Annotated in this window: 50 protein-coding genes (2 of these 50 only partly in view); 26 read left to right on the plus strand and 24 right to left on the minus strand. The window is 70.5% G+C overall.

The features are described from left to right. The 4 genes from AC07RM_RS31385 to AC07RM_RS31400 all read right to left on the minus strand — a co-directional run. On the minus strand, positions 1 to 307 hold the 5' portion of the coding sequence (locus AC07RM_RS31385; RefSeq protein ID WP_495336988.1) for a branched-chain amino acid ABC transporter permease. It extends 614 nt beyond the left edge of the window; 307 of the gene's 921 nt are visible here — the first part of the coding sequence; it begins with the start codon at positions 305 to 307; its stop codon lies off the left edge, out of view. Between the two features lie 97 nt (positions 308 to 404). Beyond that, positions 405 to 1598: an ABC transporter substrate-binding protein gene (locus AC07RM_RS31390; protein WP_296797118.1), complete on the minus strand. Its 1194-nt coding sequence runs from the start codon at positions 1596 to 1598 to the stop codon at positions 405 to 407. Positions 1599 to 1831: 233 nt separating this feature from the next. Continuing rightward, a complete protein-coding gene (gene atpE, locus AC07RM_RS31395; RefSeq protein WP_057594681.1) occupies positions 1832 to 2071 on the minus strand; it encodes a F0F1 ATP synthase subunit C in 240 nt (79 codons plus the stop codon). A gap of 97 nt (positions 2072 to 2168) precedes the next feature. Continuing rightward, positions 2169 to 3056 (minus strand): DMT family transporter, encoded by an 888-nt coding sequence (locus AC07RM_RS31400; protein WP_209542914.1) that lies wholly within the window; start codon positions 3054 to 3056, stop codon positions 2169 to 2171. Positions 3057 to 3158: 102 nt separating this feature from the next. Between AC07RM_RS31400 and AC07RM_RS31405 the strand changes: the two genes are divergently transcribed. Both AC07RM_RS31405 and AC07RM_RS31410 read left to right on the plus strand, forming a co-directional pair. Continuing rightward, positions 3159 to 3929: a hypothetical protein gene (locus AC07RM_RS31405; protein ID WP_495336989.1), complete on the plus strand. Its 771-nt coding sequence runs from the start codon at positions 3159 to 3161 to the stop codon at positions 3927 to 3929. After that, positions 3926 to 4405, plus strand: a complete 480-nt coding sequence (locus AC07RM_RS31410; protein WP_395349814.1) for a type II toxin-antitoxin system VapC family toxin — start codon at positions 3926 to 3928, stop codon at positions 4403 to 4405. Before AC07RM_RS31405 ends, AC07RM_RS31410 begins: the two co-directional genes overlap by 4 nt. A gap of 38 nt (positions 4406 to 4443) precedes the next feature. On the opposite strand, the gene uvrA is transcribed toward AC07RM_RS31410, so the two are convergent. Further along, positions 4444 to 7545 (minus strand): excinuclease ABC subunit UvrA, encoded by a 3102-nt coding sequence (gene uvrA / locus AC07RM_RS31415; protein WP_495336990.1) that lies wholly within the window; start codon positions 7543 to 7545, stop codon positions 4444 to 4446. A 47-nt stretch (positions 7546 to 7592) separates the two neighbouring features. Further along, positions 7593 to 8960 carry a chloride channel protein gene (locus tag AC07RM_RS31420; RefSeq protein WP_495336991.1) on the minus strand — a complete coding sequence of 456 codons (1368 nt, stop codon included), beginning with the start codon at positions 8958 to 8960 and terminating at the stop codon, positions 7593 to 7595. Positions 8961 to 9098: 138 nt separating this feature from the next. Here AC07RM_RS31420 and ssb point away from each other — a divergent pair, with 138 nt between their 5' ends. From ssb to pqqA, 4 genes are all read left to right on the plus strand, one after another. After that, on the plus strand, positions 9099 to 9641 hold the full coding sequence (ssb, locus tag AC07RM_RS31425) for a single-stranded DNA-binding protein (protein WP_208511473.1): 543 nt from the start codon (positions 9099 to 9101) through the stop codon (positions 9639 to 9641). A 532-nt stretch (positions 9642 to 10173) separates the two neighbouring features. Further along, on the plus strand, positions 10174 to 11220 hold the full coding sequence (locus AC07RM_RS31430; RefSeq protein ID WP_495336992.1) for a ThuA domain-containing protein: 1047 nt from the start codon (positions 10174 to 10176) through the stop codon (positions 11218 to 11220). Positions 11221 to 11337: 117 nt separating this feature from the next. Next, entirely contained in the window at positions 11338 to 13554 is a 2217-nt protein-coding gene (locus AC07RM_RS31435; RefSeq protein ID WP_495336993.1) for an outer membrane protein assembly factor BamB family protein, read from the plus strand. Positions 13555 to 13607: 53 nt separating this feature from the next. Beyond that, positions 13608 to 13682: a pyrroloquinoline quinone precursor peptide PqqA gene (gene pqqA, locus AC07RM_RS31440; protein WP_093354476.1), complete on the plus strand. Its 75-nt coding sequence runs from the start codon at positions 13608 to 13610 to the stop codon at positions 13680 to 13682. 83 nt (positions 13683 to 13765) lie between these two features. Here pqqA and AC07RM_RS31445 read toward each other — a convergent pair whose 3' ends face one another. The 5 genes from AC07RM_RS31445 to AC07RM_RS31465 are packed head-to-tail and all read right to left on the minus strand — an operon-like array spanning position 13766 to position 18574. Next, complete coding sequence (locus AC07RM_RS31445) at positions 13766 to 15208, minus strand: ELWxxDGT repeat protein (protein WP_495336994.1); 1443 nt, start codon at positions 15206 to 15208, stop codon at positions 13766 to 13768. Further along, positions 15208 to 16488 (minus strand): TRAP transporter large permease, encoded by a 1281-nt coding sequence (locus AC07RM_RS31450; RefSeq protein ID WP_208510749.1) that lies wholly within the window; start codon positions 16486 to 16488, stop codon positions 15208 to 15210. The genes AC07RM_RS31445 and AC07RM_RS31450 overlap by 1 nt, the downstream gene beginning before the upstream one ends. After that, positions 16485 to 17039 (minus strand): TRAP transporter small permease, encoded by a 555-nt coding sequence (locus AC07RM_RS31455; RefSeq protein ID WP_296796209.1) that lies wholly within the window; start codon positions 17037 to 17039, stop codon positions 16485 to 16487. The genes AC07RM_RS31450 and AC07RM_RS31455 overlap by 4 nt, the downstream gene beginning before the upstream one ends. A 57-nt stretch (positions 17040 to 17096) precedes the next feature. Beyond that, positions 17097 to 17540 carry a type II 3-dehydroquinate dehydratase gene (locus AC07RM_RS31460; RefSeq protein WP_495336995.1) on the minus strand — a complete coding sequence of 148 codons (444 nt, stop codon included), beginning with the start codon at positions 17538 to 17540 and terminating at the stop codon, positions 17097 to 17099. A 26-nt stretch (positions 17541 to 17566) separates the two neighbouring features. After that, entirely contained in the window at positions 17567 to 18574 is a 1008-nt protein-coding gene (locus tag AC07RM_RS31465; protein WP_398492338.1) for a TRAP transporter substrate-binding protein, read from the minus strand. 158 nt (positions 18575 to 18732) lie between these two features. On the opposite strand from AC07RM_RS31465, the gene AC07RM_RS31470 reads away from it, so the two are divergent. Next, positions 18733 to 19515, plus strand: coding sequence for an IclR family transcriptional regulator (locus AC07RM_RS31470; protein ID WP_093354375.1), 783 nt, complete (start codon positions 18733 to 18735; stop codon positions 19513 to 19515). Here AC07RM_RS31470 and rsmI read toward each other — a convergent pair. After that, positions 19512 to 20465 (minus strand): 16S rRNA (cytidine(1402)-2'-O)-methyltransferase, encoded by a 954-nt coding sequence (gene rsmI, locus AC07RM_RS31475; protein WP_495336996.1) that lies wholly within the window; start codon positions 20463 to 20465, stop codon positions 19512 to 19514. The genes AC07RM_RS31470 and rsmI overlap by 4 nt on opposite strands. 54 nt (positions 20466 to 20519) lie before the next feature. Between rsmI and AC07RM_RS31480 the strand changes: the two genes are divergently transcribed. The 4 genes from AC07RM_RS31480 (at position 20520) to AC07RM_RS31495 (ending at position 25750) form a co-directional block, all read left to right on the plus strand. Beyond that, positions 20520 to 20903 (plus strand): YraN family protein, encoded by a 384-nt coding sequence (locus AC07RM_RS31480; protein ID WP_093354381.1) that lies wholly within the window; start codon positions 20520 to 20522, stop codon positions 20901 to 20903. 205 nt (positions 20904 to 21108) lie between these two features. Beyond that, positions 21109 to 21753, plus strand: coding sequence for an SIS domain-containing protein (locus tag AC07RM_RS31485; protein WP_057594006.1), 645 nt, complete (start codon positions 21109 to 21111; stop codon positions 21751 to 21753). Between the two features lie 180 nt (positions 21754 to 21933). After that, positions 21934 to 24756 (plus strand): CehA/McbA family metallohydrolase, encoded by a 2823-nt coding sequence (locus AC07RM_RS31490; RefSeq protein WP_495336997.1) that lies wholly within the window; start codon positions 21934 to 21936, stop codon positions 24754 to 24756. 199 nt (positions 24757 to 24955) lie between these two features. Continuing rightward, complete coding sequence (locus AC07RM_RS31495; RefSeq protein ID WP_256223022.1) at positions 24956 to 25750, plus strand: BON domain-containing protein; 795 nt, start codon at positions 24956 to 24958, stop codon at positions 25748 to 25750. Between the two features lie 67 nt (positions 25751 to 25817). On the opposite strand, the gene AC07RM_RS31500 is transcribed toward AC07RM_RS31495, so the two are convergent. Beyond that, the gene (locus tag AC07RM_RS31500; RefSeq protein WP_093354386.1) at positions 25818 to 26726 is read right to left on the minus strand and encodes an NAD(P)-dependent oxidoreductase; all 909 of its coding nucleotides are present in this window, start codon (positions 26724 to 26726) and stop codon (positions 25818 to 25820) included. A 104-nt stretch (positions 26727 to 26830) separates the two neighbouring features. On the opposite strand from AC07RM_RS31500, the gene AC07RM_RS31505 reads away from it, so the two are divergent. Continuing rightward, a complete protein-coding gene (locus AC07RM_RS31505) occupies positions 26831 to 27316 on the plus strand; it encodes a MerR family transcriptional regulator (protein WP_296796227.1) in 486 nt (161 codons plus the stop codon). Then, positions 27313 to 28863: an MFS transporter gene (locus AC07RM_RS31510; RefSeq protein ID WP_495336998.1), complete on the plus strand. Its 1551-nt coding sequence runs from the start codon at positions 27313 to 27315 to the stop codon at positions 28861 to 28863. Before AC07RM_RS31505 ends, AC07RM_RS31510 begins: the two co-directional genes overlap by 4 nt. 15 nt (positions 28864 to 28878) lie before the next feature. Here the strand turns inward: AC07RM_RS31510 and AC07RM_RS31515 are convergent, their stop codons facing one another. Together AC07RM_RS31515 and AC07RM_RS31520 are read right to left on the minus strand one after the other, a co-directional pair. Next, on the minus strand, positions 28879 to 30015 hold the full coding sequence (locus AC07RM_RS31515) for a PilT/PilU family type 4a pilus ATPase (protein WP_057594011.1): 1137 nt from the start codon (positions 30013 to 30015) through the stop codon (positions 28879 to 28881). Positions 30016 to 30151: 136 nt separating this feature from the next. After that, positions 30152 to 31195, minus strand: a complete 1044-nt coding sequence (locus AC07RM_RS31520; RefSeq protein ID WP_093354394.1) for a type IV pilus twitching motility protein PilT — start codon at positions 31193 to 31195, stop codon at positions 30152 to 30154. Between the two features lie 51 nt (positions 31196 to 31246). Between AC07RM_RS31520 and AC07RM_RS31525 the strand changes: the two genes are divergently transcribed. Then, on the plus strand, positions 31247 to 31948 hold the full coding sequence (locus AC07RM_RS31525) for a YggS family pyridoxal phosphate-dependent enzyme (RefSeq protein WP_398492322.1): 702 nt from the start codon (positions 31247 to 31249) through the stop codon (positions 31946 to 31948). Between the two features lie 10 nt (positions 31949 to 31958). Here the strand turns inward: AC07RM_RS31525 and AC07RM_RS31530 are convergent, their stop codons facing one another. Next, positions 31959 to 32426 (minus strand): Lrp/AsnC ligand binding domain-containing protein, encoded by a 468-nt coding sequence (locus AC07RM_RS31530; protein WP_057594014.1) that lies wholly within the window; start codon positions 32424 to 32426, stop codon positions 31959 to 31961. Positions 32427 to 32536: 110 nt separating this feature from the next. Here AC07RM_RS31530 and AC07RM_RS31535 point away from each other — a divergent pair, with 110 nt between their 5' ends. Next, entirely contained in the window at positions 32537 to 35512 is a 2976-nt protein-coding gene (locus AC07RM_RS31535) for an L-glutamate gamma-semialdehyde dehydrogenase (RefSeq protein ID WP_495336999.1), read from the plus strand. Between the two features lie 28 nt (positions 35513 to 35540). On the opposite strand, the gene AC07RM_RS31540 is transcribed toward AC07RM_RS31535, so the two are convergent. Beyond that, positions 35541 to 36011, minus strand: a complete 471-nt coding sequence (locus AC07RM_RS31540) for a hypothetical protein (protein WP_495337000.1) — start codon at positions 36009 to 36011, stop codon at positions 35541 to 35543. Positions 36012 to 36299: 288 nt separating this feature from the next. Between AC07RM_RS31540 and AC07RM_RS31545 the strand changes: the two genes are divergently transcribed. From AC07RM_RS31545 to AC07RM_RS31560, 4 genes are all read left to right on the plus strand, one after another. Next, positions 36300 to 37574 carry a Glu/Leu/Phe/Val family dehydrogenase gene (locus tag AC07RM_RS31545; RefSeq protein ID WP_296787372.1) on the plus strand — a complete coding sequence of 425 codons (1275 nt, stop codon included), beginning with the start codon at positions 36300 to 36302 and terminating at the stop codon, positions 37572 to 37574. 36 nt (positions 37575 to 37610) lie between these two features. Further along, positions 37611 to 38264: a nucleoside/nucleotide kinase family protein gene (locus tag AC07RM_RS31550; RefSeq protein WP_495337001.1), complete on the plus strand. Its 654-nt coding sequence runs from the start codon at positions 37611 to 37613 to the stop codon at positions 38262 to 38264. Positions 38265 to 38376: 112 nt separating this feature from the next. Then, the gene (locus AC07RM_RS31555; protein WP_296796248.1) at positions 38377 to 39054 is read left to right on the plus strand and encodes a DUF2242 domain-containing protein; all 678 of its coding nucleotides are present in this window, start codon (positions 38377 to 38379) and stop codon (positions 39052 to 39054) included. A gap of 4 nt (positions 39055 to 39058) precedes the next feature. Further along, a complete protein-coding gene (locus AC07RM_RS31560; RefSeq protein ID WP_495337002.1) occupies positions 39059 to 40066 on the plus strand; it encodes an FUSC family protein in 1008 nt (335 codons plus the stop codon). Here the strand turns inward: AC07RM_RS31560 and rocF are convergent. From rocF to AC07RM_RS31580, 4 genes are read right to left on the minus strand one after another with little or no spacing between them, the layout of a single operon-like run. Continuing rightward, on the minus strand, positions 40063 to 40974 hold the full coding sequence (gene rocF / locus AC07RM_RS31565) for an arginase (protein ID WP_057594021.1): 912 nt from the start codon (positions 40972 to 40974) through the stop codon (positions 40063 to 40065). The genes AC07RM_RS31560 and rocF overlap by 4 nt on opposite strands. A gap of 10 nt (positions 40975 to 40984) precedes the next feature. Beyond that, positions 40985 to 41935: a sterol desaturase family protein gene (locus tag AC07RM_RS31570; protein WP_495337003.1), complete on the minus strand. Its 951-nt coding sequence runs from the start codon at positions 41933 to 41935 to the stop codon at positions 40985 to 40987. Beyond that, complete coding sequence (locus tag AC07RM_RS31575) at positions 41932 to 43317, minus strand: sensor histidine kinase (protein ID WP_495337004.1); 1386 nt, start codon at positions 43315 to 43317, stop codon at positions 41932 to 41934. The genes AC07RM_RS31570 and AC07RM_RS31575 overlap by 4 nt, the downstream gene beginning before the upstream one ends. Then, positions 43314 to 43988, minus strand: coding sequence for a response regulator transcription factor (locus tag AC07RM_RS31580; protein ID WP_093354422.1), 675 nt, complete (start codon positions 43986 to 43988; stop codon positions 43314 to 43316). Before AC07RM_RS31580 ends, AC07RM_RS31575 begins: the two co-directional genes overlap by 4 nt. Positions 43989 to 44160: 172 nt before the next feature. Between AC07RM_RS31580 and AC07RM_RS31585 the strand changes: the two genes are divergently transcribed. Further along, positions 44161 to 44547: a hypothetical protein gene (locus AC07RM_RS31585; RefSeq protein ID WP_495337005.1), complete on the plus strand. Its 387-nt coding sequence runs from the start codon at positions 44161 to 44163 to the stop codon at positions 44545 to 44547. A 13-nt stretch (positions 44548 to 44560) separates the two neighbouring features. Here AC07RM_RS31585 and AC07RM_RS31590 read toward each other — a convergent pair whose 3' ends face one another. Continuing rightward, positions 44561 to 46618 carry a prolyl oligopeptidase family serine peptidase gene (locus AC07RM_RS31590; RefSeq protein WP_495337006.1) on the minus strand — a complete coding sequence of 686 codons (2058 nt, stop codon included), beginning with the start codon at positions 46616 to 46618 and terminating at the stop codon, positions 44561 to 44563. A gap of 208 nt (positions 46619 to 46826) precedes the next feature. Here AC07RM_RS31590 and AC07RM_RS31595 point away from each other — a divergent pair, with 208 nt between their 5' ends. The 5 genes from AC07RM_RS31595 (at position 46827) to AC07RM_RS31615 (ending at position 51355) form a co-directional block, all read left to right on the plus strand. Beyond that, positions 46827 to 48527: a WS/DGAT/MGAT family O-acyltransferase gene (locus AC07RM_RS31595; RefSeq protein ID WP_495337007.1), complete on the plus strand. Its 1701-nt coding sequence runs from the start codon at positions 46827 to 46829 to the stop codon at positions 48525 to 48527. Positions 48528 to 48661: 134 nt separating this feature from the next. Further along, positions 48662 to 49219: a hypothetical protein gene (locus AC07RM_RS31600; protein WP_296787393.1), complete on the plus strand. Its 558-nt coding sequence runs from the start codon at positions 48662 to 48664 to the stop codon at positions 49217 to 49219. A 74-nt stretch (positions 49220 to 49293) separates the two neighbouring features. Further along, positions 49294 to 49818 (plus strand): phasin family protein, encoded by a 525-nt coding sequence (locus AC07RM_RS31605; RefSeq protein ID WP_495337009.1) that lies wholly within the window; start codon positions 49294 to 49296, stop codon positions 49816 to 49818. A gap of 30 nt (positions 49819 to 49848) precedes the next feature. Further along, positions 49849 to 50484, plus strand: coding sequence for a TetR/AcrR family transcriptional regulator (locus tag AC07RM_RS31610; RefSeq protein WP_057594029.1), 636 nt, complete (start codon positions 49849 to 49851; stop codon positions 50482 to 50484). 97 nt (positions 50485 to 50581) lie between these two features. Further along, positions 50582 to 51355, plus strand: a complete 774-nt coding sequence (locus AC07RM_RS31615) for an esterase/lipase family protein (protein WP_490876573.1) — start codon at positions 50582 to 50584, stop codon at positions 51353 to 51355. An 18-nt stretch (positions 51356 to 51373) separates the two neighbouring features. On the opposite strand, the gene AC07RM_RS31620 is transcribed toward AC07RM_RS31615, so the two are convergent. After that, positions 51374 to 52138: a winged helix-turn-helix domain-containing protein gene (locus AC07RM_RS31620; RefSeq protein WP_495337010.1), complete on the minus strand. Its 765-nt coding sequence runs from the start codon at positions 52136 to 52138 to the stop codon at positions 51374 to 51376. A gap of 150 nt (positions 52139 to 52288) precedes the next feature. Next, a complete protein-coding gene (locus AC07RM_RS31625) occupies positions 52289 to 55504 on the minus strand; it encodes a bifunctional cytochrome P450/NADPH--P450 reductase (protein WP_495322707.1) in 3216 nt (1071 codons plus the stop codon). Positions 55505 to 55881: 377 nt separating this feature from the next. On the opposite strand from AC07RM_RS31625, the gene AC07RM_RS31630 reads away from it, so the two are divergent. Next, positions 55882 to 56709, plus strand: the 5' portion of a protein-coding gene (locus AC07RM_RS31630) for a TRAP transporter substrate-binding protein (protein ID WP_208511590.1). The gene runs 141 nt beyond the window's last position; 828 of the gene's 969 nt are visible here — the first part of the coding sequence; the start codon lies at positions 55882 to 55884; its stop codon lies off the right edge, out of view.

Raw genomic sequence — 56709 nt, forward strand, 5'->3', positions numbered from 1 at the left:
CGCCGAAGGTCGCGAGCACCTGCGCGAGGTGGTCGCGCGTGTAGAGGCGGCGCATCAGCAGCACCTCGAGCAGCAGCGCCACCACCACGGTGACCGCCACCGCGACGACGATGGCCGCGGCGAACGAGCCGGTGCGCGTGTGCGCCTCGGCCGCGACATAGGCGCCGGCCATGAACAGCGAACCGTGCGCGAGGTTCAGCACGTCCATGATGCCGAACACCAGCGTGAGGCCCGCGGCCAGCAGGAACAGCATCAGGCCGTAGCCGAGGCCGTTGAGCAGCTGCTCGAGAACGAGGATGGGAGTCATGGGGAGGAAGAAGGAATGCGGATGGCCGTACGCCAGGGGCGCGCGAATCTCGCGTCCCCGGCGTGCGGAAATTCGGAAGGCCGAGCCGGCTCGCCGATCACTTCATCGGGCACTTGTCGGCGTAGCTGTCGCCGTAATTGGTGAGGACGGTGTTGATCAGCTTGTTCGTGACCTTGCCCTGCGCATCCTTGCCGATCACGCGCAGGTAGAAGTTCTCGATGGGGTAGTGGTTGTTGGCGTACTTGAAGGTGCCGCGCGTCGAGGCGTAGTTGGCCTTCTTGAGCGCCGCGATCACGGCCTCGCGGTTCTGCGCGTTGCCGCCGGCCTGCTTCACGGCGGCGTCCATCGCGAGGATGGCGTCGTAGGCCTGCGCGGCGTAGACCGACGGGTAGCGGCCGTTGTACTCCTTGCGGAACGCGGCCACGAAGGCCTTGTTGGCGGCGTTGTCGAGGTCGTGCGCCCAGTGCGAGGTGTTGAACAGGCCCAGCATCGGCTCGCCCACGGCGCCGATCACGTCCTCGTCGGCCGAGAAGCCGCTGGTGACCAGCGTGATGTCCTTCGACAGGCCGGCGCCCACGAACTGCTTGATGAAGTTGATGCCCATCGCGCCGGGCAGGAAGAAGTAGATCGAGTCGGGCTTGGAGGCGCGCAGCTGCGCGAGCTCGGCCGCGTAGTCGATCTGGCCGAGCTTGGTGTAGAGCTCGTCGGCCACCTGGCCCTTGAACTGGCGCTTGAAGCCGCCGAGCGCGTCCTTGCCCGCGGGATAGTTGGGCGCGATCAGCACGATCTTCTTGAAGGCGCGGTCCTGCGCGAACTTGCCGGCGGCCTCGTGGAACTGGTCGTTCTGGTAGGCGGTGCCGAAGAAGTAGGCATTGCACTGCGCGCCCGCGAACTGGCTCGGGCCGGCATTGGCCGAGAGGTAGGGCACCTTGGCGTTGAACAGCGTCGGGCCGACGGCCAGCGCCACGTTGGAGCCGATCGGGCCGCTGAAGATGTCGATCTTGTCGCGCTGGATCATGCGGTCGACCAGCTGCTTGGCCTGGTCGGGGCTGCCGGCCATGTCGGCCTGCACGAACTCCACCTCCTGCCCGCCGAGCTTGCCGCCCAGCTGCTTGATGCCGAGCGCGAAGCCGTCGCGCGCCTCCGCGCCCAGCGCCGCGAACGGGCCCGAGATGTCGAGCGCCAGGCCGACCTTGACCGGCGCGGCCATGGCCGAGGCCGCGGCGCCGCACAGCAGCAGCGAAAGCAGGGTGCGCGGCAGCGCGGACGATTTCGGGGACGGTTGGCTCATCGGATTCTCCGGCAGGGATGGGGGTGAAACGGCGTCGAACCGTTGATAGCTAAATACTTTAGCCGTAAACAATTCGGTGTCAACGGTGCTAGCACGAATGGTGCCAGTGGCCGGCACGTGCGCGGCCCCGATGTCCCCAAAAAAAGAAGCGGCATCGACCCGGATCGATGCCGCTTCTGATGCCCTCGAAGAGGGCGCGGCGCCTGCGTGGTGCGCCGCTTCTTTTGCGTCGATCAGCCGAAGGGGCTGGCGGTCGCGAACCACAGGCCGATGCCGGTGGCGATGATGAAGGCCCCGTCGGTCACGCCCGCGACCAGGAAGAACTTGGTCTGCAGCGTGTCGACCATCTCGGGCTGGCGCGTCGTTCCTTCGAGGAACTTCTGCCCGACCAGCGCGATGCCGATGCACGAGCCCAGTGCCGCGATGCCGATCAGCAGGGCGACCGCGAGGGGGAGGATGTTGAAGCCGTTCATGGTGCTTTCTCCAGTGGTTGATGCCTGGACGTACTGTCCTGCATCGACTGCGCCGGGTCCATGACCTCGCGGGTCATGCGCGCGCGGCAGCGGCGGCTCAGGTCCGCGCGGCGCGCGAGGGCCACAGCACCGACGCGATCGCCACCATCATCAGCGCCACCGCCACCCAGTCCTGCCAGTGCACCGCCTCGCCGAGCCACACCGCGCCGCTGAACACGCCGAGCACCGGGATGAACATCACGCTGAGCGTGGACGCCACGGGCGGCAGCCCGCGCGCGAGATAGAACCACGCCGCGTGCGCGAAGCCGAAGATCAGCACCGCGTTGTAGAGGATCGCGCCCCAGGTCACGCTGCCGGGCCAGCGCCACTGGTCGCGCTCGAACAGCGCCGACAGCACCGTCATCACCACCGCGGTGAGCGCCGTCATCCAGAACGAGAGCGTGAGCGTCGGCAGCCCGATGCGCGTGTGGCGCAGCAGCTGCGTGCCCAGCGCCCAGGTGGCAGCGGCCACGAGTGCGAGCGCGACATAGCCGGGCCGCCCCGCGAGGTCGGTGAGCTCGTGCCACAGCAGCAGGCCCACGCCGATCGCGCAGGCGCCCACGCCGGTCCAGGCACGGCGCGAGAGCGCGGCCGAGAACAGCAGCGCGCCGATCACGGCCGAGAACACCGGCATGGTGTAGCCGAGGATGGCCGCGCGCCCGCCCGACAGCGCCTTCACCGCGAGGATGATGCAGGCGTGCCAGACGAACATGTTGGTGGCGCCCAGCCACAGCAGCTCGGGCCAGGCGCCGCGCGGCACGCGGAACGGCACCTTCATCCACGCCAGCGCCAGGCCCAGCACCGGCAGCCCGAGCCAGATCGAGATCGCGCGGAAGGCCAGCGGCGGATAGTCCGCCACGCCGAGCTTCATCACCGGCCAGTTGAGGCCCCAGGCAAGGGTCAGCAGGACGAGGATGACGAACTGGCGCGGGGTGAAGGAAGGCATGGGGCGCGATTGTGGCGCGGACCGTGGTTTTGTGCCTGGGGCCGAGGAAGATGCAGCGGGCCTCCTCTACAACGAAATGACCTCGACACCTAGAATGGCCCGATGGAAGCGCAAGCCTTGCTGATAGCTTTGCACGACGAGTCGGCCGGATACGAAATCTCGCCGGAGCGGGTGCCGCTGTCCGTGCTGCGCGGCTTTGCCAGGGACGTCGACGAGTTCCTGCGCGGCGATGGCAATGATGTCGACACCAGTGCGCTGGATGTCTCCGTCGAGAAAGGTTCGCTGGCCATTCGCACGGCACCGATGGCCAACCCGGTGCTGATAAACGACCTGCGAAGACTCGCGGGCAGCCAGCAGATGGAAGGCATCGCGGCGAAGCGCCGCGCCGTGGTCGAGCGCTGGCAGAAGAGTGCGCGCGGCGGCCGTGGCTGGCGCGTGAGCATCGCGGCGGATTTCCTCTCCGCCGCCATCGTGATCGACAGCGAATCGGACTTCAGGGCCGACGACGCGGACCAATGGGTGCGCGTCGAGCGCTATGTGCGCGGCGAGATCGAGGACATGGGCGGGCACACCAAACCCAATGCCCACATTCGCCTGCCGGACGGCAAGACGCTGCTGGTCGATGCGGCCCGCGAGATGCTGCGGGACGAGAAGGTCAACCGTCTCTACAAGCCCGCCATGATCCGGATCGTCGCCGAATACAACGTCATGACGCGCGAGTACCGGAACGCGAGGCTGCTCGAATTCGTCGAGCACGAAAGCCGGCTCGATGAGAAGGAGCTCGATCGCCTCACCCAGCGGGGGGCGAAGGCATGGCGCGATGTGCCCGATGCCGGTACGTGGGTCGACGAGTTGCGGGGAAGCAAGGCGTGAGCGCCATCCTGCTCGACACGAGCTACCTGATCTCGCTTGCCGATCCGGCACGCGCGCATCATCCGGCGGCGGTCGGCTATCTGCGCGAAGCGCTCAAACGCGGCGTGCCGCTGTACCTCTCGGCCATCGCCGCATCGGAGTTCCAGGTCAAGCAGGCCGTGACCGATCTGCCGTTGCGCAACTTCGAGGTGCTCCCGTTCAACATCGACCACGCGATGACCGCGGGCTTGCTGATGCGCGGGTTGGCACGGGACGCCGCGGACGATCGAAGCGCCGTCAAGGACGACATCAAGCTGATCGCCCAGGCCATCTGCGAATCGCTGACGCACATCCTCACCGAGGATGCGCATACGCTGGTGAAGTACCTTCGCAGGCTGAATGCGGCGGGCACCTGTGCCGTGCAGCCGATCCTGCTGGCCGATGGCTTCGATTCGGCCTGGTTCGACAACGGGCAACGTGGCCTGCTGAGCGAGTAGGCGACGAAGAGGCGAAGGGGCTCCCGGAGCCCTTCGTATCAGCCCGGCAGCAGCCGCTTGAGGTAATGCCCCGTATGGCTCGCCTCGTTCGCCGCCAGGTCCTCCGGCGTGCCCGCGCCCACCACCGTGCCGCCGCCGGCGCCGCCCTCGGGGCCCATGTCGATCAGCCAGTCGGCGGTCTTGATGACGTCGAGGTTGTGCTCGATCACGACGATGGTGTTGCCCGCGTCGCGCAGCTGATGCAGCACCTTGAGCAGCAGCTCGATGTCGGCGAAGTGCAGGCCGGTGGTCGGCTCGTCGAGGATGTAGAGCGTGCGGCCGGTGTCGCGCTTGCTGAGCTCGAGCGCGAGCTTCACGCGCTGCGCCTCGCCGCCCGACAGCGTGGTGGCCGACTGGCCTAGCTTGATGTAGCTGAGGCCCACGTCGAGCAGGGTGCGCAGCTTGCGCTCGATGGTCGGCACGGCCTTCAGGAACTCGTGCGCGACCTCGACCGTCATGTCGAGGATCTGCGCGATGTTGCGGCCCTTGTACTGGACCTCGAGCGTCTCGCGGTTGTAGCGCTGGCCGTGGCAGACCTCGCAGGGCACGTAGACGTCGGGCAGGAAGTGCATCTCGACCTTCACCACGCCGTCGCCCTGGCAGGCCTCGCAGCGCCCGCCCGCCACGTTGAAGCTGAAGCGGCCCGGCCCGTAGCCGCGCTCGCGCGCGGTGTTGGTCTCGGCCATCAGCTCGCGGATCGGCGTGAACAGGCCCGTGTAGGTGGCCGGGTTGCTGCGCGGCGTGCGGCCGATCGGGCTCTGGTCGACGTTGATGACCTTGTCGAAGTACTCGATGCCTTCGACCGCCTCGTGCGGCGCGGGCTCCTCGTGGGCGCGGTAGAGGGTGCGCGCGACGGCGCTGTAGAGCGTGTCGTTGACCAGCGTGGACTTGCCCGAGCCCGAGACGCCGGTGACGCAGGTCAGCAGGCCGACCGGAAAGGCCACGCTCACGTTCTTGAGGTTGTTGCCGGTGGCGCCGACCACGCGGATCTCCTGCAGCTCGGTCTGCGAGGCGAGGTGCGCGGCCTCGCGCGCGGCGCGGCGCTCGGCCGCGGGGCTCTGCGGAAAGCGCGAGGCCTTGCGCGGCTCGGCCGGCACTTCCTTCTTCACCACCGGCAGCCAGGGCGTGCGGCGCTTCGGCACCTCGATCTTCTTCGCGCCCGACAGGTACTGGCCGGTCAGTGACTCGGGGTTGGCCGCCACCTGCGCGAAGCTGCCCTGCGCCATCACGCGGCCGCCGTGCACGCCGGCGCCCGGGCCCATGTCGATCACGTGGTCGGCGGCGTGGATCATGTCCTCGTCGTGCTCGACCACGATCACGCTGTTGCCGATGTCGCGCAGATGCTTGAGGGTGCCGATCAGGCGATCGTTGTCGCGCTGGTGCAGGCCGATGCTGGGCTCGTCGAGCACGTACATCACGCCGGTCAGGCCCGAGCCGATCTGCGAGGCGAGGCGGATGCGCTGCGCTTCGCCGCCCGACAGCGTCTCGGCGCTGCGGTCCAGGCTCAGGTAGTTGAGGCCCACGTCGTTGAGGAACTTGAGGCGCAGGCCGATCTCGCGCACCACCTTGTCGGCGATCTCGGCCTTGGCGCCGCGCAGCTGCAGGCGCTGGAACCACGAGAGGCTGTCGCGCAGGGTCAGGCGGCTCAATTCGAAGATCGCCATGCGCGGCGGCTCGCCGCCATCGGCCGGGCGTGCCGACTCGTCGACCAGGAACACGTTGCGCGCCTCGCGCCGCAGCCGCGAGCCGCCGCATTCGGGGCAGGGCTGGAAGCTGCGGTAGCGCGCGAGGTCCTCGCGCACCATCACCGAGTCGGTCTCGCGGTAGCGCCGCGCCATGTTCGGGATGATCCCCTCGAAGGGATGCTTCTTCGTGAGCTTCTTGCCCGCGAAGTTGCCCGACTCCATGGTGTAGTTGAACTTGATCTCCTCGCCCGCCGAGCCGTGCAGCAGCACCTGCTGCACCGAGGCCGGCAGCGATTCGAAGGGCGCGTCGACGTCGAACTTGTAGTGCTTCGCGACGCTCTCGATCATGCTGAAGTAGTAGCCGTTGCGGCGGTCCCAGCCCTTGATCGCGCCGCTGGCCAGCGACAGCGAGGGGAAGGCCACGACTCGCGCCGCGTCGAACACCTCGCTGTGGCCCAGGCCGTCGCAACTCGGGCAGGCGCCCACGGGCGAGTTGAACGAGAACAGCCGCGGCTCGAGCTCGGCCAGCGAGTAGTGGCAGATCGGGCAGGAGAACTTGGCGTTGAACAGGTGCTCGCGGTCGGGCTGACCCTCGCCGCCGAGCTCGAGCACCAGCGCGCGGCCCTCGGCCAGGCGCAGCGCGGCCTCGAAGCTCTCGGCCAGGCGCTGCTGCATGTCGGGGCGCGCGCGCAGCCGGTCGATCACCACGTCGATGTCGTGCTTCTCGGTCTTCTTGAGCTTGGGCAGGTCGTTGTATTCGTAGGTCTGGCCATCGACGCGAAAGCGGATGTAGCCCGCGGCCTGCATCTCGGCGAACAGCTCGACGAACTCGCCCTTCTTCTCGCGCGCCACCGGCGCGAGGATCATCAGCCGCGGTTCCTCGCCCAGGCCCAGGGTCGCATCGACCATCTGCGAGACGGTCTGCGCCTGCAGCGGCAGGTGGTGATCGGGGCAGAAGGGCGTGCCCGCGCGCGCGTAGAGCAGGCGCAGGTAGTCGTGGATCTCGGTCACCGTGCCCACGGTGGAGCGCGGGTTGTGGCTGGTGGCCTTCTGCTCGATGCTGATCGCGGGCGACAGGCCCTCGATCACGTCGACGTCGGGCTTGTCCATCAGCTGCAGGAACTGCCGCGCATAGGCCGACAGGCTCTCGACGTAGCGCCGCTGGCCCTCGGCATAGAGCGTGTCGAAGGCCAGGCTCGACTTGCCCGAGCCCGACAGGCCGGTGATCACCACCAGCTTGTTGCGCGGGATGTCGAGGTCGACGTTCTTGAGGTTGTGGGTGCGCGCGCCGCGGATGCTGATGCGCTGCTGGGCGAGCACGGCGCCCAGGTACGCTTCGCGTTGGGCGTCGCGCTCGCTTTCGCGTTCGACTTCAGCTTCTGCTTGCGCAGTGTCTTCGGTGGCTTTTGAATTCAAGGGGCGATCGTCCGAGGGCAACCGGACATGATAGACCGCCCGGGATGTCATGGCGAGCGGGGCGGTTCTTCGCGGGCGACGGGCTCCTGCGGCTGCGCCGCGAGCCGCCCGGTCGCCACGCCCACCATGTGCTCGGCCAGCGTCTCGTAGAGCGGGCGGCTGATCATGCGCGAGACCAGGCTCGCGAGCATGGCCGAGGCCATCAGGCTCAGCACCATGGCATGGCCGTCGACCATCTCCATCACGATGATGAAGGCCGTCAGCGGCGCCTGCGTGACCGCGGCCAGGAAGCCGGCCATGCCGAGCGCGATCAGCGCCGGCCCGAACTCGGGGCTCGCGAGCCGCGCGATGGCGTCGCCGATGCCGGCGCCGATCGACAGCGAGGGCGCGAAGATGCCGCCGGGCGCGCCGCTCCAGGCCGTGAGCCAGGTGGCGATGAACTTCAGCAGCGTGTAGAGCGGCGAGAGCGGGGCCTCGCCATGCAGCATCCGCTTGACCGCCTCCGAGCCCGCGCCGTAGGTGACGCCGCCCGTGGCCAGCCCGATGACGGCCACGGCCAGCCCGCAGGCGGCCGCGAAGCGCACCGGATAACGCCGGCGCCAGTGGTTCAGGCGCTGCGGTGCGCCGGTCAGCGAGGCGATCAGCAGGCGCGCGAACAGACCGCCCGCCACGCCACTGAGCAGCGCCACGGCCAGGCCCGGGCCGAGCAGGCTCCAGTCCAGGTGCGGCACGCGGATCACGCCGAAATAGCTGAGGTTGCCGAAGGCCGACACCGCCACCAGGCCGGCGAGCACGATGCCGGTGATGATCACGCCGCTGGCGCGTGCCTCGAGCCGGCCCGACAGCTCCTCGATGGCGAACACCACGCCCGCGAGCGGCGCGTTGAACGCGGCCGCGATGCCCGCCGCGCCGCCGGCCACCAGCAGCGCGCGCATGTCGATGGTGCTGCCGGGCGACAGCCAGCGCTTCGCGTGCTGCATCACGCCGGCCGCCACCTGCACCGACGGCCCTTCGCGCCCCACCGACAGGCCGGCCGCGAAGCCCGCGGCGCCGAGCCCGATCTTGGCCAGCGTCAGCCGCAGCGAGGCGAACAGCCCGCGCCGCTCCGACGGCAGCTCGGGGTCGAGCGCGGCCTTGATCTGCGGGATGCCCGAGCCCGCCGCGCCCGGGAACCAGCGCCGCGTGGCCCAGACGATGGCGGCCGTGAGCGCCGGCGTCCACAGCAGCACGGCCCAGGGATGGCGCCGGAACAGGCCCTCGAACAGCGCGAAGGCCCATTCGGCCGCGTGCGTGAAGCCCACCACGAACAGGCCCGCGAGCACCGCGTAGCCGAGCACGATGGCGCGGTCGATCCACAGGCGCCAGCCCGAAAACTCGGCGCGCAGGTTCTGCAGGAAGTCGGGCTCGTGATTCATCGGTCCAGCCGGCCATTCTGCCGCGCGGTAGGCGCGCGCCGTGCCAGCGGAGGCCGCGTCGTCCGGCCCATCGGGCACAATGCGTGTCCTTCTTTTTCCTTCAAACCTCCTCTTACTCATTCATCAGGGGCAGCGCACATGGCATCGGTCAACAAAGTCATCCTCGTCGGCAACCTCGGCCGCGATCCCGAAACCCGTACCTTCCCGAGCGGCGACCAGGTCTGCAACGCGACCCTCGCGACCACCGACAAGTGGAAGGACAAGCAAAGCGGCGAGATGCGCGAAGCCACCGAGTGGCACCGTCTCGTGTTCAACGGCCGCCTGGCCGAAATCGCCGCGCAGTACCTGCGCAAGGGCTCGCAGATCTACGTCGAAGGCCAGATCCGCACGCGCAAGTACACCGACAAGGACGGCGTCGAGAAGTACGCCACCGACATCCGCGTCGACCAGATGCAGATGCTCGGCAGCCGCCAGGGCCAGGGCGCCCCGGCGGGCGGCGGCTACGACGACGGCGGTTATTCGCAGGGCAATGGCGGCGGCGGCGGTGGTGGCGGCGGTTACGCCCCCGCACCGGCGCGCGCTCCGGCTGCGGCGCCGCGTGCACCGGCACCCGCACCGCGCCAGGCACCGGCCAAGTCCTCGTCGGGCTTCGACGACATGGACGACGACATCCCGTTCTGATCGGACAGCGCGGCGAGGGCTTGCCTCTCGCCGCCTCCGCCAGCCGGCCAAGGGCCGATCGCCATGCGCGATCGGCCCTTTTTCTTTGCGCCGTCCAACCTGGGAAAAGCGCGATACCAAAAAAGGAAGGGATTTCTATAGTGGAAATACTTTCCAATTCTGCTTATGATCGTCCGCAGCCGGGCCCCCTGGCCCTGCGCTTTCAGCCCTGGAGACGATCCGTGCCACTGCCTCGCCCGTTGTCCGTGTCCGATCTGCGGCGCGTGCCGAACGCGCCGTCCTGAGCGTTCGCCCGCGTCCCCGCGCTTTTTCGCGCACCTGCTTCCGCCGTCGCAACCGCAGCTTCCTTCGCTCGCCGAGGGAGGGCGGCCTGCTGCACCCGGTCGAGGCAGGGCGCCGCTTTTCCGCTTTCCCGTCTGAGGCCGGCATTCCTTGGTGCTTCGTCGGCTGCTTCCCCGGCCACCGGAAGCAGCCGAGCCATCCCGGCAGGGCGCGTCCGCGGCCCCGACCATGACTACAAGTAGGAGACTTCGTGAAACCAGCTCATTCCCTGACCCTCGGCCTCGTGTCGAGCGCGGCGCTCGCCCTGGTCCTGACCGCCTGTGGCGGCGGCAGCGGCGGCGGTGCCGGCTTCGTGCCGGTCGCGGTGGCGCCGCCACCGCCGCCCGCGGCGCCCGAAGAACCGGTGGACGACCGTCCCACCGATCCCGTGGCCGAGGCGCCCGACACCAGCTTCGACACCTACTACAACGTCTGCCGCGGCACCGACCCCAAGTGCTACAACGACTGGGGCGCCTTCGCCTCCACGCCCGACCGCGTGCTGATCTACTCGCGCACCGCCGGGCCGCGCCACGCCAACCTCGGCACGCCGATGGGCACGGGCCTCAACCCGGTCATGAACCCCGACAACGTGATGCAGGCCGGCCTGGTGCGCATGCTCAAGGACGCGGGCATCACGGCCGACTGGACCGAGGACGTGGCGGTGCTCGGCAGCCGCATCAACAACTACAAGGCCGTGATCTTCGCGAGCTCGAACCGCGACACGCTGTGGAACGGCTCGGTCGCGACCAGCAACGACGCCGCGCGCACGGCGCTGCGCAACTACATGCGCCGCGGCGGCGGCTTCGTCGGGCTGCACAACGCCTTCGGCGCCGAATACAACTGGCCCTACTACGAAGGCCTGCTGGGCAACGCCAACTTCTACAACCACGGGCCCAACCGCTCGGGCGACGTCGAGATCATTGCCGACGACCCCTCCACCGTGGACCTGCCCAAGCGCTTCACCTTCCAGGACGAGTGGTACAACCTCGCGCCGTTTCCGACCAACGTGAAGTTCCTCGCCAAGGTCGACACCTCCACGCTCAAGCCGCTGACCTCGCCGCCGCATCCGGGCCATGCGGACTTCCATCCCGTGGCCTGGTGCCAGTACTACGACGGCGGCCGCGCCTGGCTCAGCACGCTGGGCCACAACGACCACTCGTTCAGCGCCAGCTCGACCGGGCCCGGCGCGGACCAGTTCCAGAAGCTGGTGGTGCAGGGCGTGAAGTCGGCCATGGGCCTGACGCCCTTCTGCACCTGAGCTGACCCCACCGGCCTCGCGGCCCGCACGGCGCCCCGGCGCCGTGCGCGCGGTGCTGCGCGCCGCCTTCCTCTTCCCATCGCGGACAACCCTTCTTTCGGAGCGGAGATCTTCACCATGCGACTCACATCACTGGCAGCGACGCTGCTCGCCTGCGGCGCGATCGGCGCGCCCCTGCTGCTGGCCGGCTGCGGCGGCGGCGACTCGGGCGGCGGCGCCTTTCCCTGGTTCTCGGCGCCCCCGCCGGCACCCAACCCGCCGGCCCCGCCGCCGGCACCGCCCGCGGCCGGCCCCTCGGCTGCCGAACTGGCCGACTGCTGCACCGCGGGCGACCGCGACTTCCCCAAGGTGGGCGGCAACCTCGGCAACCAGAACTACTCGAGCCTCGCGAAGATCGACAAGGCGCGCGTCGGCCAGCTCGGCGGCGCCTGGCTCAACCGCATCGAGGGCGGCACCAGCACCGGCAACAGCCAGAGCACCACGGTGGTGGTCGACGGCGTGATCTACATCGAGTCGGCGCTCGGCAACCTGATCGCGGTCGACGGCAAGACCGGCGTCACCAAGTGGAAATGGACCACGCCCTATGGCGCGATCACGCGTCGCGGCGCGGCGGTCGCGAAGGACCTGGGCCTGGTCTACACCGTGGCCACGGGCAACCGGCTGGTGGCGCTCGACACGAACACCGGCAAGCCGGTCTGGATCAAGCAGTACCCGAGCAGCAGCACCGACGCCGACTACCAGGGCGCGGTGCAGAAGGTAGCGCTGGTCTATCACGACAAGCGCCTCTACGTGGGCACCAACGACGGCAACCGCGGCGCCGCCTTCTCGGCCGACGCGGCCACGGGCAAGGTGCTCTCCACCTTCTGGGGCGTGCCGCGCGTGGGCGAGCGCGGCTACGACACCTGGGGCGGCGCGCCCGAGTCGGACCGCACCGGCGCCACGCCGTGGATCCACCCCGCGGTCGATCCCGAGCTGGGGCTCGTCTACTGGACCTTCGGCAACGTGCGCGGCGGCTCCTCGCAGAACGGCTCCACGCGGCCGGGCCTGAACCTGTTCGCCAACTCGATCGTCGCGCTCGACCTCAAGACCGGCGAGTACAAGTGGCACTTCCAGTCGGTGCACCACGACATCTGGGACATGGACAACGTGATGTCGCCGGTGCTGGCCAACGTGAGGATCGCGGGCCAGGAGCGCAAGGTCGTGATCTACGGCAGCAAGACCGGCATGTACTACATCCTCGACCGCAAGGACGGCAGCGCGCCGCTGGGCATCGACGAGATGCCGGTCAAGCAGGACGCCCGCCAGGCGAGCTGGCCGACCCAGCCCTTCCCGCGCCAGGGTGCCTGGACCGAGACCTGCATCGTCGACCAGCCGCTGGGCACCGCGATCCCCGGCGACCCGAACCGCGCCGTGCCCAACTACCTCAAGGGCTGCCTCTACGACGCGCACTGGGACGTGCCGCTGCTGTCGATCCCGGGCCATGGCGGCGGCGCCAACTGGAACCACCAGTCCTTCAGCCCGCGCACCGGCCTGGTCTACACCGGCATGGGCTACGTCTCGGCCGCGCACTCGCTGACCGAGTCGAGCAACGGCCTGCGCCCGCCGGGCACCTACATGACCGGCGCGGTGGTGGCGGTCGACCCGAGCACCAACCTGGTCAAGTGGAAGAAGCCCATGCCCTACTCGCTGGCGCACGGCAACGGCATCCTGAGCACGGCCGCCGACCTGCTGTTCATCGGCCAGCCCGACGGCAACCTGCTCGCGCTCGACGCGGGCGACGGCAACGAGCTGTGGCGCTTCCAGACCGGCGCGGCCATCGCCGCGAGCCCGGTGGCCTACGAGATCGACGGCGAGCAGTACATCGCGGTCTATGCGGGCGGCACCAGCATTCCCTATGGCGACTCGGCGCCGCGCGGCGACTACCTCTGGGCCTTCAAGGTCGGCGGCACGGTGGCGCCGGCGGCTACGCCGAAGCCGCCCGAGGTGCGCCGGCCGGTGTCGGGCCAGGCGGTGGAAGGCGCGGCGCTGCCCACGCCCAACACCGTGTTCCTCGCGCGCGTGCAGACCGCGGCCAACGCGCCCGGCGCCAGCGAGAGCACCGCGGTCAACGCGATGACGCCGACCTGGATGCGCGTGCCCGCGAACACCACCGTGACCTTCACCAACCCCGCCGGCAATGCCAACCAGCACTGCGCCACGCAGTTCTTCGAGGGCCGCTTCGACTTCAAGCTCGCACCGGGCCAGTCGGCGCAGCACCGCTTCGACACGCCCGGCGAGTACTTCTACAACGACTGCCACAGCGCGCGACCGACCGGCAAGATCGTCGTGTACTGAGCCTGCGGGCGTTCCTCTTCCTCATTTCCCCCCACCTAGAAAGGAGCAAAGCGATGACCTGGAGCAAGCCCGCGTTCGTGGATCTGCGGTTCGGTTTCGAGATCACGATGTACATCGCCGCGCGCTGAGCGCGGCGCAACGAACGAAGGCCCCGGTGCGAACCGGGGCCTTTTTCGTTGGTGCAGGAAAGGAGCCGACGAGCCGGCGCGGTTCAGCGCAGCCGCTCGCGCAGCGGATCGCCGATCAGCGTGGCGCGGCGCGCGCCGCCCTTCGTGCTGCGCGACCACAGGCGCTCGTTGCCGAGGCCGTCGTCGGCCACGAACAGCACCGCGTCGCCGAGCGCGACGAAGCCCAGCGGCATCGCGTGGCGCGGTCCGGGCGCGACATCGGCCGCGAGCCGCGTGCCGGCCGCGCTGCCATCGGTGGACCAGGGCTCCACGCCGTGCACGTCGTCGTTGGCCGAGAACCACAGCCGGCCGCCGGCCTGCGCGAAACGCGCGGGCGAGCCGCTGCCGGGTCCCGGCCCCAGGTCCTTCACGAGCCGGGTGCCGGCGGCGCTGCCATCGCTGGTCCAGAGTTCGGCGCCGGCCTCGCCATCGGTGGCGGCGAAGTAGAGCCGGCCGCCGAAGGCCGCGAGCGGGCCGGGCACGGAGCTCGCGGCGCCGGGCCGCAGGTCCTTCACCAGCCGCGTGCCGGCCTCGGTGCCGTCGCTGCGCCAGAGCTCGATGCCATGCGTGCCGTCCTCGGCCGCGAAGTAGAGCGTGCCGCCCACGGCCGTGAGATGCGCGGGCCGCGACGCGCCCTCGCCGGGCCGGATGTCCTTGACCATGCGCGTGCCGGCCTCGCTGCCGTCGCTGGTCCAGAGCTCGATGCCATGTTGGCCGTCGCTCGCGGTGAACCAGAGCCGGTCGCCGATCGCCACGAGGTTCTCGAGGTTGCCGTCCTCCGCGCCGGGGCGGATGTCCTTCACCAGCCGCGTGCTCTGGGGCGTGCCCTCGCTGACCCAGAGCTCGTGGCCGTGCGCGCGGCTGGTGGCGGTGAAGAACAGCCGCGAGCCGGCCACCGTGAGCTGGCGCACCACCGCGCCCGGCCCCGCGTCGACCGAGGACACGCGTTGCGTGCTGCGCGCATCGCCGCCGGTCTTCCAGAGCTGGAAGCCGTGGCGGCCGTCGTTGGCGACGAAGTACAGCGCATCGCGCCAGGCCGTCAGTTCGGCCGGCATGGCGTCGGCCTCGCCGGGATTCAGGTCGGTCACGCGCTGCGTGCCGCGCGCGGTGCCGTCGCTGCGCCACAGCTCGAGGCCGTGTTCGCCGTCGGTGGCGGTGAAGTAGACATGCGCGCCGAAGCGCGTCTGCCAGCTCGGGAAGGCGCCGCGAAAGCCGGGGCGGATGTCCTTCAGCAGCACGGTGCCGGCGGTCGTACCGTCGCTGCTCCAGAGCTCCTGCCCGGTGGTCACGTGGAAGGCCGAGAACAGCACGCGCTGGCCCAGCCGCACCAGGCCGGTCGGCCCGACGAAGGCGCGCGGCTGCAGCTGCTCGGGCAGCACGTCGCGCGCCGGATCCTGTGCCGACGCCGCCAGCGGAGCGAGCAGCGCGAGCGCGGCGCACAACGCGCGCAGCCGGCAGCGCGCAGGAAGAAGGGCGGGCGCGCGCATCAGCCGCCGAACCATTTCGCGGGCACCGTCACCAGCTGCGGGAACAGCACCATGAGGAACATGATCGCGAACTCCGCCACCATGAAGGGCAGCACGCCGCGCGTGACCTCGTCCATGCGCATGCGGCCCACGCCCGCCACCACGTTGAGCACCACGCCCACCGGCGGCGTGATCAGCCCGATCGAGTTGTTGATGATGAACATCACGCCGAAGTAGACCGGGTCGATGCCGGCCGCCGCCACCACCGGCATCAGCACCGGCGTGAGGATCAGGATGGTCGGCGTCATGTCCATCGCCGTGCCCACCGCCATCACCAGCAGCATGATCGCGATCATCAGCACGATCTTGTTGCCCATGAAGGGCTCGAGCAGCGCCACCACCTTGGCGGGCAGGTCGGCCACCGTGATCAGCCAGGCGCTGACCATCGCGGCGGCGATCAGGAACATCACGACCGCGCTGGTCTTGGCGGCGCTCACGAAGATCTTGTAGAGGTCGGGAAAGCGCAGCTCGCGGTAGACCACGGTGGCCACGAAGAGCGCGTAGACGGCGGCCACCACGGCCGCCTCGGTGGGCGTGAACACGCCCATGCGCAGGCCCACCAGGATGATCACCGGCAGCAGCAGCGCCCACCCGGCCTCGCGCGCGGCCGCGACGATCTGGCGGCCGGACTGGCGCGGCGGCGGCTCGATCTTCTCGTGCCGCACCAGCCAGGCCCAGGTCACCCACAGCGCGCCGCCGATCAGCAGGCCGGGCACGATCGCCGCGAGGAAGAGCTTGGAGATCGAGACGTTGGCCGCCACGCCGAAGATCACCAGCCCGATGCTCGGCGGGATCACCGGGCCGATGACGCCGGTGGCCGCGATCAGCCCGCCCGCGCGGGCGCGGTCGTGGCCGGCCGAGACCATCATCGGCAGCAGCAGCGCGGTCAGCGCCGCCGCGTCGGCCACGGCCGAGCCCGACAGCGCCGACAGCAGGCAGCCCGCCATGATCGTCACGTAGCCCAGGCCGCCGCGCACGTGGCCCACCAGCGCGAGCGCCAGCGCGACGATGCGGCGCGACAGGCCGCCCGCGTTCATGATCTCGCCCGCGAGCATGAAGAAGGGCACGGCCAGCAGCGGGAAGCTGTCGGCGCCGCCGATCAGGTTCTGCGCCAGGATCTGGGCATCGAACAGGTCGAGCTGCCACATCAGCGCCACGCCGCTGGCCAGCAGCGCGAAGGCGATCGGCATGCCGAGCGCCATGGCCAGCAGCAGCGATCCGAGGAAGACGGCGATCGTCATGCGCGGCGCTCCCGTTCGGCCTCGAGCACCTGCGCGAGCGCGGCGGCTTCTTCTGATTCCTGGATCGCCACCAGCTGGTCGTCGGCGAGCTGGCCCGTGAGCAGGCGCAGCAGCTCGATCAGCAGCAGCGCCGCGGCCAGCACCGAGAACACCAGGCCCGAGGCGTAGACCACGGCCATCGAGGCGCCCGTGACCGGCGCCTCCACGTCCCAGTTGATCCGCGTCTGCGCCAAGCTGCCCTGGAACAGCAGCCACAGGATGTAGAGCATCAGCAGGTGGCTCGCGCCCAGGCACAGCTTGCGGCCCAGCGGCGGCAGCCGGCCGACCACCATGTCCACGCCGAGGTGGGCATGCTCGCGCAGCGCCACCAGCGCACCCAGGAAGGTGATCCAGATGAACAGCCAGCGCGAGACCTCCTCGGACACGGTGATGCCCGAGTTGAGGCCGTAGCGCAGCACCACGTTGCCGAACACCAGCACCACCATCACGGCCAGGAAGGTCGCGATCAGCGCCTCCACCACGCGGCAGGCGCGATCGATCCATCGATTCATGTCGTCCTCTTCAATCCAGTCGGTGGGCGTGCGCCGTGCAACGGCGCACGCGCGGGCTCACTGCTTGGCGTCGCGCACGATCTCGACCAGCGCGCGCAGCGCCGCGAGATACGACTGCGGCCCGAGCCCCTGCACCGTGCCGCGCACGGCCGGCGAGATGATCGAGTGCGCGCGCCAGGCCTCGCGCGCCGCGATGTTCGACATGTGGACCTCGATGGTCGGGAACGGCATGGCCTTGATCGCGTCGTGCAGCGGCACGCCGTGCTGCGTGAGGCCCGCGGGGTTGACCAGCGCGCCCTGCGCCTCGTCGATGTGCTGGTGCAGGAAGTCGACCAGCGCGCCTTCGTGGTTCGACTGGATCGTCGCCACCGTGATGTCGAGCTCGCGCGCGAGCTTGTCGATGCGCGCGTCGATCTCGGCCAGGGTGGTGCGGCCGTAGATGTGCGGCTCGCGGCGGCCGAAGAGGTTGAGGTTGGGGCCGTGCAGGACGAGGAACTTCATGGTGGATGCTCGCGGTTGCCGTGCGCTCACTGCTTGGCGCCGCGGATGCGCGCGAGCTCGTCGTTGTAGAGCTTGACCGTGGCCGGGTCGTACTGGGCGGCGAACTTGTCGATCACCGGCTGCGCGATCTCGCGCATGCGCACCTGCTCCTTCGGCGCCACCTCGTTGAACTGCGCGCCCTTGGCCTGCAGCTCGCCCACGGCCTTCTGCGCCGCGGTGCGGCTGGCCTGGCGCTGGTAGCCGCGCGCCTCGTCGGCGGCCTCGCGCATCCACTTCTGCTCGGTCGGCGAGAGCTGGTCCCAGAACTTCTTGCTGACGAGCACGATATTGGCCGCGTACACGTGGTTGGTCGCGCTCACGAACTTCTGCACCTCGTAGAACTTGTTCGACAGGATCACGGCGAACGGGTTCTCCTGGCCGTCGACCGCCTTCGACTCGAGCGCGCCGTAGAGCTCGGCGAAGGGCATCGGCACCGGGTTGGCCTTGAAGGCCTTGAAGGTGTCGAGGAACACCGGGTTCGGGATCACGCGGATCTTCAGGCCCTGCAGGTCCTCGGCTTTGGTGATCGGGTGCTTGCTGTTGGTCACGTTGCGAAAGCCCAGGTCCCAGTAGCCGAGCGCCACCAGGCCCTTCTCGGGCAGCTTGGCGATCAGCGCCTGGCCCAGCGGGCCGTCGAGCAGCTGGTCGGCCTGCTCGAAGCTGGCGACCGCGAACGGGAAGTCGACCAGGCCGAACTCCTTGACGATGCCCGCGAGCGAGGTGGTCGCGGGCGCCGACATCTGCTGCACGCCACCCTGCAGCGCCGACTGCTGCTGCATCTCGTTGCCGAGCTGGTTGGCCGGGTACTCCTGCACCTTCATCTTGCCGCCGCTCTTGGCCGCCAGCAGCTCGGCGAAGCGCTTCACGCCCAGGCTCACCGGGTGGTCGGTGTTGTTGAGGTGGCCGAAGCGGATGGTGCGTTCCTGCTGCGCCAGGGCGGGCGCGGCGAGGCCGATGCAGAGGCTGGCGAGGGCGAAGGTGCGAAGAAGTTTCACGGGTGGGCTCCAGGGAAGGACGGAAGGCGGCATGGCCGATGCGATGGGAGGAATTCTGTGGTGAATCGGAAAGTCTTTCCACTATGGAAATCCCTTCCCTTCATCTGCTAGAGTGCGCATGTCGCCATCGGTCCGCGACATGAACCGGGAGTACTGACATGAGCGAAATGCTGGGACGCAGCTTCAGGGTGCTGGAATATCTGGCGTCCCATCCCGAGGGCGTGCCCCTGTCCCTGCTGGCGGGCGATCTGCAGATCCCGCTGAGCGCCTCGCACCGCCTGCTGACGGAGCTGATCCGCTACGGCTACGTGCGGCAGGAGCAGCGCGATGGTCACTACGTGCTGACCATCAAGCTGGTGTCGATCGGCCTCTCGTTCCTCAGCAACTCGGGTGTGGTCGACGTCGCGCAGCCGCTGCTCGACCAGCTCGCCAAGGCCTCGGGCGAACTGGTGCGCCTCGCGGTGGTCGATGGCGACGAGCTCACCTTCGTGGCCAAGGCGCAGGGCGCGACCCACGGCCTGCGCTACGACCCGGACATGGGCCTGTCGGTGGCGCTGTCGTGCAGCGCGGCCGGCCATGCCTGGCTCTCGACCCTGCCCGAGGACGACGCGATGGCGCTGGTCGCCAAGAAGGGCCTGGGCAAGCCCGAGGACTTCGGCCCCAAGGCGCCGACCACGCTCAAGGCCGTGATGGTCTACGTGAAGGCGGCGCGCCAGCGTGGCTTCAGCCTGATCAACGAGGTGTTCGCGCCCGGCATGACCGCGATGGCGGCACCGGTCTTCGGCCCTTCCGGCCCGGCGATCGGCGTCATCACCATCGCCGGCCCCGCGGTGCGGCTGACGGCGCAGCGCATGGAGACGCTCGGGCCGACGCTGATGCAGGCGGCGGCCGAGGTGGCGACGGCGAGCGGGGCGTCGGCGCTGTTCAAGAAGCGCGCTTAGTCCGCGTCTTCATTGCCCGCGTTGCGGATGCGCAGCGCCATGTCGTAGAGCGTGTTGCGCGGCGCGCCCGTGATCTCGGCCGCGAGCTTCACGGCGGTCTTCACCGGCAACTCGGCCAGCAGCAGGCGCAGCACGCGCTCGCCCTCGGCGCCGTCGTCGGCCGCCACCGCCACCGGGTGCAGCACCAGCGCGAACTCGCCGCGCGTGCGGTCGCGCTCGGCCGCGAACCAGCCGGGCAGGGCGCTGGCCGCCAGGGTCGCGATCTCCTCGAACTGCTTGGTGAGCTCGCGGCCCACGGTGACGCGGCGCTCGCCGAGCACGGCCAGCGCGCGCGCCAGCGGCTCGATGCGGTGCGGGGCCTCGAGCAGCACCACGGCGCGCGGCTCGTGCGCGAGCGCCTGCACGGCGCTGTCGCGCTCGCCGGCCTTGCTCGGCAGGAAGCCCGCGAACACGAAGGCGCTGCTCGCGCTGTCGCCGCTGCCATCGGACACCAGCCCGGCCGCGCCGACCAGCGTGGTGACGCTGCTCGCGCCCGGCAGCGGCAGCGCGCGCAGGCCGGCGGCATGCACCGCGGCCACCAGCCGCGCGCCGGGGTCGCTCACGCCGGGCGTGCCGGCGTCGCTGACGTAGGCGATGCGCTCGCCCTGCACGAGCCGCGCGACCACGGCCTGCGCGGCCTCGGCCTCGTTGTGCTGGTGCAGCGCGAGCAACTGCGCGCCGGGGCGGTCGATGCCGTAGGCGCGCAGCAGGCTCTGCGTATGGCGCGTGTCCTCGCAGGCGACGGCGTCGACCAGCTGCAGCACGTGCAGCGCGCGCAAGGTGATGTCGGCCAGGTTGCCGATCGGCGTGGCGACCACGTAGAGGGTGCCCTGCGGATAATGCTGCGCACCGGCGGCGTCGCGCGCGGCCCCGAGGGCGGCACCGAAAGAGGCGGGTGCGAGTGAGGCCAAGCGCTTTTCTCCGAGGGACGTCGACACAAGAACAAACGGGAACAGGGAGCGGTCATGAAGACCACGACGACGGCGTCGGCCGTCACGACCAAGGGCCGCGGCGACGCGGCCGAGGACGCCGCACTGGCGCACCTGGAGCGCGCGGGACTGCAGCTGGTCGCGCGCAATTATCGGACGCCGGGCCGCGGCGGCGGCGAGATCGACCTGATCATGCGCGATCCGCGCGACCGCACGCTGGTGTTCGTCGAGGTGCGCCAGCGCAGTTCCACCGGCCATGGCGGCGCGGCCGGCAGCATTACGGCGGCCAAGCAGCGGCGCATCGTGTTCGCGGCGCGCCACTATCTCGCCCGTTTGCGCGAGCCGCCGCCGTGCCGCTTCGACGTGGTGCTGGTCGAGGAACGCATCACCTGGTTGCGCGCGGCTTTCGACGCGGGCTGACAAGGTGTGAATAAACCTGCTGCGCGCCCCGATCTCGCACCTGCGGTCCTCACCGTACGTGAGTACGGCTGCGGTCCTCGGCACGACCTCGGGGCGCTCGCTACGGTTTCTTCACACCTTGTGAGCGGCCCGCGATGCGCGAAGGTGTAGGGCGGATCACAGCGCGGGGTCTTTCGCTGCATCCCCGCAGTTATCATCCCGCCCCATGCTCGAGCAACGGATTCAGCAGCACTTCATCGACAGCGCCGACCTCAAGTACCAGGCCGGCCCGATTCTGAGCAAACCCATTTCACAGGCGATGCAGGCGATCCTGGCGTGCGTGACCAGCGGCGGCAAGGTGCTGGCCTGCGGGTCGGGCGTGTCGGGCCTGCTGGCCACGCAGTTCGCCTCGCAGTTCGTCGGCCGCTTCGAGCGCGAGCGGCCCGAGCTCGCGGCCATCGCGCTGCCGGGCGACAGCACCGACCCCGCGGCCGACGGCGCGAATGCCGTCGACGGCGACCGCTTCGCGCGCCAGGTGCGCGCGCTCGGCCAGGCCGGCGACGTGCTGCTCGCGCTCAGCGTCAGCGGCCAGTCGGCCCCGGTGCTCGCGGCGGTGCATGCCGCGCACGAGCGCGACATGACCGTGGTGGCGCTGCTCGGCAATGCCAACGCGGGCGCCTCGGCCGCGCCGGGCACCGGCGGCGTGATCGGCCGCGCGCTGCGCGAGACCGACGTGCAGATCAGCGTGCCGCACGAGCGCGGCGCGCGCATCCACGAGATCCACCTGCTCGCGCTGCATTGCCTGTGCGATGGCGTGGACGCGCAGCTGCTCGGCGATCCGGACAGCGACGTGCTGTCGCCGTCGAGCTGAACCCTTCACGCACGACGCTCCCCGGCGCGCGGGGGTATGCGTTTCGCTGCGCCGGGGTCTGAGTTTTTCTCAGAACGATTTCATAAATATGTTGAACAAAGTTCATGTGATTGACATGGCGGCTTCCTAGCATCGCGGCCGAGCGCGCTCGCTCCTCAACTCTCCGGCGCGCCGCCCCCCATGAAACTCCCGAACTTTCCCTCCCTGCCCGCGGTCCGCGGCAGGCTGTCATCGACCCCTTCCACGCGCCGCACGCCACGCGCCGCGCTGGCCACCCTGAGCGCCGTCTGCGTGCTGGCATTGAGTGCCTGCGGCGGCGGCAGCGGTGGCGGCGGCGGCTTCTTCGGCTTCGCGCCACCCTCGGGCGGCGGCCCCGCGCAAGGCGACAACGGCCAGGACGGCGGCACGCAGCCCGCGAGCTTCGCGCTGTCGCTCGCGGTCGAGGGCAGCGGCGACGTCGAATCGCTCGACGCCAGGCTGGCCTGCGGCCCCGGCAGCTGCACCGGCGCCAGCGCCGACTACGCCGAAGGCAGCACCGTCACGCTCAACGCCACGCCCGCGCACGGCTTCGTGTTCGCGGGCTGGCAGGGCACCTCGTGCGAGAGCGGCGACACGCGCTGCGTCGTGACCGTGAAGGCCGCGCAGCGCATCGCCGCGAAGTTCACGCAGGCCGCGCCGTCGATCCCCGCCGGCACCTGGCTCAAGGGCGACACGCACGTGCACGACGACCACTCGTCCGACGGCAGCGCGGCGCGCCAGCTCAACGACGACAAGGGCCCGGGCAACACCGGCATCGCCGACCAGATCGGGCAGGGCACGCGCATGGGCCTGGAGTTCATGCCGCTGACCGACCACCGCACCTACGACCAGCACTACGACTGGAACTGGGAGTCGCCCTCGCTGCTGCTGGTGCGCGGCGAGGAAGCCAACGGCAGCCCGCACGCGACGGTGCAGGGCGGCGTCGATTCGATCGTGCAGGGCGCCGCGCGCGCCGACCGCCAGCCCTTCACGCACCTGCAGCAGTCGATCTGGGACGCGCACAGCCAGGGCGCGAACTGGACCGTGGCGCATCCCAACGACGGCGAGACCAATGCCGACGGTTCGTTCAATGCCTATGCCAACGTGCAGGGCGTGGACCTGGTCGAGACCTGGAACGGCACGCCGAGCCCCGAGACCGTGCTGGCCGACGCCTATGCCGAGAAGCTGTGGAACACGGGCTTCCGCTTCGGCATCGCGGGCGCGAGCGACAGCCACATGCGCGAGCTGTGGGACGGCGAGGGCACGGTCTATCCGATCTCGAACCCCGGCATGCCGGCCACGCAACTGCTGTCCAGGGCCTACAACGAGCGTGCCATCGTGCAGGCGCTGCAGCGCGGCCACACCAGCCTCTCGTACGACCCGAACGGCCCCTTCGTCTCGATCGCCACCGACCTGCGCGGCGGCGGCTACACCGCGATCGGCGGCGACGAGGTGTTCGTGCCGGCCGGCACCGCCGGCCACCTGCGCATCGACGTGCGCCGCGCCGCGGGCCTGGACGTGTTCGTCTACCGCGCGCCCGGCAAGAGCGCCGGCCCGCTCAAGAGCTTCAAGCCGAAGACCGATGCCGAGAGCTTCATCGTCGACATCGCAGCCGGCGACAAGCCCGACTGGTACCGCGCCGAGGTGCGCGGCATGAGCACGCCGCAGCCCTGGGCGCCGGTGTCGGTCGACGAGGTCAAGGCCACCGTGTCGCCGATCTTCGTCTCGCCCGCGCCGGTCGAGGCCAAGCCCGCGACGCCGATTCCCGCCGATGCCGGCACCGAGGACGGCGCGCTGCGCGTGGCGGGTGCGCGCGGCGGCTTCGCGGGCTTCCCCGACATCGCGGTTGCCGACGGCGCGCTGCACTTCGTGGCCGAGCTGCATGGCGCCTCGAGCAGCACCGTGGTCTATCGCCAGCGCGACGCCAAGGGCGTGTGGCGCGACGCGGGCCGCACGCTCAGCGGCCAGGGCCAGGCGCGCTTTCCGCGCGTGGCCGCGCGCGGCAACGAGGTCTGGGTGGCCTGGGAGGAAGACGCGGTGCAGGTGCCGCACCGGCCCGAGATCAAGCTGCGGCATTCGGCCGACGGCGGCGCCAACTGGGACGGCACCGTGACCGTGCGCGCGGTCGAGGGACGCGCCGAGCATCCGGCGATCGCGCTGTCGGCCGGCGGCAAGCCCGTGCTCGCATGGCAGGAGATCGCGGCCCATCAGGCCTTCGACATCATGGCCCAGGAGATCGGCACCGACGTCCAGCCGCGCAACCTGTCGGCCGCCGGCAAGGTGACCGATCCGGGCATCGCCAGCGACACGCGCACGCCGCGCTATCCGGCCTCGGTGCTGCCCTCGGTGGCGGTGGCGGCCGACGGCCGCGTCGCCGTGGCCTGGCAGGACGACCGCAGCGACAAGGATCCGCTGTGGACCGGCGCCGCGAGCTACGGCGAGGGCACCACGCCCGACGACTGGCAGGTGCAGGTGCTGGTGCGCGAAGCCGGTGGCGCCTGGGCCGCGAAGCCGGCCGAGATCGGCACCTCGGACCGCGCCGACCGCCATCCGCAGATCGCGTTCGGCGCCAAGGGCGAGCTGGTCGCGGTCTGGGAGAGCAAGGAGCTCGCCGCGAGCGGGCGCAACCTCTCGGTGCGCGCCGCGGTCTCGGGCGACGGCGGCAAGTCCTTCGCGGCGCCGGTGGTGGTCGGCGCCGACGACAAGACCATGAGCGAGCGGCCGCGCCTGGGCGTCGATGCCGACGGCGCGGTGCGCGCGGTCTGGTACGACTCGCGCTCGGCCGACTGGCGCTGGCGCGTGATGACCGCGGTGTTTCGCCCCGACAGCGGCTGGGAGCCCGGCACCCTGCTGATGGCCCGCGGCAACAACACCTGGCCCGTGACCGCGGGCGGCCAGGTGGCGTTCGCCAGCACGCGCAACGCGCAGCGGCTGCAGCGCGATCCGACGCAGCAGGTGTTCCTGCTGTCGCTCGCGAAGCCCTGAGCTGAAGACGAACTGAAGAAGCGGCGGCGGCCGCATCCGGCGCGGGCCGCGGCGTTCCCTCGGGAACTCCGCGGCCGTCTTCATTTCTACCAACAAGCCGTAACGGAGCGGCAAATCCGCTGGGCTAAACTCGCCGCGAACCCGGGCCAGGGCCTCGCGGCAGCGCCCATCTCGCACCTCCATTCCAGGGAAATCACACATGCAGAAGACCGCCTCGACGCCTCGCGCCATGCACCGCCTCGTTCTCGCACTCGCCTCGGGCGCGGCATTGGTCGCGGGCCTCTCGGCCTGCGTGCCGCTGGTGGTCGGCGGCGCGGCGGCGGTGGGCGTGGGCATGGTTGCGACCGACCGCCGCAGCTCGGGCGCCCAGCTCGACGACCAGGGCATCGAGCTGCGCGCCGCGGCCCGCGTGCGCGACATCGCCAACGACCAGATGTATGTCAGCGTGACCAGCTACAACCGCCAGGTGCTCTTGACCGGCGCGGTGGGCAACGAGGCCGATCGCCGCCGCGTCGAGGACGTGGTGCGCGGCGCCGAGAACGTGCGCTCGGTGGTCAACGAACTCACGCTGGGCACGCCGAGCACCTTCCAGGACCGTTCCAACGACCTCTACGTCACCGGCAAGGTCAAGGCCTCGCTGCTCGACGCCAAGGACATCTTCGCCAACTCCTTCAAGGTCGTGACCGAGCGCGGCACGGTCTACCTGATGGGCATCGCCACGCGCCGCGAGACCGACCGCGCGACCGAGGTGGTGCGCAGCGTGACCGGCGTGCAGAAGGTGGTGCGCGTGGTCGAGATCGTGAGCGAGGCCGACCTGACCGGCGCGCAGCGCGGCGGCACCGGGGTTTCCGCGCCCGCGCCCGTGGTGCCGGCCTCGCAGCCGCAGCCCGGCACCTCCTCGCGCGTGCCGCTGCCGCCGATGGAGCCGCTGCCGTCTTCGTCGGCACCGGCGCCCGCGCCGGCCGGTGGCGTGACGACCAGCCCGATCCGCTGAAGTCCTTTCGCCCACCAACGAACAAGGCCCCTCGACGGGGCCTTGTTCGTTTCCAGGGGCGGGTTTCCTACTTCAGCCGCGTGATCAGGCTCGAGGTGTCCCAGCGCTGGCCGCCCGACTGCTGCACGTCGGCATAGAACTGGTCGACCAGCGCGGTCACGGGCACGCGCGCGCCGTTGCGCTTGGCCTCGTCGAGCACCAGGCCCAGGTCCTTGCGCATCCAGTCGACCGCGAAGCCGAAGTCGAACTTGCCCGCGATCATGGTCTTGCCGCGGTTGTCCATCTGCCAGCTCTGGGCGGCGCCCTTGCCGATGACCTCGAGCACCGCCTGCATGTCGAGTCCCGCGCGCTGGCCGAAGGCGATGGCCTCCGACAGGCCCTGCACCAGGCCCGCGATCGCGATCTGGTTGACCATCTTCGCGAGCTGGCCCGCGCCGCTCTCGCCGAGCAGCGTGACCGCGCGCGCGAAGGCCGCGGCCACCGGCTTGATGCGATCGAAGGCGGCCGCGTCGCCACCGCACATCACGGTGAGCGCGCCGTTCTGGGCGCCGGCCTGGCCGCCCGATACCGGCGCGTCGATGAACTGCAGGCCACGCTCGAGCGCGGCCTTGGAGAGTTCGCGCGCCACGTCGGCCGAGGCGGTCGTGTGGTCGACGAAGACCGCGCCCTTGGCCATGCCGGCGAAGGCGCCGTCGTCGCCGAGCACCACCGAGCGCAGGTCGTCGTCGTTGCCGACGCAGCAGAACACGAGGGTGGCGCCGGCCACCGCTTCGCGCGGCGTGGCCGCATGGCGGCCGGGGGCGCCGAACTCGTCGACCCAGGCCCGGGCCTTGGCTTCGGTGCGGTTGTAGACCGTGACGCTGTGGCCGGCCTTTGCCAGGTGGCCGGCCATCGGCCCGCCCATGACGCCGAGGCCCAGGAAGGCCACCGTCTGCGCGGGAGTGGATTCGTAGGTGCGGGGGTTGATGCTGCTCATGGGTCCGAGCTTAAAGCCATTCGGCGACAGCCTGCACCCTGGGGGACATGGCCGTGCCGGCCCAAACCTGTACGTGAACGTACACGTTGGAGTAGAATCGCCCCATGAGCTCCCCGGCCCCCCCGCCCAAGTCCCTCACCGTTCGCGATGCCGCGGCGCAGCTCGGCGTGACGCCGCGCACGCTCAAGTACTACGAGGAACTGGGCATCGTGGTGCCGGTGCGCAGCGAGGGCCGCTACCGGCTCTACGAACCGGCCGACCTCGAGCGGCTCGCGCGCGTGCTGCGCATGCGTTCGCTGGGCTTCTCGCTCACCACCATCACCGAGATGCTGCGCCAGCCGATGGAGGCGCCGGCCGAGGGCGGGCGGCCGCGGCTGTCGAACGCCTCGCTCAAGTCGCTGCGCGAGACGCTGGGCGCGCAGCTCGCCACGCTCGATGCGCGCGTGGCCCAGGTGCGCCGCGAGCTCAAGGAAGCCGCGGCCCTGCAGGCCCAGCTGCGCCGCGACCTCGACTACGTCGAACGCCGCCTGGCCGGCGAACCGGTGGAGGAGGCCCTCGCGCAGCGGCGCGCGGAGCGCCCGGCGTCATGACCGCACCGGCCCTCGCCCGGCATCCGCGCGGCCTCTCGGCCGTGGCGTGGATGCCCTGGGCGATCGGGCTGGTCACGGCGGTCGACTACTTCGACAACGCGCTGTTCGCGTTCTTCGCGAGCTACATCGCGGGCGGCGTCAACGCCTCGCCCGACGAACTGGTGTGGGCCTCGAGCGCCTACGCGCTGGGCGCGGTGCTTGGCATCCTGCAGCAGCATGCGTGGATCGAGCGGCTCGGCTACCGGCGCTACCTCGCGCTGTGCATGTTCGCCTTCGCCGCGGGCGGCCTCGGCGCCGCCTGGTCCGACAGTTCCACCCAGCTCGCGCTGGCGCGCGGCGTGCAGGGCTACTTCGTGGGGCCGATGCTCGGCGCCTGCCGCATCCTGATCCAGATCGGCATGCCGGCCGAGCGCCGCGCCAAGGCGCTCAAGGCCTTCATGGTGCTGATCGTCTTCGGCGGCGCGCTGGCGCCGGTGGCCGGCGCCTTCCTGGTCTCGAACTTCGACTGGCGCTGGCTGTTCGGCTGCACCGTGCCGGTGGCGGTGCTGATCGGCCTGCTGGTGCTGTGGGCGCTGCCCGACCTCGGCGACGTCGAGCCGCACGAGCGCACCGCGCCGCACCACGCGCCCTACCTGGTGTTCGCGCTGGCGCAGGCGGCGCTGCAGGTGGTGCTCACGCGCACCCACTTCGAGCTGTTCACCGGTTCGCCCGCGCTCGTGGGGCTGGCGCTGGCCGGCCTCGCGGGGCTCGCCTGGTTCGGCTGGCACCAGTGGCACCATCCCGCGCCGCTGGTGCGGCTGCATGCGCTGCGGCAGCCGGGCTTTCGCGTCGGGCTCGCGCTCTACGTCGTCTACTACTACCTGTCGACCGGCTTCAGCTACCTGCTGCCGCGGCTGATGGAAGGCGGGCTCGGCTTCAGCGTGGGCAACACCGGCTACTTCACGGGCGCGATGTCGCTCGCCACCGGGCTGCTGGTGTTCGTCTACCTGCGCTACTCGGCGCGCCTCGCGCACAAGAAGTGGCTGATCGTCGCGGGCTTCGCGATCGCCGCGCTGGCTTCCGCCTGGCTCGCGCGCGTCACGCCGCAGTCGGGGCGCGAGGCGCTGGTCGGGCCGCTGCTGCTGCGCGGCCTGCTGATGCTGTTCGTGGTGCTGCCGGTCGCGAACCTCACCTTCCGGCCGTTCGCGGCCGAGGACTTCGCGCACGGCTACCGGCTCAAGAACCTGGTGCGGCAGCTCGCGATCTCCTTCGCCACCTCGAGCGTGATCGCGCTGCAGCAGCACCGGCTCGCGCTGCACGAAACCCGGCTCGCCGAATCGGCCAACGCCGGCAACGCGGGCTTCATGCAGGCGCTCGAGGGGCTGACGCGGAATTTCGCGGCGCTCGGCCATGCGGCCGGCGAGGCGCACGCGATGGCGCTCGGCACCCTGTGGCGCACGCTCGAGCAGCAGGCCACCTTCATGGCCTCGCTCGACGGCTTCACGGCGATCGCGGTGGTCGCGCTCGCGGCGGGCGTGTTCGCCGCCTGGCAGCGGCAGATCGACTGAAGGCGGCGCGCCGGCTCAGACGATCGCGAAGTGCTCCGTGCCCGCGGCCAGGTCGGTGCTGCGCGCGCGCTGGCTGTTGAGCTTGATCTGCAGCCGCAGGTCGTTGGCCGAGTCGGCATTGCGCAGCGCATCCTCGAAGCTGATCGCGTGGCCCTCGAACAGGTCGAACAGCGCCTGGTCGAAGGTCTGCATGCCGAGGTTGCGGCTCTTCTTCATGATCTCCTTGATCTCGCCGACCTCGCCCTTGAAGATCAGGTCGGAGATCAGCGGCGTGTTCAGCAGGATCTCGACCGCCGCCACGCGGCCCAGGCCGTCCTCGGTCGGCACCAGGCGCTGCGAGACCAGCGAGCGCAGGTTCAGCGACAGGTCCATCAGGAGCTGCGCGCGGCGTTCCTCGGGGAAGAAGTTGATGATCCGGTCGAGCGCCTGGTTGGCGCTGTTGGCATGCAGCGTGGCCATGCACAGGTGGCCGGTCTCGGCGAAGGCCACCGCGTGCTCCATGGTCTCGCGGTCGCGGATCTCGCCCATCAGGATCACGTCGGGCGCCTGGCGCAGCGTGTTCTTGAGCGCCGCCTCCCAGCTGTCGGTGTCGATGCCCACCTCGCGCTGCGTCACCACGCAGTTCTTGTGCGGATGCACGAACTCCACCGGGTCCTCCACCGTGACGATGTGGCCGAAGGAGTTCTCGTTGCGCCAGTCGATCATCGCGGCCAGCGTGGTCGACTTGCCCGAGCCGGTGGCACCCACCAGGATGCACAGGCCGCGCTTGGTCATCGACACGTCCTTGAGCACCTGCGGCATGCCCAGGTCGTCGATGGTCGGCAGCTTGGCCGGGATGGTCCGCAGCACCATGCCGACCTTGCCCTGCTGCACGAAGGCGTTGACGCGGAAGCGGCCGATGCCGGTCGGCGAGATCGCGAAGTTGCACTCCTTGGTGCGCTCGAACTCGGCCGTCTGGCGGTCGTTCATCACCGAGCGCGTGAGCGCCAGCGTGTGCTGCGCGCCCAGCGCCTGCTGCGAGACCTTGGTGACCTTGCCGTCGACCTTGATCGCGGGCGGGAAGTCGGCCGTGATGAACAGGTCGCTGCCGTTGCGGCTCACCATGAGCTTGAGCAGGTCGTTGATGAACTGGCTGGCTTGATCGCGTTCCATGAGAGCGCTCCTTGATCTGTTTAGGTTGAACGCGTAGGCGGCCGACCGCCGGGCCGCCCCAAGGCGGCCGCGCCTCCCCCTTGGGGGGTGGAGTTACACGCAGCGAAGCGAAGTGAAAAGCCGGGGGGCCTCATGACTAGCCGGGGAAGTTTTCGGGGATCTTGGCCTTGCTGCGGGCTTCCGCGGCGGAGATCGTATTGCGCCGCACCAGGTCCGTGAGGTTCTGGTCCAGCGTCTGCATGCCCTGGCCCTGGCCGGTCTGGATGGTGGAGTACATCTGCGCCACCTTGGCCTCGCGGATCAGGTTGCGGATGGCCGGCGTGCCCAGCATGATCTCGTGCGCCGCCACGCGGCCCAGGCCGTCCTTGGTCTTGCACAGGGTCTGCGAGATCACCGCCTGCAGCGACTCCGACAGCATGGCGCGGATCATCTCCTTCTCCTCGCCCGGGAACACGTCGATGATCCGGTCGATGGTCTTGGCGGCCGACGAGGTGTGCAGCGTGCCGAACACCAGGTGGCCGGTCTCGGCCGCGGTCATCGCGAGGCGGATGGTCTCGAGGTCGCGCATTTCGCCGACCAGGATCGCGTCGGGGTCCTCGCGCAGCGCCGAGCGCAGCGCGTTCGCGAACGACAGCGTCATCGGCCCGACCTCGCGCTGGTTGATCAGGCACTTCTTCGACTCGTGCACGAACTCGATCGGGTCCTCGACCGTGAGGATGTGGCCGTACTCGTTCTCGTTGAGGTAGTTGACCATCGCGGCCAGCGTGGTCGACTTGCCCGAGCCCGTGGGGCCGGTCACCAGCACCAGGCCGCGCGGCTTGAGCGCGAGTTCGCCGAAAATCTTGGGCGCATTCAGCTGCTCGAGCGTGAGGATCTTCGAGGGGATGGTCCGGAACACCGCGGCCGCCCCGCGCGCCTGGTTGAAGGCGTTGACCCGGAAGCGCGCCAGGCCGTCGATCTCGAACGAGAAGTCGACCTCCAGGAACTCTTCGTAGTGCTTGCGATGGGTGTCGCTCATGATGTCGTAGACCATGGCGTGCACCGCCTTGTGGTCCAGCGCATCGACATTGATGCGGCGCACATCGCCGTGAACGCGGATCATCGGTGGCAGGCCGGCCGACAGATGCAGGTCGGAAGCCTTGTTCTTGACGCTGAACGCGAGCAGTTGGGTGATGTCCACGGGGCTCCTCGATCGGGTTTTGGTGACGTTTTGATACGAATTTGGACGATTATGACGATGATTGGCGACGACCTCCAGCACGTGCGGCAGCGGATCGCGAAGGCCTGCGCCGACGCCGGCCGCGACCCCGGCGCGGTGCGGCTGCTGGCGGTATCGAAGACCTTCGGGCCCGAGGCGGTGCGCGAGGCGCAGGCGGCCGGCCAGTCGGCCTTCGGCGAGAACTACGTGCAGGAAGGCCTGGACAAGATCGCCGCGCTGGCCGACCTGCGCGCCGGCCTCGAGTGGCACTGCATCGGCCCCCTGCAGAGCAACAAGACGCGGCCCGTGGCCGAGCAGTTCGACTGGGTGCACAGCATCGACCGGCTCAAGATCGCCGAACGGCTCTCGGCCCAGCGCCCGGCCCATCTGCCGCCGCTGCAGGTCTGCCTGCAGGTCAACGTCGACGGCGGCGCCAACAAGTCCGGCGTGACGCCCGAGGAGGCGCTGCCGCTGGCGCGCGCTGTGGCGGCGTTGCCACAGCTGGTGCTGCGCGGGCTCATGGCGATCCCCGAACCGGCACCCGATTTCGAGGCCCAGCGCGCGTTGTTCCTGCGCGCGAAGGCGCTGTTCGATGAAATCCGCGGCGCCGGCATCGCGCTCGACACCCTGTCGCTGGGCATGAGCGCCGACCTCGAGGCGGCGGTCAGCGCGGGCAGCACGATGGTGCGCATCGGCACGGCGATCTTCGGCGGCCGCCCGAAGAAGGCGGCCTGAGCGGCAAGGCTCAGATCCCGAGCGGAATCCGCGCGCTGCTCTTCACTTCCTCCATCACCGCATAGGTGCGCGTCTCGCGCACGCCCGGCAGCTGCCACAGCACCGTGCCCGCGAAGTCGCGGTAGGCCGCCATGTCGGCCATGCGCGTCTTCAGCAGGTAGTCGAAGCCGCCGGCCACCATGTGGCATTCGACGATCTCCTCGCGCACCTGCACCGCGGCCTTGAACTGGTCGAACACGTTGGGCGTGGTGCGGTCCAGCAGCACCTCGACGAAGACCGTGAAGCCGCGGCCCAGCCGCTCGGCGTCGAGCCGCGCCTCGTAGCCCTGGATGAAGCCCTCGCGCGTGAGCCGCTGCACGCGCGCGAGCACCGCCGTCGGCGACAGCGCCACCGCCTCGGCCAGCTTGAGGTTGGTGATGCGGCCGTCTTCCTGAAGAATCTTCAGCAGCCGGAGATCGACGCGGTCCAGGTCGGTCATTGAAGTGGGATGGCAAGGGTTCTGGTGAATTATCCGGAAATGCTGTCGAATTTTGGTGAAAAATTCGCTATCAAGGCATGGACCATAGCCAATCCAACCAAGGAGAAGACATGCGCCTGCCCGACCCCTACCGACCCGAGACCGAGGTCGTCGCCCATCGACTCGCCCTGCTCGAGGGTGCGCTCGACTGGACCGCGGCCTCGACCGTTGCCACGCCCTGGGTGCAGGCGGTGCGCGACCATCCGCCGCCGTTCTGGGCCATGGAGAGCCTGCTGCGCGAATACCCGATCTCGAGCGCCGAGGGCCTCGCGCTGATGCGCCTGGCCGAGGCGCTGCTGCGCGTGCCCGATGCCGAGACCGCCATCGCGCTCACGGCCGACCAGCTCGGCCGCGCCGATTTCGAGGGCGCGGCCGATTCCACGCTGTCGCGCCTGTCGTCGGCCGCGATCGCCATGTCGAAGCGTTTCCTGCCCGAGGCCGACCATCCGCCCGGCCTGATGGCCCGGCTCGGCGCGCGCACCGTGGTCGCCGCCACGCTGCGCGCGGTGCAGCTGCTGGGCCGGCAGTTCGTGCTGGGCCAGACCATCGCCGAGGCGATGGACGAGGCCCGTGCCGCGCACCGCAAGCAGTCCGCCCTGTGCTTCAGCTACGACATGCTCGGCGAGGGCGCGCGCACCGACGAGGACGCGCTGCGCTACCTCGAGAGCTACACCCGCGCCATCGCCGCGATCGCCCAGGGCGCCGATCCCACCGCCGCGCCCGAGCGCAACGACGGCATCTCGATCAAGCTCAGCGCGCTGCATCCGCGCTACGAGGACGCGCAGCGCGACCGCGTGCTGCGCGAGCTGGTGCCGCGCGTGTGGCTGTTGTGCGAGCGCGCGGCCGCGGCCAACATCAACCTCACCATCGATGCCGAGGAGGTCGACCGGCTCGAGCTCTCGCTCGACGTGTTCGACGCCCTCGCGACCCGCGTCGCCGCCGAGCATCCGCAATGGCGCGGCTTCGGCCTCGCGCTGCAGGCCTACCAGACGCGCGCGCTCGAGCTGATCGAGCACGTCACCGCGATCGCACGCCGCTACGGCCTGCGGCTGATGTGCCGGCTGGTCAAGGGCGCCTACTGGGACGCCGAGATCAAGCGCGCGCAGGAACTCGGCCTGCCGCACTACCCCGTGTTCACCCACAAGCACCACAGCGACGTCAGCTACCTGGCCTGCGCGCAGGCGCTGCTGGCCGCGCCCGACGCGATCTATCCCCAGTTCGCCACCCACAACGCGGGCACCATCGCGGCCATCCTGCAGATGGCGCAGCGGCAGGGCGCGCCCTTCGAGCTGCAGCGGCTGCACGGCATGGGCGAGGGCGTCTACCGCGAGGTCATGAAGCACACCGGCGCCTCGGTGCGCGTGTACGCGCCGGTCGGCCGCCACAAGGACCTGCTGGCCTACCTGGTGCGCCGCCTGCTCGAGAACGGCGCCAACTCCTCCTTCGTCAACCAGCTCGGCGACCCCGGCGTGCCCATCGCCACGCTGCTGGTCTCGCCGCTGTGGCTGGAGCGCGAGAGCCCGCAACTGCCGCTGCCGCCGCTGCTCTACGGCCCGGCGCCCGCGCGGCGCAACAGCGACGGGCTCGACCTCACGGTCGACGCCATGCGTGCGCCGCTGTTCGCGGCGCTGGCCGCGACCGCGGTGCCGGTCGTGCCCGAGGCCGATTCCGCGAGCGCCGCGCGCGCCGTGGCCGCGAGCGCGACGGCCTTCCGCGCCTGGCGCAACACGCCGGTGGCAACGCGCGCCGCCGCGCTGCGCCGCGCGGCCGATGCCTTCCAGGCGCAACTGCCGCGCCTGTGCGCGCTGCTCGTCAAGGAGGCCTTCAAGACCTGGGGCGACGCGGTGTCCGAGGTGCGCGAGGCGATCGACTTCCTGCGCTACTACGCCGACGAGGCCGAGCGCCTGATGCAGCCCGTGCTGCTGCCCGGCCCGACCGGCGAGCGCAACGAGTTGCGGCTCACCGCGCGCGGGCCCTGGGTCTGCATCAGCCCGTGGAACTTCCCGCTGGCCATCTTCACGGGCCAGGTCGCGGCCGCGCTCGCTACCGGCAACACCGTGCTGGCCAAGCCCGCCGAGCAGACGCCGGCCATCGCGCGCGAAGCGGTCGCGCTGCTGCATGCGGCGGGCATTCCGGCCGACGTGCTGCAGCTGCTGCACGGCCCCGGCGAGACCGTGGGTGCCGCGCTGGTGGCCGCGCCCGGCGTGGCCGGCGTGGTGTTCACCGGCTCGACGCAGGTGGCGAAGATCATCCATCGCGCGCTGGCGGGCAAGGACGGTCCGATCGTCCCGCTGATCGCCGAGACCGGCGGCATCAACGCGATGCTGGTCGACTCGAGCGCGCTGCCCGAGCAGGTGGCCGATGCCGTCGTGCAGAGCGCCTTCCGCTCGGCCGGCCAGCGCTGCTCGGCGCTGCGGCTCCTGGTGCTGCACGAGGGCATCGCCGACGGCGTGATCGAGATGATCCGCGGCGCGGCGGCCGAGCTGTCGGCCGGCGATCCCGCGCTGCTCGCGACCGACGTCGGCCCGGTGATCGACCGCGAGGCGGCCGACAACATCCGCCGCCATCTGGCGCGGCTGGACCGCGAAGCGAAGCGCGTGCTGGCGCCCGCGGCAACGGACGACGCATCGTCCACCCTGATCGCGCCGGCGGCCTATGAAGTGGGTGCCATCGAGGACGTGCGCAGCGAGATCTTCGGCCCCGTGCTGCAGATCGTGCGCTGGGGCTCGGGCGCGCTGGGCGATCCGGCCGAGGTGATCGAGCGCATCAACGCGCTCGGCTACGGCCTCACGCTCGGCATCCAGACGCGCATCGATTCGCGCGCCCAGGCGCTGGCCGTGCGTGCCCACGTGGGCAATGTCTACGTCAACCGCAACATCATCGGCGCGGTGGTCGGCGTGCAGCCCTTCGGCGGCGAGGGCCTCAGCGGCACCGGGCCCAAGGCGGGCGGGCCGAACTACCTGCCGCGCTTCTGCGCCGAGCAGACCGTGACGGTCAACACGGCGGCCGCGGGCGGCAATGCGGCCCTGCTGAGCACGGTGGCGTAGCGCCGTTGCGCCACGCCACCGCGCGACCTCAGCGCACCGTGCTCTGGCCGTGCGCGGCGGCCTGGCGATCGAGCTGCTCGATCAGCGCGCCGTAGGCCGGGCTGGCGCGCAGCCGCGTGTATTCGGCCTGCGCCTGGCGATAGCCCGCGCGGGTCGGGTCGGCACCCGCTTCGCCCGACTGCTTCGCGGCCAGGCCCGACTGCATCCACAGCCGCGTGTCGGCGGCCACCGCGGCGCGGCTGTTGGCCGACACCGTGGCCACCTGCTGCTGCGGCGTGCCGTCGGTGTAGCCCTGCGTGGGCGCGGTCTTGAGCCATTGGCGCGCTTCGGCCGTCACGGCTTCGCGCGTCGTCGACGAGCTGAACGACGCGGGGCGCGGATCGCCCTCGGCGTAGTTGCCCGCGAAGCTCGGCGCGGCGGCGGCGGCCAGCAGCGCGGCGAAGGCGGCGGTGCCCAGCAGGCGGGTGGTGCGGACGGTGCGGGGTTGCGAAGTCTTCATGTCGTCGTTCCTTTCAGTGGTGGGACGTGGCGGTTGAACCCGGTGGGAGCGAAGCGGGCCGGTGGGCCTCGTGGTCTTCGTCTTTCCTTGCCACCGACTCTAGGGAGGGCAAACCGGCGATCGATAACCCGTCGATGACGATTTCGTCATCTGCCGCGCCGCCGCAAAAAACCGCGCGGGGGGCGTCAAGCGACTCTTGCATAACCGCCTGTCGCGGCATGCATAAGCCATGGCGCGGCGCGCGAGACGGGACTATCGTTCGCCCATCATTCCAACCAAGGGACTCTCATGAGCGAAAAACTCTCCTTCGTCACGCCGACGGCCAACAGCCCCTGGGGCACGTACCTGTCGCAGGTCGATCGCGTGGTGCCCTACCTGGGCCCGCTCGCGCGCTGGGTCGAAACCCTCAAGCGCCCCAAGCGCGCGCTGATCGTCGACGTGCCGATCGAGATGGACGACGGCACCATCGCCCACTTCGAGGGCTACCGCGTGCAGCACAACATGAGCCGCGGCCCGGGCAAGGGCGGCGTGCGCTTCCACCCCGACGTCACGCTCGAGGAAGTGATGGCCCTGTCGGCCTGGATGACCATCAAGACGGCCGCCGTCAACCTGCCGTACGGCGGCGCCAAGGGCGGCATCCGCGTCGACCCGAAGAAGCTCTCGCTGCAGGAGCTCGAGAAGGTCACGCGCCGCTACACCAGCGAGATCGGCATCATCATCGGCCCGCACACCGACATCCCCGCGCCCGACGTCAACACCAACGCCCAGATCATGGCGTGGATGATGGACACCTACTCGATGAACGTCGGCGGCACCGCCACCGGCGTCGTCACCGGCAAGCCGCTGCACCTGGGCGGCTCGCTGGGCCGCGTCAAGGCCACCGGCCGCGGCGTGTTCGTCACCGGCCGCGAAGCCGCGCGCCGCCTCGGCCTCGACCTGCGCGGCGCGCGCATCGCGGTGCAGGGCTTCGGCAACGTGGGCTCGGTCGCGGCCGAGCTGTTCGCCGAAGCGGGCGCCAAGATCGTCGCGGTGCAGGACCACACCGGCACCATCGTCAACGACAAGGGGCTCGACCTCGCGAAGCTGGTGCCGATCTCGCGCACCGACGGCGTGGTCGGCTTCAAGGCCGGCGGCGACATCGTGCCGAACGAGGACTTCTGGGACATCGCCTGCGACATCCTGATCCCCGCCGCGCTCGAAGGCCAGCTCACGGCCGACCGCGCGAAGAAGACCACCGCCAAGCTGGTGCTCGAAGGCGCCAACGGCCCCACCGTGCCGCAGGCCGACGACATCCTCGCCGAGCGCGGCGTGCTGGTGGTGCCCGACGTGATCTGCAATGCCGGCGGCGTGACCGTCAGCTACTTCGAATGGGTGCAGGACTTCTCGTCCTTCTTCTGGGACGAGGACGAGATCAACGTGCGCCTCGACCGCATCATGATGAACGCCCTCAACCAGATCTGGGACACGGCCGACAAGCACAAGATCACGCTGCGCACCGCGACCTACGCGGTGGCTTGCGAGCGGATCCTGATGGCGCGGCAGGAGCGCGGTCTGTACCCCTGATGTTTTTTTGACGGCGCGCGCGGCTACGCTCGGGGGATGAGTACTTCCCCCTTGCCGCCTTCCCCCTCGCTTCCCGCCGACAGCCTCGCGCGTCTGCGGGTCCTCACGGCCAGCGGCCAGCGCAAGCTGCTCGGCCTGGTCGGCGCCCCCGGCGCCGGCAAGTCCACGCTCGCGGCGCTGCTGCGCGACGCGCTCGGCGCCGAGCGCGCGCAGGTGGTGCCGATGGACGGCTTCCACCTCGCCAACGTCGAGCTGCAACGGCTCGGCCGCGCCGACCGCAAGGGCGCGCCCGACACCTTCGACAGCGCCGGCTATGTAGCGCTGCTGCAGCGGCTGCGCGCGCAGCGGCCCGGCGGCGACATCGTCTATGCGCCCGAGTTCCGGCGCGAGATCGAGGAGCCGGTGGCGGGCGCGATCGCGGTGCTGCCGGAAACGCAGCTCGTGATCACCGAGGGCAACTATCTGCTGCACGACACCGGGCCCTGGGCCGGCGCGCCCGCGCTGCTCGACGAGGTCTGGTACGTGGACATCGACGACGCGCTGCGCGAGGCGCGGCTGGTGCGCCGGCACGAGCAGTTCGGCCGCAGCGCCGAGGCGGCGCGCGCGTGGGTGGCGCAGACCGATGCGCCGAACGCGCGGCTGATCGCGGCCACGCGCGCGCGGGCGCACCACGTCGTCGTGCTTTCCTGACCGGCGCCTGATCCGGGAGATCGCCGAGGGAACGCGCGGCCCTCATCGCGCTCGAAGGCAGGCCGGCCGTCCGCCGGTTAGCATCCGCCACGCCATGCCGACCCTGCCTCCGATGCCCCTTCGCTCCCGCTCCTTCGTCCTCCTGCCGGTGCTGCTGTCGGCACTGGTGCTCGCGGGCTGCGGCAGCAGCGCGCGTCGCGTCGCCTACGACACCGAGGAGTTCGACTCCACCACCACCCACACGCGCAGCTACGAGGCCACCGAGGCCCAGACCTGCGAGGCCGCGCGCCGCGCGCTGCTGAGCCAGGGCTACATGGTCACGGCCGCCAATGCCGACCTGGTGACCGGCCGCAAGAGCTTCCAGCCGGCGGCCGAGGTGCACGTCGAGGTCGAGTTCCGCGTGGTCTGCGCGGCCGAGGGCGGCCGGGGCGGCAAGGGCGCCAGGCCGAAGAGCACGGTGGCCTTCGCGACCGCGCTGCAGGACCGCTACGGCCTCAAGAAGGTCAACAACTCGGCGAGCCTGGGCGTGGGCGCCTTCGGCTCGCTGTCGCTGCCGCTGACGGGCAGCGACGACGCGATGGTCAAGGTGGCGAGCCAGACGCTGACCGACGAGCGCTTCTACGACCGCTTCTTCGCGCTGCTCGACCGCTTCCTCGAAGGGCAGGAGCCGGGCGCGGAAGAGCCCGAGGACCTGCCCGAACCCGCGCCGCCGGCACCCGCCGCCACCCCGGCCCCGTCCCCGGCCCCGGCCACCACCTTCCCGGTGCCGACCTCGCCCAACCGCGGCTGACGGCATGGCCACCCTCCCGTTCGCGGACCGGCTGGCCTTCCTGCGCGAGCCCGGCCGTTGGCGCGCGGGCGCGCAGCTCGCGGCGGCGGTCGCCATCGCCTGGGGCGTGTCGCACCTGATCGGGCTGCCCGAGAGCTTCTGGGCCGTGATGAGCGTGCTGATCGTGATGCGGCCGAGTGCCGGCTCCACGCTCGAGGCCGGCTGGGACCGCGTGCGCGGCACCTTCGCGGGCGCGCTGGCCGGGCTTGCGGGCGTGTGGCTCGCGCACCATGGCGTGCCGATGCAGGCCGACGCGCTCGCGATCGTGCTGCTGCTGGCCTTCGTCGGCGCCGCCGTGCCGGGCCTGCGCAGCGCGCCGGTCGCGGCGCTGATCATCCTCTCGGCCGGCAGCCTGCCGGGCCATTCGGCGCTGCAGGTGGCGCTGCTGCGCATGGCGCAGATGGGCATCGGCGTGGGCGTGGCGCTTGCGATGGCGCTGGTGACGGCCGAGTACCGGGCCGGCGCGCGCTTCGACGCGGGCTGCGCGGCGCTGCTGCGCGGCATGGCGAAGCGGTTGCTGGCGCTGGCCGCGGGCGATGCGACTGAGGGCGACGGCGAGCGCGCCCGCGCCGCGCTCGCGCGGCTCACGGTGCTGGCGGGCGGTGCCGACCTCGAATCGCGCTGGCCCTGGCGCCACCGCACGGTCGGCGCGCCGAAGGACGCGCACCGGCAGCGCGCGCGCACCATGGCGCGGCTGATGCAGGACGTGGCGCTGCTCGGCCGCGCGATCGGGCAGCAGCCGCCGGCCTCTCACGACGAGACCGCGAAGGCCGCGCGCGCCTCGGCCGGCGCGCTCGCCGAGCTGGCGGACGCGCTCGAAGGCAAGGGCATGGCGCCCGATCTGTCGGTGCTCGAGCGGCTCGCGGCGCGCCATGCGTCGCGCGACGACGCGGCCCGGCCGCTGCTGGCGGCGCCGCTCGCGCTGTTGCTCGAGGACCTGCGCGCGCTGCAGGCCACGCGCGTTGCGGCCTAACGCACCAGCGTCGATTTCCCGAACAGGCTCTCGATCAGCTCCACCGCGATCTCGGCCGTCTGGTTGCGCACGTCGAGCGCGGGATTGAGCTCGACCACGTCGACCGAGCCGAGCCGGCCGGTGTCGGCGATCATCTCCATGCACAGCTGCATCTCGCGGTAGGTCGGTCCGCCGCGCACGCCGGTGCCCACGCCGGGCGCGATGTTGGGGTCGAGGCAGTCGAGGTCGAAGCTCACGTGCAGGTGGGTGTCCTCGTCCACGTCCTGCAGCGCCTCGGTCATGGTGGTGCGCATGCCGTGCTCGTCGATGTGGCGCATGTCGAACACGTTGAGGCCCAGCGTGCGGATGGCCTCCTTCTCGTCGGCATCGACGCTGCGGATGCCGATGAAGCGGATCGCCTCGGGCGGCAGCGCCGCGCGCTCGCCGCTCCAGCCGGTCAGCACCGCGGGCCCGTGGCCCAGCAGGCACGACACCGGCATGCCGTGCAGGTTGCCGCTGGGGCTGGTGGTCTCGGTGTTGACGTCGGAGTGCGCGTCGAGCCACAGCACGCGCAGCTTGCGGCCGCGCTTGCGCGCATGCCAGGCCACGGCGCTGATCGAGCCGATCGCCAGGCAGTGGTCGCCGCCCAGCATCAGCGGCACGTGGCCCGCGCCCAGCACCTCGTCGACCGCCGCGTACACGGCGCGGTTCCAGGCGATCACCTCGTCGAGATGGCGCAGCCCGTTGGCCGGCGGCGCCCAGGGCGTGGCCGGGCCCGCGAGGTTGCCGCGGTCGACCAGCGCGAAGCCCTGGCGCACCAGCGCCTCCGCCAGCCCCGCCACGCGCAGCGCGTCGGGGCCCATGCCCGCGCCGCGCACGCTGGCGCCGACGTCGGTGGGAGCGCCGATCAGTTCGAGGGTGAGGTTCATGCGTGGGCCTTCATGTCCTGCCGATCCGGTCCCCGGCATCCGGGGGGCTAGCCGGACCATTGTGCCGAGGAACCGGTGACAGGCCCATGATCCGCCGCGTGCCCGACGCGGTGAAGGGCTGCGCCAGCTGCGCCAGGAAGCCGGCCGCGATCTCGCCGTCGATGCCGATGTCCGCCGGCGGCCGCCGCGCCGGGCGGTACCAGGTGCCGAACAGCAGGTCCCACAGCACCAGGTTCTCGCCGTAGTTGCGGTTGCCCTCGGCCGGCGAGCGAGAGTGGTGCCAGCGGTGCAGCGCCGGCGTGCTGAAGACGCGGTCGAGCCAGCCGGTGCGCAGCTCGATGTTGCAGTGGGTCAGCAGGCCGGTGACGGCCGTCACCGCGCCCACCCACAGGAACACCGCGAGCGGCGCGCCCAGCAGGTACAGCGGCAGTTGCCCGAGCAGGGCCTTGAAGGCGCTGTCGACCACGTGGAAGCGGCCGGTGTTCGCCACCCACAGCCGACGCACGCCGTGATGCAGCGCATGGAAGCGCCACAGCGGCGGCCATTCGTGCGCGCCGCGGTGCGCGATGTAGAGGCCCAGTTCCACCACCGCGAGCGCGAGCACCACCTGCGCGGCCAGCGGCCAGTGCAGGGGCCAGGTCGTGGCATGCGCCGAGGGCCGCAGCGCCATCGCGCCGGCCAGCGGCAGGCTCGCCGCGAGCGCGGCCACGACCTGGGCCGTGCCCTTGGTCAGCAGCGTGTGGGCCAGGTCGCAGGGCGTCTGGCCGTCGTCCGCGAGCCAGCGCGGCTCGTGCGGCAGCCAGCGCTCGAGCAGCGCGATCGCCAGCGCGAGCGAGAGGTAGGCCACGTTGAACCAGGCCAGCGGTGCCGTGCTCGCGAAGGCCGCCGCCGCGGCCAGCAGGCCCGCGGCGTAGAGCGCCGGCCAGAGCAGCCACGGCAGCCAGCGGCGCGCGGCCTTCATGCCGGCGCCTCGCCGCTTCGCCCGGGGCGCAGCCGCAGGCGGAACAGCGCGCCGCCGCCCGGCGCGTCGTGCACCGTGACCTCGCCGCCATGCAGGCGCGCGATCTCCTGCACCAGGCTCAGGCCGAGCCCGGCGCCGGGCCCGGTCGCATGCCCGCGGTGGAAGGGCTTGAAGATCTGTTCGCGCAGCGCGGCCGGGATGCCGGGGCCGTCGTCGATGACCTCGATGTCGCTCGGCGGCATCACCCGCACCGTCACGGCCCCGATGCCGCCCGCGTGCTCGATCGCGTTGCGCACCAGGTTGGCCAGCGCGCGCGCGATCGCGTCGCGGTCGCCCTCGATCTCCACGTGCGTGGCCAGCGGCTCGAACGAGACCTCGTAGCCCGCGGCAAGCGCCAGCGGCGCCATCTCGGCCACCACCTCGCGCGCCATCGCCACCAGGTCGACGCGCTGGCGTCCCGTGCCCTGGGCCTTCATGCGCTGCAGGTCGAGCAGCTGTCCCGCCAGCACCGACAGCCGCGCGGCATCGGCCAGCAGCCGGGTGCGTTCGGCGCCCTCGGCCAGGTTCTCGATGCGCGTGTGGAGGATCGCGATCGGCGTGCGCAGCTCGTGCGCCGCGTCGGCCAGGAAGCGCTCCTGCCGCGCATGGCCGTCGTCCAGCCGCTGCAGGGCGTCGTTGAAGGCGCCCACCAGCGTCGCCACTTCGGCCGGCACCTCGGCCAGCGGCAGGCGCACGCCGCGCTGCTCGGCATCGATCTGGCCGGCGCGCGCCACGATGGCGTGCAGGCCCGAGAGCGTGCGCCGCACCACCACGTGGCTGGCCAGCAGCGTGGCCGCCACGGTGATCGCCAGGATCGGCAGCACCACCTCGAGCAGCACCAGCAGCAGCGACAGGCCGAGGTTGCGCCAGGTGATCGGGCTGTCGGCGCCGGTGAGGATCTGCACCGGGCCGGCGGCGGAGTCGACCCAGCGCATGCGCGCCGACTGCCGCGGCGGATCGCCCATGTTCCAGCCCAGCCGGGCCTGCCCCACGCCGTCGAGCGTGGCGCCGATGTCGGCGAATTCGTCCGGGATGCGGCCCTCGACCAGCCGGCCGCCCTGGCGATCGCGCACCGAGAACCACAGCGGCGGCTGCGCCTCGCGCAGCGCGGCGAGCCTCGGCGTCGCGCGCATCGCGAGGCGGCCATCGGCCCCGCGCATCACCGCCTCCTGCAATATCTCGACGGTGTTCTCGGGCGAGCTGAAGTTGATCAGGTGCCCGGTGGCCACCAGGGCACCGATCACCAGCAGCTGGATCGCCGCCTGCAGCAGCACCAGCCGGCGGACCAGGCGGCGCTTCAGTGAGGAGGGCGAGGAGGGCGCTGCGTTCGTCGCTGTGCTCATGGCACGGCCCGCAGCAGGTAGCCCACGCCGCGGATGCCGCAGATCTCGACGCCAGCGCCGGTGTCCGCGAGCTTCCGGCGCAGCCGCGAGACGTGGGTGTCCAGCGCGTTCGACTGGATCTCGACGTCGAAGCCGAACACCGCGCGTTCCAGCGCCTCGCGCAGCACGGTGCGGCCGCTGCGGCGCATCAGCAGCTCCAGCGCCAGCAGTTCGCGCCGCGGCAGCTCCATGCGATGCCCCGCCACGCTGGCTTCGCGGTGCGCGAGGTCGAAGCACAGCCGCGCGACCTGCAGCAGCTCCTGCCGGGTCTCGGCCGGGCGCCGCAGCAGCGCGCGCAGCCGCGCCAGCAGCTCCTCGACCGCGAAGGGCTTGCCCAGGTAGTCGTCGGCGCCCGCGTCGAGGCCGCGCACGCGCTCGTCGAGCGCATCGCGCGCCGTGAGCATCAGCACCGGCACGGGATCGCCGGCGGCGCGCAGCCGCGCCACCAGCGCGAGGCCGTCGCCGTCGGGCAGCCGGCGGTCGAGCACCAGCGCGTCGTAGGGCGTGGCCTCGACATGGCGCGCGCCGTCGGCCAGCGTCGCGGCATGGTCGACCAGGATGCCGCGCCGGTGCAGCGCGGTGAGCAGCACCGAGGCCATTTCGGGTTCGTCTTCCAGCAGCAGGATGCGCACGCGCGTGTTCCTTTCAGGGCGGCGCCGGAGCTCCGGCGTGCCGCACTGTAGGGAGGCTGGATTGCGCGAGTGTTGCGTGCGCGCGCCCCGCGCGACGCAATGCTGGCTCCATGTTGGCGGCCGATGCTGGCGTCAGGCCCGCGGTCGCGGGTCATCTGCCAAGGAGCACCGCATGCATGTCCTTCATGTCCAGACCACCCTGCTGCCGGAGGCGATCGTCCTGGCGCTGTCGCTGATGCTCGCGTCGGTCGCGGCGGCCGAGGTGGTGTCGGGTTTCGACGCGCCGCCGTCCGTCTACGACCCCTGCCACGATGGCCGCTACAGCCAGGGCCGCGCGATGAGCTGCGGCGAGCTGTTGCGCCAGCTCGACCGCGAGGAAGCGTTGCGCCGCTCCGAGCACTGGCGCAGCGATCCCTGCCGGGATGGCCGCTACGGCACGGGCCGGCCGATGACCTGTGCCGAGCTGCGCGAGCGGCTGGACCGCCGCGAGCGGCGCCTGCCCCCGTGGCGCGACGAACGGCCCTACGGCCTGGGCGAGCCGCTGCGCGACAGCGGCTGACGCGCGCCGCCGCTCAGGCGATGTGGTCCCACAGGTAGGCGTAGCCCAGCGCGTCCATGAAGGCGGACTGCTTGTTGTCCGAGGCCGCGCTGTGGCCGCCCTCGAGGTTTTCGTAGAAGGCCGTGTCGTGGCCCTGCGCGGCCAGCTTCGCATGCATCTTGCGCGCATGCACCGGGCCCACGCGGTCGTCGCGCGTCGAGGTGGTGAACAGCGAGGGAGGGTACTTGGCGTCGGGCTTCGCGTTCTCGTAAGGCGAGAAGTGGCGGATCCATTCCCACTCCTCGGGCACTTCGGGGTCGCCGTACTCGGCGATCCACGAGGCGCCGGCCGACAGCTGCGTGTAGCGGCGCATGTCGAGCAGCGCCACCTCGCTCACGATCGCGCCGTAAAGCGCCGGATGGCGCGTGAGCATGTTGCCCATCAGCAGGCCGCCGTTGCTGCCGCCCATGGCGCCCAGGTGCGCGGGCGAGGTGATGCCGCGCGCGATCAGGTCCTCGGACACGGCCGCGAAGTCCTCGCTGCTGCGCAGGCGGTTCTGCTGCAGCGCAGCCTGGTGCCAGCGCGGGCCGTACTCGCCGCCGCCGCGGATGTTGGCCACCACGTACACGCCGCCCTGCTCGAGCCAGGCGCGGCCGATGCCACCGCTGTAGCTGGGCGTGAGCGAGATCTCGAAGCCGCCGTAGGCGTACTGCAGGGTCGGGTTGCGGCCGTTGGCCACCAGGTCCCTGGGCGCGATCTCGAAGTAGGGCACGCGCGTGCCGTCCCGCGAGCGCGCGAAGTGCTGGCTGACCGTGTAGCGCGAGGCATCGAAGAAGCCCGGGCTGTGCTTGAGCGGCTCGGCCTCGCCCTGGCCCAGGGTGCCGATGTAGAGCGTGGTCGGCTGCAGGAAGCCGCTCACGGTGAGGAAGTAGTCGTCGCTCTCGTCCTCGTCGATGGCGCCGGCCGCGATGGTCGACAGCGCGGGCGCGCCGCCCAGGCTCTCGCGTTGCCACGGGCCCTTGCCGTCGGCCGGCGGCGTGAGCACCTCGATGCGGTTCACCACGTCGTGCATCGCGTTCACGATCAGGTGATGGCGCGTCCATGAATGGCTGTCGAGCGCGCTGGTGTCGGTGGGCTCGAACAGCAAGGTGAGTTCGCGCGCGCCGGCCATGTAGTCGTCGAAGTTCGCGGCCAGCAGCGAGCCGGCCTTGTAGCTCGCGCCGCCCACCTCCCAGTCGCTGCGCGGCTCGATCAGCAGCCATTCGCGCGTGATGTCGGTCACCGCGTCGTCGGGCACCTCGATCTTGGCGAGCGTGCCGTCGGCCGCGCGCACCCAGGTCTCGCTGTCGTAGAAGTCGATGGCGCGCGAGACGAAGTCGCGTTCGAAGCCCGGCGTGGCATCGCGCCAGCCCGAGGCCGAGAGGTCCTCGGTGTCGGCCTCGTAGACCGTGACGGCCTCCGCCAGCGGCGTGCCGCGCTTCCACTCCTTCACGATGCGCGGATAGCTCGAGGTGGTCATCGAGCCCGGGCCGAAGTCGGTCGCCACGTAGAGGTGGTCGATGTCCTTCCAGGCCACCGTGTTCTTGGCCTCGGGCAGCGCGAAGCCACCCTCGACGAAGGCCTTGCGCACCGGGTCGAACTCGCGCACCACGTCGGCATCGGCGCCGCCGCGCGAGAGCGAGACCAGGCAGCGGCCATAGCCGGGGTAGAGCCAGTCGGCGCCGTGCCAGACCCAGTTCTCGCCCTCGGCCGCGGCCAGCGCGTCGAGGTCGAGCACCGTCTCCCAGGCCGGCTGCGGCTTGCGGTATTCGGCGAGCGTGGTGCGCCGCCACAGGCCCTTGGGATGGGCCTTGTCGCGCCAGAAGTTGTAGAACAGCTCGCCGGCCTTGTAGACCATCGGGATGCGGTCGTCGGAGTCGAGCACCTCGAGCAGCCCCTGCTCGATCTGCTTGAAGCGCGCCGACTGCGCGTGGCGCTGCACCGTCTCGGCGTTGCGGGCCTTGGCCCAGTCGAGGGACTGCGTGCCGTCGATGTCCTCGAGCCAGAGGAAGGGGTCTTGGTCTTGCGCTTGCGGGCGGGGGGAGGATGTCATGGGCACAGTGTACGAACGCACCGTGAAGGCCCCGGGTCGGATGGACCTTTCGCATTACCCGCGGCCGGTCCCAGAACATCGCTCGGGGCAAACCCGGGTGCGCTCCCCGGTGGAAACACTGAAGGGCGCGGCCCCCCGGCGCAGCGGCCGCACGGTATCCTGCCGAAGCCGAATGCGACGGCATTCCCCGACCTAGGAGACACAACACATGAAACACCTGAGCGGTCTCGATGCCACCTTCCTGCATCTGGAAACACCGGAGATGCCGATGCACGTGGGCTCGCTCAACGTGCTCGACCTGCCCAAGGGCTACAAGGGCGACTTCTACGAGGACGCCAAGCAGTTCATGGCCAGCCGCATCCACCTGGCCGACGTGTTCACGCGCAAGCTCGCGCTGATGCCCTTCGACATGACGAACCCGGTGTGGGTGGAGGACGACGACATCGACCTCGACTACCACGTGCGCCACATCTCGCTGCCGCGGCCCGGCACCAACCGGCAGTTGCAGCAGTACGTCGCGCGGCTGCATTCCTCGCTGATCGACCGCAGCCGGCCGATGTGGGAGTTCTACATCATCGACGGCTTGAAGAGCGGCCAGGTCGCGCTCTACACCAAGGTGCACCACGCGGGCATCGACGGCCAGGCCGGCGTGGAAGTGGGCAAGGCCATCTTCGACCTCGAGGCCACGGGCCGCGTGGTGAAGCCGCCGCGCTCGCGCCCGCGCAACAGCGGCTACCAGCTCGGCATGGCCGAACTCGCGAGCGCCGCGCTGCGCAACACGGCGCAGCAGTACGTCAAGCTGTTCAAGATGGCGCCGGCCATCGTGCGCGCCATCAGCGGGCTGGCCAAGCCCGACGAGAAGGCGGCCGAGAAGCTCACGACCACGGCGCCGAAGAAGTTCAACCTGTTCGCGCCGCGCACCTCGCTCAACGTCTCGATCACCAACCAGCGCACCTTCGCGGGCCGCACCATCTCGCTGGCCGAGACCAAGTACATCGCCAAGCACTTCGGCGTGTCGCTCAACGACGTGGTGATGGCCACCGTGGCCGGCGCGCTGCGCCACTACCTGGCCGACAACAACGAGCTGCCGGCCAAGCCGCTGGTGGCGGGCGTGCCGGTGAGCCTGCGCGAGGCCGGCGACGACACGGCCAACAACCAGGCCAGCATGATCCTCGTGAGCCTGGCCACGGACATCACCGATCCGCTGCAGCGGCTCAAGGCCATCAACGCCTCGTCGACCTCCTCGAAGTCGACCATGAACCGCTTCAAGGCCGTGATCCTCGACGACTTCCCGACCTTCGCCGCGCCCTGGCTGGTGTCGGGCATCGCCTCGATGGTGGGCCGCTCGGGCCTGGTCAACATGCTGCCGCCGGCCGCCAACGTGGCGATCTCGAACGTGGCGGGCGCGCCGTTCCCGATGTACTTCGCGGGCGCACTGGTCACCTGCTACTACCCGGTGTCGATCGCGAGCCACGGCACCGCGCTCAACGTCACGGTGCAGAGCTACAACGGCCGCATGGACTACGGCCTGATCGCCTGCCGCCGCGCCGTGCCCGACATCACCGAGATCGGCGACTACCTGCTGGCCGAGCACAAGCTGCTGATGGAGCTGACGCAGAAGCATCCGTCGGTGGCCGGTGCGCCGGCGCCGAAGCCCGCGGCCGTCGTCGAGGCGCCCGCCGACGCGGAGCCTGCGGCCAAGGCTGCCGCGAAGAAGGCGCCGGCGCGCAAGGCCGCGGCGAAGAAGACGCCGGCACCGGCGGCCAGGAAGGCGCCCGCGAAGAAGGCAGCGATCAAGACGGCTGCGAAGACCCCCGCCAGGGCCGCCCCGAAGCCCGCCGCCAAGACCCCTGCCCGAAAGGCCCCCGCGCGCAAGAGCGCCCCACGCGCCGCGGCCGCCGCCGCTTGAGGACCCGCCCGGGGCCGGAAAATTGGGGCAGTTGGACTAGTTTTCCGACGCTTCTAGTTTTCCAGGCCTAGGCCCTTGGGAAGAAGATCACCCCATCGCGAATCCCGCGACCGATCAACTTCCAGGAACAACCCATGTCCACCTCGCAAACCTCCATCGCTTCCGCCGCCGTCCACGTCATCGGCCAGTACAACGACGCCGGCAAGACCCTGGTCGGTGCCTACCGCACCGGCGTGCAGCGCCTGCTCGACGGCGCCGCCTCGCGCTACAGCGACTTCCTCGGCCAGCGCGAGCTGCCGCTGGTGAACGACAAGATCAAGGCCAACCTGATCGGCGCGCAAGCCAAGGTCAACGGCTTCCTGGCCAACCGCCTCGAGATCGACACCGGCCGCATCGTCTCGGTGATGGACCGTGTCGCCACCGGCACCACCAGCGGCATCGAATCGGTTGCCAACCGCGTGGCCCAGGTCGAGTCGCCGGTCGCCACCTCGGTGATCAACGCGCTGTCGGCCGTGAACCAGCCCTTCGCGACCGTGTCGGTGCAGATCGCCGACCGCATCGCCGCCGGTGCCAAGCAGATCGAAGTCCGCGTCGCGGGCAGCGAGGAAGCCAAGCCCGTGCGTACCGTGAAGGCCAAGGCCGCCGCGGTCAAGAAGCCGGTTCGCCGCGCTGCCGCCCGCAAGGCGGCCTGAGTTCCGCAGGCGCCTTCGGGCGCCTTTTTCTTTTGCGGTACCTTCGAAGGTACCGAGTTCCCCTGGAGTGATGCATGGCGACCCGCCGCGATGAACCCGCAGAACTGAAGAAGAAGGCGACGCCCGCGAAGAAGACCGCCGGCGCCAGGACCGCAGCGAAGAAGGCCGCGGCGCCGCGCAAGCGCAGCGCCGCCAAGGCCAAGGCAGGCACGGCAGGCACGGCAGGCACGGGCACCAAGCCCGCGTCATCCGGCGAAGGCCTGCTGCGCGCCGGCCTCAAGGCGCTCGACACCGTGCGCAACGACGTCGCCAAGCGGCAGGCCAGCGTCACCAACGTGATCGAGGGCCTGCTGGGCATCGGCGGCAAGGGCGGCGAGGAAGCGAGCGGCGCCAAGGCCGTGCTGACGCGCGGCTTCCCGGGCCTCGACAGCTTCGGCATCCGCAAGTTCGAGGACGTGTTCGACCAGCGCGTGGCCACCGCGCTGCAGCGCCTGGGCATGCCCACGGCCGAGGAGGTGCAGGCGCTGCAGTCGCAGATCGCGGCGCTCGCCGAGCGGCTCGACCGCCTCGAGCAGGCCGCGCGCGGCGGCAAGCGCTGATCGATCCCCGCACGACCCGCAGAACCGCCAGTGGCCGGCTCCAACACCACGCGCGACCGCATCCTGCTGACCAGCCTCGCGCTGTTCAACGCGCAGGGGCTCGCGGCGGTGTCCACCCACAAGATCGCGGCCGAGCTCGGCATGAGCCCGGGCAACCTGCACTACCACTTCAAGGCCAAGCAGCTGATCGTGGAGTGGCTGTTCCGGCGCTTCGAGCAGCGGCTCGAATCGCTCAACGGCTCCTCGGCCGGCATCGCGGCCATCGACGACCTGTGGCTCGCGCTGCACCTGCGCTTCGAGGCGATCAACGAGTACCGCTTCATCTACCGCGACATGGCCTTCCTCGCGAGCGAGTACCCGGTGCTGGGCCAGCGCGCGCAGGCCCTGACCGCGCAGAACCTGCTGGCGGCCCAGTCGCTGTGCGAAGGGCTGGTGGCCTCGGGCGTGATCGAAACGAGTGCCGAGCAGGCGCGCATCCTGGCGCTGCAGATGGTGTTCACCACCACCTGCTGGCTGTCGTTCGAACGGCTGGTGCCGGGCCGCGACGCGCTGGCGCAGGCCGATCCGGGATTGGCGGCTTTTTACACGCTGACCCTGGTTTCTCCTTATGTTTCGGGCGAATCGAGGGCTTACCTCGATTACCTGAGGGCCAAATACCTCGGATAACAGACGACACCGTCCGACGGGGGGCCTCGCGGCGGAACCCCAGACTGGCAACGAAGAACCAACAGAAGCGCAGAGACACGCAAGAAAGGACCCGCTCATGACCACCGCCACCCGTGAACACATCTCGCCGCCTTCGCGCCTGCTGCTGCTGGCCGAAGGCCGCGCGCTCTGGGAAACCGGCGCGGGCCTCGCCATGTGGCCGCTGCTGCAGCTCACGCCGCGCGGCGACGGCCATCCGGTGCTGGTGCTGCCGGGCCTGGTGGCCGGCGATGCCTCCACGCTGGTGCTGCGCCGCTATCTCGCGAGCCGCGGCTACGACGCGCACGGCTGGGGCCTGGGCCGCAACTTCGGTCCGCGCGAAGGCGTGGAGGACGGCATGGTCGAGTTGCTGCACAAGCTGCACGACGACAGCGGCCAGAAGGTCAGCCTGGTCGGCTGGAGCCTGGGCGGCGTGTATGCGCGGCTGCTGGCGTCGGCCCATCCCGGTGTGGTGCGCAGCGTGGTCACGCTGGGCAGCCCGTTCTCGGGCAGCCCGCGCGCCACCAATGCCTGGCGCGTCTACGAAGGCGTGAGCGGCCAGAGCTCGCACGACCCGCGCCGCATGAAGTTCGTGCAGCCCACGCCCTCGGTGCCCACCACCTCGATCTTCAGCCGCACCGACGGCGTCGTGGCCTGGCGCTGCAGCATCGAGAAGACCGGGCCGAAGTCCGAGAACATCGAGGTCATCGCGAGCCACCTGGGCCTGGGTGCGCACCCCGCGGTGCTCTATGCGCTGGCCGACCGGCTGTCGCAGCCCGAGGGCGGCTGGAAGCCCTTCAACCGCGGCCTGCTGGGGCCGCTGGTCTATCCGGATCCCGATCGTCGGAACTGAGGTCCGCCGCCGGAGCCTTCAGGCCTCGGCGTAGCCGGCCGGCTCGCAGGCGAACTCGGCCTGCGAGCGCACTTCCTGCAGCATGTAGCCGCGCCCGTAGGCGGCGCGCAGCACCAGCCCGCCATCCTCCTGCAGCGCGAGCTTCTTGCGCACGCTCGCTGCCGCGATGTTGAGCGCGCGGGCGCCCTCGTGCGGCGGCCGCTTCCACAGCGCGATCCAGAGGAATTCGCGCGTCAGCAACTGGCCGAGATGGCGGAACAGCATCAGCGCGAGGTCGAACTCGCGCGGATCGAGGCGCACCTCGCGCTCGCGCCGCAGCACCAGCCGTTCGTGCGCGAGCAGGCGGTAGTCGCCGCAGACCAGCTCCTGCGCTTCGGCGCTCGGCCGCGCCGGCGTGCGTGAGCGCGACAGCAGGGCGCGCAGGCGCCATTCGAGTTCGTGGTCGGCCAGCGGCAGCGGCGCGAAGTCGACCAGGCCGTGGCCATGGCACAGCGCCTCGACCGCGGGCGGCGTGCGCCAGGCCGAGTCCTCGGCGAGCAGCAGCATCGGCATGCGCTGCAGCCGGCAGGCGGCCGAGAGGTCGGCCCAGGCCGTTTCGTGTTCGGGATGGAGCAGCAGCAGGTCGAAGCGCCAACCGCCCTGCAGCGCCTTCAGCAGGCCGGTGGCGCCGTGGAACGGCATCGCGCCGTAGCCGCGCCGCGCCATGCGCTGCGCGAGCGCCGCACCCCGGACGGCATCGCCGTCCACCACCGCCGCGCGCAGCGGTTCGTCTGCCCTGAGCATTCGCCATGCCTCCCGGTTGTTGATCGGATCGCGGATCCCGTGGATCTCGCGAGAGGCCGATCTTCGACGGGAGGGTCTAGGCGTGAAAAACCAGAACCGGCGGAAAGTTAGTCCAACTGCTCCAACTTTTTTCGCGCGGCGAGAGGCGCTTCAGCTGCCGGCCCAGACGTCGAGCACGTAGCGCTGGTCCGCGATCATCCGGTCCATCCAGGCGGCGCTGTCCTGGCCGTGCTCGCGCGCGATGTCGGACAGCGCGCGCCGCACGTCGGGCTCCATGCGCGAGCCGTCGCCGCAGACGTAGACCACGGCACCGGCTTCGAGCAGCGCCCACACCTGCGCCGCCTGTTCGCGGATCAGGTCCTGCACGTAGACTTTGCGCTCGCCCGCGCGCGAGAAGGCGGTGTGCAGCTTCATCAGGCCGCGGTGCGACCAGGCTTTCAGCTCCTCGGCGTAGATGAAGTCCTGCTCGGGATGGCGGCAGCCGAAGAACAGCAGCGCCTCGCCGAGCGCGGTGCCGGCCTCGGCCTGTGCCGCGCGCTCCTGCAGGAAGCCGCGGAACGGCGCCAGCCCGGTGCCCGGGCCGATCATGATCAGCGGGCGCTGCGCGTCCTCGGGCAGGCGGAAGCCCTCGGCCGTGGTCTCGCGCACCACGCCGTGCACCGTATCGCCGGCCTCGGCGCGCGCTAGGAAGTTGGAGCACACGCCCTCGAAGGTGCCGAGGCCCGACTTGGCCGGGCCGCTGACCACGCCCACCGTCACGCTGCACTTGCCGGGCGTCATCGTGGGCGAGGAGGAGATCGAGTAGTAGCGCGGCGACAGCGGCGACAGCATCTCGAGGAACACGGCGAACGGCACCTGGCAGGCGCGGTGCTCCTCGAGCAGGTCGAGCAGCGACTTGCGCTTGTGCAGCACCTCGGCCTTGTAGGCGGCCTGCGAGGCCTCGTCGCTGCCCGACAGCGCCACCAGCTTCGGCTTGGTGAACGGGCATTCGGTGTAGGCCGCGAGCGTGGCGATCTGCTTGCGCGTGGCCACGTCCTGCAGCTCGACGTAGTCGCCCAGCAGGCGGTCGACCGCGATCACCTGCTCGACCGGCAGCGCCGGCTTGCGGCCCGCGATCGCATGCAGCCGCACGTGGGCCGTGCGGTCGAAGCCGAAGCGCGCCATCGCGCGCTCGACCTGCTTCGGGCTGTTGCGCGGCACCACGCTCAGGTGGTCGCCGGCGCGGTAGACCAGCCCCTCGGGCAGCATCAGCTCGACGTGGCGCGTGGAGCGGCCGGCCTCGCCGCCGGCGTGCTGCAGCTCGCGGTTCTCGATCACGCGCAGCGCCACCGCGCCCAGCGCGTCGACGATGGCGTTGTTCTGCGGCGGCGGCAGCTCCTCGAGCGTGTAGAGCGGCTCGCTCTGCGCGGGCGTGTCGGCACCGGTCTTGATGTCGAAGGCCTTCACCAGCTCGGGCCACAGCGCGTCGCTCCAGTCCTGGAAGGCGCCGTCCATGTCCTCGCGCGCATCGCCCTCGCCGCGCGGATGCACGCGCGTGGCGCCCAGCGCCTCGAGCCGCTCGTCGATGCGCCGCGGCACCGCCTGGTAGGTGGCGGCCCAGTCGGTGTTGCCGCAGCCGAACACGCTGAAGCGCACGCCGTTGAGCGCGTCGTCGGCCTTGTCGAGCCAGCGGTGGAACTCGGCCGCGTTGTCGGGCGCCACGCCGTTGTACGAGGCGCAGACGATGGCCACCGCGCCGTTGGCCGGCAGCCGCTCGGCGTAGTCGTCGAGCGAAGCCAGCTGGGTCGAGAAGCCGCGCGCCTCGCCGGCCTCGGCGAGCTGGCGCGCCAGGTCCTCGGCGGTGCCGAGGTTGGAGCCCTGCAGCACCAGCAGCGAGGTGCCGTGGCGCGCGGCCTGCGGCTTGCGCGCCGCCGGTTGCACGGGCTGCACCGGCGCGGCCGCCGCGTCGTTGATGTTGCCGCGCGGGCGCGTCGCCGGGTCGCGCAGCAGCGCCTTGATCCTGAAGCCCTCGGGCTTGATGGTCAGCGCTTCCTTGATCTTGAGCTTGTAGCCGGTGTGGTCCACCAGGGTGAAGCGCTGCAGGATCATGCCCAAGGTCAGCACCGCCTCCTGCAGCGCGAACTGGCGCCCGATGCAGGCGCGCTGGCCGTTGCCGAAGGGCTTGAAGGCGTTGACCGGGCGCTCGCGCTCGGCCTCGCGGCTGAAGTTGTCGGGATCGAACTGGTCGGCGTTCTCGCCCCAGATGCCCTTGTCGCGATGCAGCGCCAGCGCATGCATGATGACCATGTTGTTCTTCTTGATCGTGTACTGGCCGCCGATCTGGGTGTCTTCCTTCGCGCGCATCGAGATCGCGGGCGCGGTCGGGAACATGCGCAGCGACTCCTTGAGCACCTGCATCACGTACTGCAGCCGGTTGACCTGCGCGTAGGTGGGCTTGAGCGAGGTGTCGGGCCCGAACACGTTGTCGACCTCGGCCTGCGCCTTGGCCAGCGCCTCGGGGTTCTTCAGCAGGAAGTAGATGGCGAACGAGAGCAGGCCGCTGGTGGTCTCGTGGCCCGCGATGAGGAATTCGATGCACTCGTCGCGGATCATCTTGTCGGTGAGCTGCTCGCCGCTCTTCTTGTCCACGCCCGCGATCATGTAGCTCAGCAGGTCGGGCTTGGTCGCGATGTCGGCACCGCTCGCGCGCCGCTCCTCGATGATGTCCTCCACCATCTTGTGCATGTAGCGGATGTCCTTGCGCTGCTGCGCCAGCTCCTTCTTGAGCATCAGCTCCTCGAGCGGCAGGCCGCGCCGGTTCTGCACCGTCTCGAGCGTGCGCACCATCGCGTCGACGAAGGGATGGAAGCCCTCGCGGTAGAAGGAGTTGAAGCGGTAGCCGAAGCCGCACAGGCCGATGGTGTCGAGCGTGAGCGCGGTCATGTCGCGCACCACGTCGACCTCCTCGTCGAAGTTCAGCCGCTCCCACTTGGTCACGAGCTGCCCCGCGATGTCCAGCATCATGGGGTGGTAGGCCTGCATCGCTCGCTGGCTGAAGTTGGCCAAGAGGATGTTGTGCGGCTTCGACCAGGTCTCCTCGTGGGTGTCGGAGGTGAACAGGCCGTGCGAGGCGGCGCGCAGCCGGCGCAGCGCGCCGCGCGTGCTCTTGTCGAAGCGCGCCTCCTCGCAGAGTTCGTCGACCAGCGCGGGCGACGACACCACGATCACCGGCATGCCCGGCATGTCCAGCCAGTAGATGCCGCCGAGCTCCTGGGCGATCTTCCACATGTCCAGCACCGGGGAGTCGGAGCCGATCGACAGCAGGTTGCCCACGAAGGGCTTCTTGGCGGGATGGGGGATCGGGTGGAGCGAGTTCTTGCCTGCCATGGTCTGGATGTTGTGCTTCTGCGGGAGACGGCCGCGGGGCGCGCCGAGGGGGAACGACCACTGGAGTATCGAAGCGGCTCCCCCGGCGGCAGGACGGGGTTTCCCTTAGCAAATGTCAGGGCGCAGGCTGGCGCCGGCCGCGGCATGGCGAGGCAAGTAACCCGCACGTATTCGGGTTTTCATCACGCCTCATTGTTGGGCATACGCACGAGAATTGTTCAACAATAAATTCAAAAGGCCAGAAACCGATGTCGAAGTTGTTCATTTATTTGGCATGGGCCTTGCATTGTGGGGAGCAGGCCGGGGGACTGGCCTGGACCCGCCGTTTCGCCTTCCGCCCATCACCGGTCACGTCACTTTCTCGAGGAGTCCCGTTCATGTTCCGTCCATCCTTCGCCGCTCTCGCGCTCTCCTGCCTCGCCGCCTCCGCGCTGGCCCAGACCAAGTGGGACCTGCCCACGGCCTACCCGGCCAACAACTACCACACCGAGAACATCGCCCTGTTCGCCAAGGACGTGGAGGCCGCCACCGGCGGCAAGCTCAAGATCACCGTGCATGCGAACGCCTCGCTGTTCAAGGCGCCCGAGATCAAGCGCGCGGTGCAGAGCAGCCAGGCGCAGGCCGGCGAGATCCTGCTGGCCAACTTCGCCAACGAGAACCCGATCTACGCGCTCGACGGCGTGCCCTTCCTGGCCACCACCTACCCCGAGGCGAAGAAGCTCTACGACGCTTCCAAGCCCGCGATGGAGAAGCTGCTCGCCGCGCAAGGCATCAAGGTGCTGTTCGTGGTGCCGTGGGCGCCGCAGGGCATCTACTCGAAGAAGGAAGTCGCCTCGGTGGCCGACCTGCGCGGCATCAAGTGGCGTGCCTACAGCCCCGCCACCGCCAAGATCGCCGAGCTGATCGGCGCGCAGCCGGTGCAGATCCAGCAGGCCGAGCTCAGTGCGGCCATGGCCACCGGCGTGATCGAGAGCTACATGAGCTCCGCCTCCACCGGCTACGACACCAAGACCTACGAGAGCCTGAAGAACTTCTACGACACCAAGGCCTGGATCCCGAAGAACGCGATCCTCGTCAACGCCAAGTCCTTCGACGCGCTCGATGCCACCACCAAGGCCGCCGTCACCAAGGCCGCGGCCGATGCGGAAGCCCGCGGCTGGAAGGTCGCGATCGAGAAGAACGACGAGTACAAGCGCCTGCTGGCC

This window comes from Variovorax sp. GW821-FHT09B05, assembly GCF_059418265.1.

Coding starts and splice junctions, on each gene's coding strand:
- AC07RM_RS31485 (WP_057594006.1), top strand. CDS start 21,109: ATGCTCGAGCAACGGATTCAGCAGCACTTCATCGACAGCGCCGACCTC.
- AC07RM_RS31495 (WP_256223022.1), top strand. CDS start 24,956: ATGCAGAAGACCGCCTCGACGCCTCGCGCCATGCACCGCCTCGTTCTC.
- atpE (WP_057594681.1), bottom strand. CDS start 2,071: ATGAACGGCTTCAACATCCTCCCCCTCGCGGTCGCCCTGCTGATCGGC.
- AC07RM_RS31600 (WP_296787393.1), top strand. CDS start 48,662: ATGTCCACCTCGCAAACCTCCATCGCTTCCGCCGCCGTCCACGTCATC.
- AC07RM_RS31525 (WP_398492322.1), top strand. CDS start 31,247: ATGACGATGATTGGCGACGACCTCCAGCACGTGCGGCAGCGGATCGCG.
- AC07RM_RS31570 (WP_495337003.1), bottom strand. CDS start 41,935: ATGAAGGCCGCGCGCCGCTGGCTGCCGTGGCTGCTCTGGCCGGCGCTC.
- AC07RM_RS31505 (WP_296796227.1), top strand. CDS start 26,831: ATGAGCTCCCCGGCCCCCCCGCCCAAGTCCCTCACCGTTCGCGATGCC.
- AC07RM_RS31575 (WP_495337004.1), bottom strand. CDS start 43,317: ATGAGCACAGCGACGAACGCAGCGCCCTCCTCGCCCTCCTCACTGAAG.
- AC07RM_RS31405 (WP_495336989.1), top strand. CDS start 3,159: ATGGAAGCGCAAGCCTTGCTGATAGCTTTGCACGACGAGTCGGCCGGA.
- AC07RM_RS31455 (WP_296796209.1), bottom strand. CDS start 17,039: ATGAATCGATGGATCGATCGCGCCTGCCGCGTGGTGGAGGCGCTGATC.
- AC07RM_RS31540 (WP_495337000.1), bottom strand. CDS start 36,011: ATGAAGACTTCGCAACCCCGCACCGTCCGCACCACCCGCCTGCTGGGC.
- ssb (WP_208511473.1), top strand. CDS start 9,099: ATGGCATCGGTCAACAAAGTCATCCTCGTCGGCAACCTCGGCCGCGAT.
- AC07RM_RS31510 (WP_495336998.1), top strand. CDS start 27,313: ATGACCGCACCGGCCCTCGCCCGGCATCCGCGCGGCCTCTCGGCCGTG.
- rocF (WP_057594021.1), bottom strand. CDS start 40,974: ATGAACCTCACCCTCGAACTGATCGGCGCTCCCACCGACGTCGGCGCC.
- AC07RM_RS31620 (WP_495337010.1), bottom strand. CDS start 52,138: ATGCTCAGGGCAGACGAACCGCTGCGCGCGGCGGTGGTGGACGGCGAT.
- AC07RM_RS31435 (WP_495336993.1), top strand. CDS start 11,338: ATGCGACTCACATCACTGGCAGCGACGCTGCTCGCCTGCGGCGCGATC.
- AC07RM_RS31450 (WP_208510749.1), bottom strand. CDS start 16,488: ATGACGATCGCCGTCTTCCTCGGATCGCTGCTGCTGGCCATGGCGCTC.
- AC07RM_RS31585 (WP_495337005.1), top strand. CDS start 44,161: ATGCATGTCCTTCATGTCCAGACCACCCTGCTGCCGGAGGCGATCGTC.
- AC07RM_RS31530 (WP_057594014.1), bottom strand. CDS start 32,426: ATGACCGACCTGGACCGCGTCGATCTCCGGCTGCTGAAGATTCTTCAG.
- AC07RM_RS31470 (WP_093354375.1), top strand. CDS start 18,733: ATGAGCGAAATGCTGGGACGCAGCTTCAGGGTGCTGGAATATCTGGCG.
- AC07RM_RS31390 (WP_296797118.1), bottom strand. CDS start 1,598: ATGAGCCAACCGTCCCCGAAATCGTCCGCGCTGCCGCGCACCCTGCTT.
- AC07RM_RS31550 (WP_495337001.1), top strand. CDS start 37,611: ATGAGTACTTCCCCCTTGCCGCCTTCCCCCTCGCTTCCCGCCGACAGC.
- AC07RM_RS31500 (WP_093354386.1), bottom strand. CDS start 26,726: ATGAGCAGCATCAACCCCCGCACCTACGAATCCACTCCCGCGCAGACG.
- AC07RM_RS31605 (WP_495337009.1), top strand. CDS start 49,294: ATGGCGACCCGCCGCGATGAACCCGCAGAACTGAAGAAGAAGGCGACG.
- AC07RM_RS31545 (WP_296787372.1), top strand. CDS start 36,300: ATGAGCGAAAAACTCTCCTTCGTCACGCCGACGGCCAACAGCCCCTGG.
- AC07RM_RS31625 (WP_495322707.1), bottom strand. CDS start 55,504: ATGGCAGGCAAGAACTCGCTCCACCCGATCCCCCATCCCGCCAAGAAG.
- AC07RM_RS31595 (WP_495337007.1), top strand. CDS start 46,827: ATGAAACACCTGAGCGGTCTCGATGCCACCTTCCTGCATCTGGAAACA.
- AC07RM_RS31590 (WP_495337006.1), bottom strand. CDS start 46,618: ATGACATCCTCCCCCCGCCCGCAAGCGCAAGACCAAGACCCCTTCCTC.
- AC07RM_RS31515 (WP_057594011.1), bottom strand. CDS start 30,015: ATGGAACGCGATCAAGCCAGCCAGTTCATCAACGACCTGCTCAAGCTC.
- AC07RM_RS31560 (WP_495337002.1), top strand. CDS start 39,059: ATGGCCACCCTCCCGTTCGCGGACCGGCTGGCCTTCCTGCGCGAGCCC.
- AC07RM_RS31400 (WP_209542914.1), bottom strand. CDS start 3,056: ATGCCTTCCTTCACCCCGCGCCAGTTCGTCATCCTCGTCCTGCTGACC.
- AC07RM_RS31420 (WP_495336991.1), bottom strand. CDS start 8,960: ATGAATCACGAGCCCGACTTCCTGCAGAACCTGCGCGCCGAGTTTTCG.
- AC07RM_RS31535 (WP_495336999.1), top strand. CDS start 32,537: ATGCGCCTGCCCGACCCCTACCGACCCGAGACCGAGGTCGTCGCCCAT.
- AC07RM_RS31555 (WP_296796248.1), top strand. CDS start 38,377: ATGCCCCTTCGCTCCCGCTCCTTCGTCCTCCTGCCGGTGCTGCTGTCG.
- AC07RM_RS31460 (WP_495336995.1), bottom strand. CDS start 17,540: ATGAAGTTCCTCGTCCTGCACGGCCCCAACCTCAACCTCTTCGGCCGC.
- AC07RM_RS31490 (WP_495336997.1), top strand. CDS start 21,934: ATGAAACTCCCGAACTTTCCCTCCCTGCCCGCGGTCCGCGGCAGGCTG.
- AC07RM_RS31480 (WP_093354381.1), top strand. CDS start 20,520: ATGAAGACCACGACGACGGCGTCGGCCGTCACGACCAAGGGCCGCGGC.
- AC07RM_RS31615 (WP_490876573.1), top strand. CDS start 50,582: ATGACCACCGCCACCCGTGAACACATCTCGCCGCCTTCGCGCCTGCTG.
- AC07RM_RS31445 (WP_495336994.1), bottom strand. CDS start 15,208: ATGCGCGCGCCCGCCCTTCTTCCTGCGCGCTGCCGGCTGCGCGCGTTG.